We start from the raw sequence: 42,937 nt of genomic DNA, 5'->3' as shown, positions 1-42,937 counted from the left end.
ACCTTCCGTTATATAGAAGAAGACTATGACCAACCGAGTTTCTTGGCCAGAGAACAAGCTGTCACACCAACAGCTATTGGGTCAGCGGCCCATTTGTTAATGCAGAAGGTGAACTTAAGGGCTAAACCAAGTGAAGCGACCTTTAAAGCCCTCTTTGATGACCTATGCCAAAGAGGAGTTTTAAGCCAACAACTTTGGCCCCATATTCAAGTGGATAAACTAGTAGCCTTCTTCGATACGGCAGTGGGGCAATTGATTTTGAAACAAGTTGACCACGTATATAGAGAAGAAACATTCTCTCTGATGGTTGCTGGATCAGAAATCTTTACGGATATGGCAACAGATGATGACTTGTTGGTCCACGGGACAATTGATGGTTTTATTTTGTTACAGGATGAAATCTTCCTGTATGACTTTAAGACTGACCGGATTGCTTATCTAAATGAAAGCCAGCAAGAACAAACCTTGATCGACCGTTACCAAGGGCAAATGGATCTATATGCCCAAGCCCTTGAAACCATTTGGGGACGGCCGGTTACACAGAAAATGATTATATCTTTAGATGCATTAAAAACTTTTTTTGTCTAAAAACACTTGCAAAAGTAATACAGAAGGTGGTATACTATCTCTTGTATTAGTTTTGCATGCGGGTGTAGTTTAGTGGTAAAACCATAGCCTTCCAAGCTATCGTCGCGAGTTCGATTCTCGTCACCCGCTTATAAAAAAACAATGAACGCTGGTGGTATTTCAAAAGCCAGTGAAGGGAAGTGGGGCTTAGGTCTCACTTTTTTTGCTAAAATTATTAGAGAAAGTGAGAAAGTAAGTCTGAGAATCAGTATAATCCATTCAGATAGATATAGTAATATCACCATTCTACAAGAATAGAAAGCGAGCGGTTGAATAACCATGGCAAAATTTTATGCAGTGAAAAAAGGAAAAACACCAGGAATCTACAAGACCTGGCCTGACTGTCAGAAACAAGTTAAAGGCTTTTCGGGTGCAGTCTATAAGTCATTTACTAGCCTAGAAGAGGCAGAAGCCTTTATGGGTAATGGGGCACGACCGGTGTCTAAAACGAGTCAAGGGGAAGAAATCCGCTGGCTAACAAAAGACGGTAAAAACGGCCAGGTTGATGCTGATACCATGTCCGTTTATGTAGACGGTTCTTTCGATAAAAATTCTGGTTATTTTGGCTACGGGGGTGTAGTCTTATACCAGGATACAGTCAAAACTTTCAAGGGTGGTCGTAACACAGAAGGTTTAGCTAAAATGCGGAATGTAGCCGGTGAAATTATCGCTGCGATGCATGCGGTTAAAATTGCGCAAAAATCAGGGGCTAAAAATGTCGTAATTTACCATGATTATATGGGGATTGCTGAGTGGGCCTTAAAATCTTGGCAGGCCAAAAACAATTATACCAAGGAATATCAGCAATATATGCAAGAACAGGCCAAGAACCTAGCTATCGGCTTTGTGAAAGTCGCAGCCCACACAGGTAACCAATATAATGAGCACGCTGACCAATTAGCTAAAGACGGGATTCGCCAAGCCAAATCAGCCAATAAATAAACTAGAATAATGGTATAATATATTTAAATAATATCAGCCGTGTGGCTCAGGAGGATTTATGTTACTGAATTATCTATTAATCGTAATTTTAGTTGGTATTGACCAAATCGTGAAGTATTGGACAGTGGCCAATTTTGCTGTCAATGAAGGACAAGATTTCATACCAGGCATTCTTTCCTTCTTTTATATCCAAAATGATGGAGCTGCTTGGGGAATTTTCTCAGGGCAAATGTGGCTATTTTATATCATTACTGTTGCTGTTGTGGCAGTCCTCGTCTATATGCTCCATAAGGAAGCTAAAGGCGCGCCGCTACTGGCTACAGGCCTTTCCTTTATGATTGCAGGAGCATTGGGTAACTTTATCGACCGCCTGCATTTAAACTACGTGATCGACATGTTTCGATTAGAATTTATGGATTTCCCAATATTTAACATAGCGGATGTTTGTTTAACCATTGGTGTCATTATGATGATTGTCTACATGATCACTACCCCCGAAGACCAGTTGGAAAGAAGAACCGCTAACAAGTGAGGAGTGTCATTTTGACAGAAGAAAAGACAGTATTTAATTATACTTATACGGGTGAAGACGGCTTGCGTTTAGACCAATTCGTGACTAACCAATTTACAGACGAAAGCCGGACAACAATCAAAAAATGGATCAAGGACAAATTGGTCACAGTAAATGGCAAGGTGGCAAAAGCCTCACAAGCCTTGGTTAATGGAGACTTAGTCGGAGTTGAAAAACCGACCCCTGCAGAAGCGGAAGAATTTAAACCAGTAGCCGAAAAGATGGCTTTAGATATCGTATTTGAAGATGATGACATTTTGGTGGTCACTAAACCAGTCAATTTGGTCGTGCATCCTTCAGTCAACCACCTAACCAATACCCTAGTGAATGGTTTGTTATACCATGTACAGGAAAATGGGTCGCAACTAGCGGTTGGTCGCGAGTCTTTTAGACCAGGTATTGTCCACCGTTTAGACAAGGACACCACCGGATTATTAGTGGTCGCTAAATCACAAGCAGCCCTTGAAAATCTTACTGAACAAGTGGCTAACCACCAAATGACACGAATTTATACAGGTTTAGTATATGGTGAAATTTTTGAAGCGGGCGGGACCATTGATGCGCCAATCCGCCGTCATGAAAAAGATCGGTTGAAATTTGAAGCCAACGAAGCTGGTCGTCACGCAGTTACGCATTTTACGGTCAAACACCGGTACGTTGGTTATACCTTAGTCAACTTCCAACTGGAAACAGGTAGAACCCACCAAATTCGTGTTCATGCTAATTTTATCAACCATCCAATCGTGGATGATCCTTTGTATGCAAGGCAATATAAAGAGCGGTTCTTCAGTGAAAACGGCCAATTATTACATGCCCACCGCTTAGAATTAGACCACCCGATAACTGGTGAACATATGGTCTTTGATGCGCCAATTCCTGATAATTTCCAGGACGTATTGCACCAGTTGACTTTTAAGGGTGTATAGTTAATGAAAAGCTTTGCAAAAGGGGCAATACTTTAGTAAAATTTTATCTTGTAAACAGATGAGAGGAGTGTAGAGACTATGCTAAGTACAGGAGCTTGGATTTTAATCGTAATTATCGCAGCTATTTTAGGTGCTGTTGGGGGATTCTTTATCGCCCGTAAATATATGGTGAACTATTTTGAAGAAAATCCACCAATTTCTGATGACATGATTCGTTCAATGATGATGTCAATGGGTCAAAAACCTTCAGAAAAACGTGTGCGTCAAATCACACAATCTATGAAGAAATCGAACAAAAAATCTAAATGATGAGATTAAAGCGCCACCAAGCGCTTAATATCAACAATAGCCTCCGTAGCTAATAAGGCATACGGAGGCTGTTTCGTTGTCTAATCAAATTTTTTATCTATATGCGGGTATTAATTTTCGCAATTGGTCAATATTTGTTAGATAATAGGTGAGAATTTATTTAGGAGGGAAGAAATGTTTTCAATTTTTAAAAAATTGGGTTGGTTTTTTAAATTGCGGTGGAAGAGCTATGCCTTTGGGATAACGGCATTGGTTACCTGTGCGATTCTATCAGCTATGACCCCTAGAATTGTAGGGAATATGGTTGACCAGTTGTCAGCAGGCTCTTTAACTGGGCAATTATTAATCACTCAAACCGGCCTTATATTGTTATTGGCTATTATTATGTATGTACTTCGCTACGGTTGGCGGACAATTATTTTTGGGAATTCGACTTTACTAGAATCAATTATGCGTAATCGTTTGTTTAGTCATTTCACAAAAATGGACGCTACCTTTTACCATAAATATCGGACGGGTGACTTGATGGCCCATGCCACAAATGACTTAGCGGCCTTGCGTTTTGTTGCTGGTGGGGGGATTCTGACCTTAACGGATTCTATCTCCATTTCAGTCGTGACCTTGTTCTCTATGTTTGTCTTAATCGACTGGCAATTAACCCTAGTGACTATTCTGCCATTCCCATTTCTAATTGTGGTGGCCCGTGTTCTAGGTCGAATCATTAACAAGCGGTTCCGTAAATCGCTTGAAGCTTTTTCAAGTTTAAATGACGAAGTCCAAGAAAATGTTTCTGGGATGAAAGTCATCAAAACGTTCGGTGAAGAAGAAGACTACTACCAAGACTTCGTTGAAAAAACAGACCAGGTTGTCGAAATGAACCGTAAAGTTTACCAAGCAGATGCGGCTTACACGCCAATGATTGAGATTATCACTGGTTTAACTTATGTATTGACCATCTTCTTTGGGACTTACTTTATCCAAAACGGTCGGATAACAGTCGGTGACTTGATTGCCTACATTTCTTACTTGTCTATGATGGCTTGGCCTTTAATTGCGGTCGGTCACCTAGTCAATACGCTTGAGCGTGGTAACGCATCGTGGGACCGGGTGTCTGAATTATTGAACGAGCAGCCGGCTATCGTTGAAGCTGATCAAGCTATTACAACGCCGATTCAAGGGGATATCCATTTTGACGTTCAGAAATTTGCCTACCCAGATGATGGCCGGACGAAATTATCGGATACGCGTTTTCACCTGAAAGAGGGCAATATGCTTGGTGTAGTTGGTCGTACTGGGTCTAGCAAAACGACAATCTTCAAGTTGTTGATGCGTGATTATGACCAATACGAAGGTCAAATTACCTATGACGGCAAAGATATCAAAGATTTCAGTCTAAATACACTATCTTCAGCAATCGGATATGTACCGCAAACGAATTTCCTGTTTTCAAATACGATTTTAGAAAACATTCGTTTTGGGAATCCAAACCTATCTGAAGAAGAAGTCATTCACTATGCCAAAGTAGCGGATATCCACGAAGACATCATGAAATTCCCTGAAGGCTACCAAACGGAAGTTGGGGAACGTGGGGTGTCTTTATCAGGAGGGCAAAAACAACGGATTGCTATCGCTCGTGCCTTAGCGGTTGACCCAGAATACTTAATCATGGATGACTCGCTTTCAGCGGTAGACGCGCAAACAGAAGAAAATATCTTGACCAATTTACGGCAAGAACGTGCCAATAAAACAACGATTATTGCTGCTCAACGTCTATCTTCAGTGATGCATGCAGAAGAGATCATTGTCATGGACAAAGGGACGATTATTGAACGCGGTAAACATAACGAATTAGTCCTTGAAGACGGTTGGTATGCCCATACTTATAACCAACAACAATTACAAAGAAAAATTAGCGAAGGTGGTGCTTCTAATGGAGAATTCTAGTCAAACAAAGTTTTCACTAGCAGACCAGGTGCGGATCTTCAAAGGAATTATCGGATTTGGTAAACCGTACTGGCTACCCTTTGCCTTGTCCTTTGTGGCAACAGCAATCGTTGCAGCTATTTCAGCTTACCTACCCATTATTATCCAACGATATTTGGATGAAGTGTTGGGGACCAATTCAGCAACCCTACAAGTGACAATACAGGTCACAGTTTTTTATTTTGGCTTAACCTTATTAAAAGTAGCCACTTATTATTTTAGAGACTTTACCTTCAAATTGACGGCAGAAAAAACAGTGGCCAATATGCGAAACACTGTCTACCAAAAAGTAGTGCACTTAGGTATGCGGTACTTTGACCAAACACCGAACGGGTCAGTGGTTTCACGGGTGACTAACGATACCGAAACCATTAAAGAATTTTGGCAGGTCTTTCTATCCTTCTTTGACGGTTTACTGAATATTGTGGCTATTACTTATGCCATGTTTACGCTAGATGCTGGCTTGGCCCTTGTCTTCATGGCCTTTGTACCTGTAATGTTTATTTTGATTTATATCTACCAACGTCAATCGACTTTTATTTATGGCCGGATGCGGGTAGCGCTATCTACTTTGAACGCGAAATTAAGCGAGTCTATTTCTGGGATGAATATCATTCAAAACTATGGTCAACAAAAACGTGTAATGCAAGAATTCGATGACGTTAACCAAACTTATGTAAGAGCGCGTGTAGGTATGTTCAAAATGAATGCCTTGTTACTACAACCAGCCATCAACTTACTTGAAGCCATTGCCTTGGTCCTTGTCTTGTATATTTTTGGTTTCCAAGACTTGCAAGGGGTAGCCATTAATGTCGGGGTTGTATATGCCTTTACTTCTTACGCGAAATCCTTCTTCCAACCGATGGGTCAAATGATGGATTCTCTATCAATATTCCAAGATGGTATGGTATCTGGATCGCGAGTATTAGCCTTGCTAGACAATCCGGAAATGGCGCCAGTTTCTAATCCAGGAGCAGCTGGTAAAGTGGCTGAAGGGCATATTCAAATCAAGGACTTGTCATTTTCATATGACGAGAAAAAACAAGTGCTACATGATATCAATATCGATATTAAACCGGGACAAACAGTGGCCTTTGTTGGCCAAACTGGTTCTGGTAAATCGTCGATTATCAATGTCTTGATGCGGTTCTATGAATTCAATCAAGGGGACATTTTAATTGACGGCCAATCTATTAAAGATATCCCGCTAAAGCAACTGAGAGAAGATATCGGCTTAGTCTTACAAGATTCTTTCATGTTCTACGGGGATATCGCTGAAAACATCCGTCTGCACGGAGACTATTCTGATGATATGGTCAGAGCTGCAGCCCAATTCGTAAAAGCTGATGACTTTATCGAGTCCCTTGATGACGGCTATCACGCCAAAGTAATTGAAGGCGGGGCTGCATTCTCGACAGGGCAAAAACAATTGTTATCATTTGCCCGGTCAATCTTACGAGAACCTAAAATCTTGGTATTAGACGAAGCGACAGCCAATATCGATACCGAAACAGAGCAGAAAATCCAATCTGGTTTAGCTAATATGCGAATAGGTCGGACAACCATTATCATCGCCCATCGTTTATCAACAATTAAAGATGCAGACCAAATTATTGTCCTTAAAAATGGCCACATCATCGAGCACGGAAACCATGACGACTTGATTGCACAAGGTGGCACATATTATAATATGTATCAGTTGCAGACCTATTCGGATGCACATCAAGATATAGATGAAGGGGAAACCGATGATTTATAATATTTTACTGACTTTAATATCCTGGTTTATCCAGTTAATTAATGGTCCAACCAAGATTGATATTGATGAGGCCTTCGATCCAGAAGCCAATTACTTAGTAGTTGGCCCTCACCGTTCAATCCTTGATCCAATCTTTATTGCCATGGCATTACGTCCTAAGCAAATAGCCTTTATGGCGAAGAAAGAATTATTAGCCAATAAATTTTTAGCCTGGTTCTTCACAACCATCAACATCATTCCAGTTGACCGTGAAAATCCTAGCGCTTCAACCATTAAACAAGCCGTTCGAACCATCAAAGAAGGCGAGAAATATGTTGGGCTTTTCCCAACTGGCTCTCGTTATTCAGATGAAATCAAAGACGGTGCCGTTTCAATGGCTAAGATGGGCAAGGCAGAAATTTTGCCTGTTACCTACCAAGGCCCAATTGGTATTCGTGATTTATTCACTTGGAAAACAACCAACCGTGCCAAAGTGCGTGTAGGTAAACCAATCCAATTACCGGATGTTAAACGATTAAGCGATGAAGACAACAAGGCAATCAATCAAGCCATAAAAGATGCTTTCATCGAAAATGACCGTATTCTAGATCCAAATTATACTTACGATCTAGCCGGTGTAGTCGCTAAACGCGAAGCTAAAGAAGCTAAGAAATAAGTTTAGCGGTCAAGGGATGCGTTCTACATAGGCAGGAAGATTTCTAAGAAAGGATGATAAGATGACAAGAGCCACATTTTGGAAACAAGTTTTCTTGCACACCATTCAAAACATTAAATTGTATGTGGGGCAGAAGCCAAATTATTACTCTTAACCGTCATCATTTATGGTGTAGGCTTTTGGGTCTTAGACATTCACTTGGCCTGGTTAATGGCTATTGGGATTAGTCTAGTAGCCTTACTACCAGTCATTGGTGCAGGGGTTGTCTTTATTCCATGGATATTGATTGAGTGGTTGCAGGGGGATACCCAAGTAGGTTGGTGGCTATTTGCTATTTACCTGGGTGTTGAATTATTGACCGAAATCTTGCAGCCATTACTCATCGGTAAAGATTTAAAATTACCTTTTTGGTTGCCGATAGTCGTAACATTAATGTGTACTGTCGCCTTTAACTTATTTGGGGTCATGGTTGCAGGGATTGTCATTCCCTTGTTATCAGCCTATTTTCAAGTAAAAGAAATCGAACGCGCTGAAATCTATGACAACAATTAATTAAAACGAGAGATCTGTATAAAAGCAGGTCTCTTTTTTATTTGGGCTCTTCGTCAAATAGGACTGATGAGTAATATCTGCCAGGTAATCATTAGATTGCCTGGTTTTTTATATACTCTTTTCCATTATTCATTTTCATCTTTATACTATGCTTTCAGAGCAGCCCTTAGGCTGCTTGTACTACCGGTATTTCATTTAGATATAGCTTGTTCGTCATTAATATTCTAGTTCTAAAATTTTGGAAGTTTCGGTATCCATAGGCTATCCGTTTTAAGACCTTAATTTTATTATTCAAACCTTCTATTCGGCCATTCGTTAAGTGTTTATATTTAAAAGTATGCCCAATATATCTTTGAAGTTTGATAAATGTACGCAACACTCGTCTTAGTCCGCTTGGTAAATTAACTAACTTGGACTGCGCTAACTGAGCTTTAAATGCTTCAGAATCATTCTCTTGGAGCGACTCACGCAAGTTATGGATAAGATTATAGGTGTCTTTTAATAATGGATTCTTGTCCAGTAAATAATCTAAAATACCACCGGTATTCGTAAGCCAATCGAATAACTTGAATGATTGATAATCCCATGAGCTTAGGCTTTCTCGGGGCATTAAGAATAGTCGCCAATATCTTTTATATTTGTTGTACAATCTATGGTCTGGAATTCTAAAGGCATTCATTACTTCAATACGTAACTTATTCAATTCTCGATTTAACGCTTGAACTAAGTGGAAGCGATCAATAATAATTTTGGCATTGGGAAATACCTCTCTAACGACTTCCATATAAGGCATGTACATGTCCATTGTAACTGTTTGAACTTTCTGACGAGTTTTCAACGGATAGGCAAAAAAGTAATCACGTAGCTTGAATTTTCTGCGATCTCCTAGCACATCTACAATACGTGAATCCGTATTATCTATAAAGACAAAGCTCATATTTCCTTCGGCATGCTTTACACCTTTGAATTCATCGAAAGCAATATGCTCAGGTAACGCATCGAAGATGCTAGGTTTAAGGTCTTTACCAGCACCATTAATTACCCGTTGAACTGTATGATCAGAAACGTTGCATGTCTCTGCGATATGTTTAAGTGTCAACGCATTGGTAGCAAAGTCTAATACCATCCGTTTAACGCGCTTAGAAATAAAACAGTTATCACCGACTATCTCTGATTTAGCAGTGAAGTAGCTATTACATTCTCTACAGTGATATCGTTGTTTTCGTAATTCAAGGTAGGCAGGTAACCCTGATATCTTTGTTAGCGTGATTCTTGATTTTTTAGATCCATTCTTAACGATACTATTTCCTTGTTTAGCGCAGCCGCAGGCTGGACAATACTGAGGATTTACATCTAACCTGCCGAAATAAATCAGTGACTTTACATTCTTAACTGTCATTTCTTCAACTTTATCTTCGAAAATTATATTTTCATCTTTCAATTGCAACGTGGTATTGATAAACTTATTCATACGGGGAATCTCCTATCTTATCATGGTTGTCGTTAACTTTATGATAATGGAGATTCTTCTTTTTTTGTAAAAAAAATAGAACCAATGACTTTCTTTAAAAAGTCATCAGTCCTATATATTGTAGAGCCTTTATTTGTAAAGGGCGTTCAGCAACATGTGAGAATTTTCCTATCATGCCTTAGCGGAGAAAAAAGAATGAATAGTCAGACACGAAATTAAAGCATAGCTAATTCCGTGCCTAATGCCTCGAAGATAATGATAGGAAAAAGCATAGCAGAACGCTTATTCACTAACTATAATAATACTTCTCGCCTTATACCCTGACTCACATCCTGTGGCTTAGCATATGAATTTCTTAAGAAGTTTGATATAATAAATTAATTAATGAGCGACAGATTCAGAATTTTGGGGTGTATGATATGAAGTGGAGTATTCCAAGTAAGATAATCGAGCAAGGACGCGCTTTGGTAAAGGAAAATCGGGTGCTTAAAGTAGTACCAGATGAAGAAAATACTGTTTGGCGTGCAGAAGTGCTTGATGATGACACGTATACCGTGATCTTAGATGGAACTGCTAAAGAAGAGGATGTTTGTCAGTGCCAAGTTTTCCAGAAAAAAGGCTACTGCGAACATACAGTTGCAGTAGAACTTTTCTTAAGAGAAATGGGCATGACGCGTGTCCACCAATTTAATGAAGAATTGAAACGTTATCCAGAAGTAGATGATGAAGCAGAACTACAAGTGAATGAAGTCCTTGAAGGTTATTTAAGTCATCGTCAAGTAACCAGTCCTGTGAAACGTTTGCCGCGAACTAGTCGAGTGAAAGTGACACTAGAAATTCAATTTGATGAAGTAAGACCTTATATTATTTCTTACGAAGATATGGCTTACTTACGAATTCGCGTAGGTGTCAACAACCTGTACTACGTGACAGATATGGATAATTTCTTCCAAGCTGTTGTCCAAGATACCTTATATATTTTGCCAAACCGTGACCGTGAAGAAATTTGGTTATCACCTTCAACACTAGGCCAAGATACCTATGACTTGCTGGTTGAATTAGCCAATGCATACAGCTTACGAAATAAATGGCTTTTACTAGTCATGAACACACCAGAAAATAAAAAAAATACCCAACGCTTCTATTTAATGAGTGAGGAATTGAATCGCTTGAAAGATTTATATCTTGCGGATAACCGAATTTCTATCCGCTTTAAATTAGACGGTAATGCTATAAAACCGACCTTTTCAAATGATAAAGCCTTGGTATTTAGTCTGAAGAAAGACAATGACCTGTATCAATTAACTTGGGATCAATCAGTCAATTGGCTGGCGCAATATGGTTTACTGATTCAAGATGAAACATTATATGAAACCACTCAAGACAGCAATTTCTATGACGATTTGCGCTTCTTACAAGGATTCTTTGCGGAGAATGACTATCAAATCACCTTGCCAGAAGAAGAAATGACCTACTTTATCAGTTTATTTGGCCGGACGCTGATGGCTTACAGTGAAATTGACCAATTAGACCAATTCTTTGATTTATACCAAGAAGACTTGCAAGTGCATGTGACACTTGATGTTGAGGAGGCAGATTTGTATGTGACCCCTGAATATCAGTACGGTCAGTTTTTAGTATCAGATGAGGCAGAAAATCAAGTATTACCAGATGATGACACGATTTTAGTCCGCGACTTCTCGAGCGAAATATCGGTTGAAAACACCTTGAAAGCTTTAGGCTTTGTCTCAGAAAAAGGTGCCTTCGTCCAACGTTTCGACAACTTGACTGACGTCATGACCAATATTGAAAACTTCGGCCATTTATTCATCGACCAATGGGACATTAAATATGGTAAGTTCCTGCGCAATGTCTATGACAACAAAGTCAATGCAACTGTGAAAATGACACCAAGTGATGGTAGTCGATTCTTGTCAGTAGATTTTGAATTATCTGACGTTGAACCGGTTGAAGTAGACCGTATTTTAAACGCTATTATGGAAAATGAAGCATATATTCGTTTACGTGACGGTCGTATTATCGACGTCCAAAATACTATGGACGACGAACAAAAACGTATGCTTCAACAAATCTCTGCAGCTAATAACGAATGGCAGAACGGGGATGTGGTACCCATTTTCCAAACGCTACGGTTCCAAACCTTGGTGGACGGTAATGAGGTATTTGAAGAATTCTACGACGATATCGTACGAGCTAAAGATAAAGACTACACGCCATCTGCTAGCCTAAAGGCTACCTTGTCTGACTACCAAGAGACGTCAGTGAAATGGTTTAGAGGACTGGCAAAATACCAATTAGGCGGCCTATTAGCAGATGAGATGGGGTTAGGGAAAACAGTTCAAACAATTTCCTTCGTCCTAGACTATATCGAAAATAATCCGCATGAAAAATCACTGGTATTAGCGCCAGCGTCTGTTTTATATAACTGGGCCCATGAGTTTAAACGGTTCACGCCTTCATTAAATGTGGCCGTGGTAGATGGGACGATTGATGAACGGGAAGCGATTCGCCGAGATGATACTATTGATGTATGGTTGACCTCTTACCAGTCGTACCGAAATGACCAAGAGGCATATCAAAAAGTGAATCTGGACATTTTAGTCTTAGATGAAGCGCAAGCCATTAAAAATGACAACACCATCCTATATAGATCGGTGAAGAAACAAGTGGCGGCGATGAGGATTGGTTTATCAGGGACACCAATGGAGAATAATTTGAATGAGTTCTGGGCCTTGATGCAGATTATCGTGCCCGGATTATTACCGAATAAGCATGAGTTCCAAAAATTATCAGTAGGAGAAATTGCCCGAATTGCTAGTCCATTCGTCCTACGTCGTACTAAGAATGATGTGGCCTTACAATTACCGACGAAAACTGTTACAGATAGATTTAGCATGCTGGACCCTGAACAGAAGAACATTTACCTGGCTTACCTGAAGAAAATTCAAGACCAGTTAAACAACGATTCGTCGGATGCAGGACAAATGCATATGGAATTATTGGCGGGGATTACACGATTGCGTCAAATTTGTTGCCATCCTCGTTTAGTGAAAAATGATTACACTGGTCAATCTGGTAAGTTCGAATACTTCAAAATCATGTTGAAGCGTGCCATCGAATCAGGCCGTAAAGTATTGGTATTCTCTCAATTTACGAGCATGTTAGATGTGATGGCTGAGTACCTTGCTGAAGAGGGTATTGACTACTACATGATGACTGGTCAAACCAATAAAAAAGTCCGTCAAGAACAAGTAGACGAATTCAATACCGGCGATAAATCAGTCTTCTTGATTTCATTACGTGCAGGTGGGGTAGGGATCAACTTGACTGGTGCAGATACCATCTTCTTATATGATTTATGGTGGAACCCAGCGGTTGAAGAGCAAGCTATTGGCCGTGCCCACCGGATTGGTCAGAAGAAAGATGTTGAAGTGGTTCGCTTTATTACTGAAGGGACGATTGAGCAACGTATTGCTGAACTTCAAGAAGAGAAACGCTACTTATTCGAACAATTATTTGATGGCGGTGACCAAGCGGGTAGTCAAAATTTAAGCTTGGACGACCTAAAATTTATCCTTGGTGTGAGCCAAGCCTTATAAGTATAAATATCAGCCATGACTGTTTCGCCCTTTTTCAAATAATGGCTTGAAAAGGGTGTTGGATTATGGTAATATGTTCGAGTGTCAAATGACACATATTTCACACCTTATGGATGGAATCGCGTGGTGCTAGTATTTGCTAGTGGCGAGTCTTTAAAATAGGGGCGGAAAAATAAAAACCAAATGGAGGAATTTAACATGCCAGTTATTAGCATGAAACAATTATTAGAAGCTGGTGTTCATTTTGGACATCAAACACGTCGTTGGAACCCTAAAATGGATAAATACATCTTTACTGAACGTAATGGTATTTACATCATTGACTTACAAAAAACTGTTAAGTTAGTTGACCAAGCTTACAACGCTATGCGTGATTTAGTAGGTAACGATGGTGTCGCGTTATTCGTAGGTACTAAAAAACAAGCACAAGATTCAATCGCTGACGAAGCGACTCGTGCAGGTCAATACTACGTAAATCACCGTTGGTTAGGTGGTACTTTAACTAACTGGGAAACTATCCAAAAACGTATCAAACACTTAAAAAATATTAAAGAAATGGAAGTAGACGGTACTTTTGACGTTCTTCCTAAAAAAGAAGTTGTTGGCTTATTGAAAGAAAAAGAACGTCTAGAAAAATTCTTAGGCGGTATCGAAGATATGCCACGTATTCCAGATGTTATGTTTGTTGTTGACCCTCGTAAAGAAAAAATTGCGATCCAAGAAGCACACAAATTAAACATCCCTGTTATCGCTATGGTTGATACTAACTGTGATCCAGATGAAGTAGATTACGTAATCCCTTCAAACGATGACGCTATCCGCGCTATCAAATTGATCACTGGTGGTATGGCTGAAGCTATTCTTGAAGCTAAACAAGGCGCTCAAGAAGAAGCTGAACAAGATGTAACTGTTGAAGACTTCAAAGGTGACGAAGTTTTAGACGAGGTTGCTGAGTAAGCATTGCTATAGTTGAAGATTACTTCAATTAGTAGTAAAATATAAACAGTAGATGGCTATCTGATTAAGTTTGTCTAAGCTATATTCGGCTTTCCTTCTTAGTTAAGATAGCCTTTTTTTAAAGAATGCATGCAATTAGGAGGAAAATTTTAAATGGCAATTACTGCAAAACAAGTTAAAGAATTACGCGACCGCACTGGTGTAGGTATGATGGATGCTAAGAAAGCCTTAGTTGAAGTTGACGGAGATATGGACAAAGCTATCGACTTCCTACGTGAAAAAGGTATCGCTAAAGCTGCTAAGAAAGCTGACCGTGTTGCTGCTGAAGGTTTAACTAAAGCTGTAGCTAAAGGAAACGACGCTGTAATTGTAGAAGTTAACTCTGAAACTGACTTCGTTGCACGTAACGATCAATTCGTTGAATTATTAGAAACTGTTGCATTAGCTATCTTAGAGCAAAAACCTGCTACTGTAGAAGCTGCTTTAACTGATGTAACTGTTGAAGATAAAGACTTAGATACATACATTAAAGAAAAAGCTGCTGTAATCGGAGAAAAAATCTCATTACGTCGCTTTGAAACGTTAACAAAAACAGATGACCAAGAATTTGGTACATACTCTCACCAAGGTGGACGTATTTCTGTTCTTACATTAATTGACGGTAACAACCCTGAATTTGCTAGCATGGTATCTATGCACATCGGTGGTATGAAACCTCAATTCTTAAACGAAGAATCTGTACCTGCTGAAGTTTACGAACATGAAAAAGCAGTGCTTACAGAACAATCATTAAACGAAGGTAAACCAAAAGAAATCGTTGAAAAAATGATTACTGGTCGTTTACGTAAATTCTTCGCAGAAATCTGCTTAGTTGATCAAAAATACTTATTAGATGACAGCAAAACTGTTGCAGAAGTTGCAAAAGAAAACAATGCTGAAATCAAAGATTTCTTCCGTTTTGAAGTCGGCGAAGGTATTGAAAAACGCCAAGACGACTTTGCTAGTGAAGTTGCTGCTCAAATGGGTAAATAATTTAACAACATCCCGATATACACTTTTTGAATTTGCTTAAAATAGAGAAGTAATGAAGAGGGAATTTAAAATAGGTTGGGAAAGGTTTCTTTCTCAACCTTTTTAGTAAGGAGAATAGAATGACAGAACCTAAATACAAACGCGTAGTCTTGAAACTTTCAGGTGAGGCTTTATCAGGTAACAACGGTTTCGGTATTGATCCAGAAACCATGAAGGGTATTGCTAAAGAAATCAAAGAAGTTCACCGTTTAGGCGTACAAATCTCAATCGTCGTAGGTGGCGGTAACATTTGGCGTGGTAAAACTGGTGAAGAAATGGGTATGGAACGTGCACAAGCAGACTACATGGGTATGCTAGCAACGATCATGAATGCCCTAGGTTTACAAGATGTTTTAGAAAACATTGGTGTGCCAACTCGCGTACAAACTTCAATTGACATGCGTCAAATCGCGGAACCATATATCCGCCGCCGTGCTGAGCGTCACTTAGAAAAAGGACGTGTCGTTATCTTTGCTGGGGGTACTGGTAATCCTTACTTCTCAACAGATACAACTGCGTCACTACGTGCTGCAGAAATTGAAGCAGATGTGATTTTAATGGCTAAAAACGGGGTAGATGGTGTATATTCTGACGATCCTCGTAAGAACGATGCTGCTGTTAAATACGATAAATTATCACATTTAGAAGTTATCAGCAACAACCTACAAGTAATGGACACTACAGCTTCATCATTAAGCATGGACAACAATATTCCTTTAGTTGTATTCAATCTAAATGAAGAAGGCAATATCCGCCGTGTTATCCTTGGTGAAGAAATTGGGACAACAATAGAAGGGTAAAGGAGAAATTTCAATGGCTATTGATAATTTACTAAAAGAAACTAAAGACCGTATGGTGAAATCTGAAGAGGCATTTACACGTACGCTAGCGCGCATCCGTGCAGGTGTAGCAAACGCTTCTTTATTAGACGGCATTACTGTTGAATATTACGGTGTACCAACTGACTTACGTCAATTGGCAACTGTCACTATTCCAGAGCCTCGTATGTTACAAATCTCTCCATACGATAAAAGTTCTTTAAATGATATCGACCGTGCATTACAACAATCTGACTTAGGTATCCCACCTACAAACGATGGTTCAGTAATCCGTTTGATTATCCCAGCTTTAACGCAAGAACGTCGTAAAGAGTTAAGTAAAACAGTTGGTAAAGACTTGGAAGATGCTAAAATAGCTATCCGCAACATCCGTCGTGACGCGATTGATGAAACGAAAAAAGCTGAAAAAGCAAAAGAAATCACTGAAGATGACGTACGTTCATACGAAAGTGATATCCAAGATTTAACAAACGCTGCAATTAAAAACGTTGAGAAAATCGCCTCTGATAAAGAAGACGAAATCATGAACGTTTAATCTAGCATCTGTTCAGACAATAATACAAAGAAAGCCAGCAGGCATCCTATTAGATGACCTGCTGGCTTTTATTTGCCGTATGCTTTGAGGATGGTTGTCTTTTTCCAAATCTCAATGGTATTGAACTTGTCTCACTGCTAACAAATTTATGGACTTGGTCAAGAGATAAAGAACTGCCAAGCTAGGGGATAAGTATAGGTTTTTCTCCAGATTTTTGATACAATTGTCTAGAATTACAAATGGAGGTTCAATATGGTGACAGAAGTAAACTATAATCCAGCATTACCTATACCAAATCACATCGCAGTGATTATGGACGGAAACGGTAGATGGGCACAGGCTCGTGGATTAAAACGAACAGACGGACATTCAGAGGGATTAAAAGCCCTAAAACGTGTGGTCATTGCAGCACATAAAATGGGCGTGAAGGTACTGACAGCATATGCCTTCTCAACTGAAAATTGGAAGCGACCAATTACCGAAGTAAATTATTTAATGGGCTTACCCAAAGTATTAAACGATGAAATCTTACCTGATTTAATCGACAACAATGTACAAGTTCGCATGAGTGGGAACTTCGATAAAGTACCACTAGGGACAAAGAAATATATTCAAAATGCCATGGATCGTACTAAAGACAACACTGGTTTAATTTTGAATATTGCCTTTAACTATGGCTCACGTGATGAAATCACCAAAGCCGTCCAAAATATTGCCACATCTGTAGCAAATGGCGACTTGAAAGTGAAAGATATTTCTGAACAAACCATTTCAGACAATTTATATACAGCACAATTAGGTGAATATGCCGATCCGGATTTATTGATTCGTTCAAGTGGGGAAGTTCGTTTATCGAATTACCTATTGTGGCAGTTGGCCTATAGTGAAATGGTGTTTACTGACACGAAATGGCCAGACTTTGATGAAGCTATTATGCAGGAGTGTGTTGGCGAATTTCAACGTAGAAACCGTCGATTCGGAGCGATAGATACCAAATAGAAAGAGGGGTTCTCATGACACAAAGGGTTATCAGCGCTGTTGTTGCTCTTGCCATTTTTATACCACTTTTATTTGTAGGTGGTCGTCCTTTTGACTTGATGGTAGCGCTTATTGCAATGGTTGCTTACTATGAAATTTTACAAATGGCAAAAATTCCATTCCCCTCATGGCGGGGGATTATCGGTTTAATCACCATGATGTTACAACTACTGCCGTCTTATTATCTAGCACTACTGCCACAAGAAATCGACTATATGACGCTTTACTTCGCTGGTTTAGCCATGTTATTGATTATAATGGTCTTCAAACCAGAGGATATTAACTTTGAACAAGTAGGGGTCATTAGTTTAGCGGCTTTATACGTTGGCCGTGGTTTTCACTTATTAATTGAGACGAGATTAATGGGGCTCTTGCCAGTTATTTACGTGTTAATCATTATTTGGGGGAACGATACCTTTGCCTATTTAGTCGGTCGCCAAATTGGCCGAACACCCTTAGCACCAAAAGTCTCACCTAATAAAACCATTGAAGGATCATTAGGCGGCATCATTGGGGCCTTTATTTGTTCAAGTATTGTCCTTTATTTTAACAACATCTTTGGCATATCAATCATGGATAATTTGATTTTAGCCCTGATTTTAGGCTTTTTAGGACAGATGGGCGACTTAGTAGAATCATCCTTAAAACGGACTTACGAAGTCAAAGATTCAGGTAATATTATGCCCGGTCATGGCGGTTTCCTTGACCGTTTTGACAGTCTATTAATGGTATTACCCATGTTTTATTTCTTGATTCCATTCCTTGGAGCTTAGCAAGTATCCTAGCTAATCATATAGCTATAAATTTAGTAAGGAGCACATTATGACGACTATTATCGCATTTATATTTATTTTTTCAGTCATCGTTATTGTCCATGAATTTGGGCACTATTATTTTGCCAAGAAAGCTGGCATCCTAGTCCGTGAATTCTCAATCGGTATGGGACCGAAAATTTTCCATTACGAAGCTGAAGAAACGACTTATACTTTACGCATCCTTCCAATCGGGGGTTACGTACGTATGGCAGGGTTGGAGGAAATGTCTGACAGTCTAACGAAAGGCATGCAAGTCGTCATTGAACAAGGTGAAGACGGCCTTGTAAAGACAATCTCTTTGGAAAATGAGGGCCAAAATTTTGCCGGCTTACCGCTAGAAGTTTGGGCAGCAGATTTAGAAGAAGACATGTTCATCGAAGGGATTCCTTACGGTAGCGAGGAAAAAGTACGCTACCAAGTGTCAAAAACAGCAAACATCGTTGAATCTGACGGAACAATCGTGAAAGTCGCGCCAATAGAACGTCAATTCCAATCTGCCAACATCTGGCAACGACTAATCGTTAATCTCGCTGGACCAATGAACAACTTTATCCTAGGTGTTCTAGCTTTCATACTACTAGCCTTCATGCAAGGCGGTGTTTGGTCAAACGAAGCTGAAATCGGTGCTGTTCAAGAAGATTCTGCAGCTCAAGCAGCAGGACTAGAGGCGGGTGACCAAATCTTGTCAATCGACGATCAACCGGTCGAATCATTCGACGATATGCAAGCTATTGTCCAATCAAACCCAGACCAATCACTTACTTTTACCATCACTCGAGACGGGCTAGAGCAAGATATTTCAGTAACTCCACAGGCAACTGAAACTGAATCGGGTGAAACAGTTGGTTTAATTGGCGCACAAAGAAGTCAAGATAATTCATTTATGGCTAAAATTACTTTTGGTTTTACTAGCGCGTGGACCATGATTACAGGTATTTTCTCTATAATTGGTAGTATGTTTAAAACTGGCTTTGACATCAACAATTTTGGTGGACCAGTTTACATGTACCAAACTACCTCGCAAGTCGTTTCCTTTGGGATGACAGGTGTTATTTCTTGGTTAGCTTCTTTAAGTATTAACCTAGGAATTGTCAATTTACTACCCGTACCAGCTTTAGATGGTGGTAAAATAGTTTTGAACCTGATCGAATTGGTCCGAGGTAAACCACTACAAGCTAAAACAGAAGGTATGATCAATATTGTAGGTGCAGTGCTTGTCATTGTGCTAATGATTGCTGTCACTTGGAACGATATTATGCGTATGTTTGGCTAGGACACTTAGCAAACACGCCACTTTTAAATGCACGTCAAAAGGCCATAGCGATGGCCTTTTGTTATTAAATTAGGAAAGGAAATGTGTATGTCAGAATCTAAAGAAGCCTTATTCCAGGCCCTACTAGGACAAATTAATTGGACAGAAGAAAACGCGGCTATCCAGAACGGCTGGTTAGAGAACGTTGTGGTCCACACAAAATCTCGGTTATGGCAGTTTAAAATTGGCCTACCAACACGATTAGATGCCGCCACTTTCTTAACCTTTGAAGAATACCTGAAAAAGGGATTCGACCATGTTGGGGCAGTAGATTTTTCAATTGAGGTCGCTGACCAAAGTCAACCAGCTAATCAAGATGTCTTGGATTACTGGCCAATCATTGTCAAACGGTCAGGCATTTCAAACGGGATTGCCAAAGCCACTTTCCAAGGACAATTACCCACATTTGAAAACAACCGGTATTACATTCGGGTCGACAATCATCCTTTAAAACAAATTATCCAAGAAAACTATCTTGAAGTGATCAAGCAAAATTACCAAATGGTCGGCTTTCCAAAAGTGCCATTTGAAATTATCATTGACGATGAAACGGCAAAAGACCGGCGCGATGTCTTTATGGAACGGGCTAATGAATTAGCTGAGCAACAGCAAGAAATGGCAAAAAAAGCAGCTGAAAAACAGAAAGAGATGGCTGCTGCTGGTAATAATGCCCAAGCAATTAAGGTAGATAAAATTCAATTAGGGAAACATATCCCGGTAGATGATAAATTGAGAGCCATGAATACTTACGTTGAAGAGCAACGGTTTGTATCCATGGAAGGTGTCGTTTTCGATGTGGAGGTCAAGATTTTAAAAACTGGCCGCCGAATTTTAAACGCTAAGATTTCAGATTATAGCTCAGCATTCTTGATTCAAATGTTCTCTAGAACTGACGAAGATATCGCCATTTTTGAAGCGATACGCAAAGGCATGTGGTTACGGGTCCGCGGTGATTTGCAAATGGATGACCGTTTTGCCCGTGACTTAGTCCTAAATGTTCGCGACTTGGAGCAAATTACCAAGACAAAACGCCAAGATAACGCTGACAAGAAGCGGGTTGAATTACATGTTCACACCAATATGTCTATGTTGGATGCGACCAATTCAATTTCCGATTTCACCAATCAAGCTAAAGATTGGGGCCATACTGCTATTGCGGTCACTGACCATGCAACCCTGCAAGCTTATCCAGAAGCATCAGGGGCGGCTAAATCCACTGGTTTGAAAATGATTTACGGTGTTGAAGCGAATATCGTCGATGACGGAGTCCCTATCGCCTACAATCCGGACCATATCGAATTAAAAGAAGCAACCTATGTCGTGTTCGATGTGGAGACTACTGGATTATCAGCTATTTATGATAATATTATCGAATTAGCGGCCGTTAAAATGCAGAACGGTAATGTGATTGACACTTTTGAAGAGTTTATTAATCCAGGACGGCCACTTTCAGCAACGATTATTGATTTAACAGGGATCACTGACGCCATGTTAGCCAATACCCGGACTGAAAAAGAAGTGATTACGGACTTTAGAGAATGGGTTGGGGACGCTATTTTCGTGGCCCATAATGCCAGTTTTGACATGGGCTTTATTAATACCGCCTACAACCGACATGGTTTTGACAAGTCCCATAACGCCGTGATTGATACCTTAGAAATGTCTCGTTTCTTACATCCAAACCTAAAATCGCATCGTTTGAACACCTTGGCCAAACGCTACAATGTGGCCCTAGAGCAGCATCACCGGGCCGTATATGATGCGGAAACCACAGGGGCCTTAGCCTGGATTTTCATCAAAGAAGCAGCCGCTGACCATGAGATTTTCTACCATGACGAGTTGAATAAAGACATTGGTAAAGGGGACGCCTACAAGCAAGGTCGACCATTCCATGCTATTTTGCTAGCTAAAAACCAAACAGGGTTAAAAGACCTATTCAAATTGGTTTCTGCGTCAAATATCGACTATTACTACCGAGTACCTCGAATTCCTCGGTCACTCTTATCTAGTCACCGAGAAAATTTGTTGGTCGGTTCAGCCTGTGCAGGCGGTGAAGTATTTGAAGCTTTAATGCAAAAAGGGAAAGTCGAAGCAGAGCAAAAAGCTGGTTTCTACGACTACTTGGAACTCCAACCAAAAGCAGTTTACAAACCTTTGATCTTAGATGAATTGATTCAAGACGAAGCGACGCTTGAAAAAATCATGAAAGATATGCTTGAAATTGGGGAATCGGTCAACAAACCTGTTGTTGCAACAGGAGATGTCCATTACCTAAATGAAGAGGATAAATTGTACCGGGAAATTTTAATTAATTCGATCAAATCTAACCGGACCAAAAACTTTCCAGAAGCCCATTTCCGCTCAACTGAAGAAATGTTGCAAGAATTTGCCTTCCTAGGTGAGGAAACGGCATACCAAATTGTCGTTGAAAATTCCAATGCCATTGCAGACAGCATTGAGTTTGTGGAACCTTTGAAAGACAAATTGTATACACCAACTATTGAAGGGGCCGAACAAGAACTGACAGATATGTCATTTGAAAAGGCCCATGAAATCTACGGAAAAGAACTACCAGAAATCGTTGAAGCCCGCTTAGATAAAGAATTGAAATCCATTATTTCCAATGGGTTCTCCGTTATCTATCTGATTTCGCAAAAACTGGTGAAAAAATCAAATGACGACGGCTATATCGTAGGTTCCCGTGGATCAGTTGGTTCCTCATTTGTAGCGACCATGTCAGGGATTACCGAAGTAAACCCGTTGGCGCCGCATTATGTGTGCCCGAATTGCCATTACAGTCATTTCTTTACAGATGGCTCAGTTGGTTCAGGATTCGACTTACCGGATAAACCCTGTCCTGAATGTGGGACAAATCTAGATAAAGACGGGCAAGATATTCCATTTGAAACCTTCCTAGGATTTAAAGGGGACAAGGTGCCCGATATCGATTTGAACTTCTCCGGTGAATACCAAGCGCGTGCCCATGCCTATACCAAAGTCCTTTTCGGTGACGACCACGTTTTCCGGGCCGGAACAATTGGTACGGTAGCAGATAAAACAGCCTTCGGATACGTATTAGGTTACGACCAAGACAAGAATTTAAACTTGCGTAAGACAGAGAAGGAATTCTTAGCCAAGGGTGCAACAGGAGTGAAACGGACGACCGGACAGCATCCAGGGGGGATTATCGTTATCCCTGAAAACATGGATGTTTACGACTTTACCCCAATTCAATTCCCGGCTGACGATGTGGAATCTGAATGGAAGACGACCCACTTCGATTTCCATTCCATCCACGATAACGTGTTGAAACTAGATATCCTTGGTCATGATGATCCGACCATGATCCGTAAGTTGCAGGATTTATCGGGTATCAACCCAACCGAAATCCCAATCGATGACCCAGAAGTTTATGAGTTATTCAACGGGACAGAGGTTTTAGGTGTCACAAAGGAACAAATCTATTCAAACACTGGTACATTAGGGATTCCCGAATTTGGGACCCGCTTCACTAGACAAATGCTTGAAGCAACCAAACCTTCTACCTTCGCCGAACTCCTACAAATCTCTGGACTATCGCATGGTACGGACGTTTGGTTAGGCAATGCCGAAGTACTTGTACGGGAAAAAGGGCTACCGCTAAGTGAGGTTATCGGTTGTCGTGATGATATCATGGTTTACTTAATCCACCGTGGCTTGCCGGAATCAGATGCCTTCCAAATTATGGAAAAAGTTCGTAAAGGTAAGGGGCTTTCTGACGAGCACAAGGCCATCATGCGGGAATACGACGTGCCGGAATGGTATATGGATTCATGTGAAAAGATTAAATACATGTTTCCTAAAGCCCATGCCGCTGCCTATGTATTGAACGCCATGCGGGTAGCTTGGTTTAAAGTAAAACACCCAATTTGGTACTATTGTGCCTACTTATCAGTACGGGCGAGTGACTTTGACCTAGTATCCATGTCGAACGGGAAAGAATCGACTAAGGCCAAAATTAACGAAATCAATGCCAAAGGAATGGAAGCTTCTACTAAAGAAAAACAATTGCTAACAGTCCTTGAGATTGTAAACGAGATGTGGGAACGTGGCTTTACCTTAAAAATGGTTGATATCAATAAATCTCATGCAACTGAATTTATTATTGAAGAGGACAATACGTTGATTGCACCTTTTAGAGCCATTGACGGTTTGGGTACAAACGTGGCCAAATCCATTGTTGCAGCACGTGAGGAATCACCATTTCTATCAAAAGAAGACTTACAAACTCGTGGTAAAGTGTCTAAATCATTGATTGAATACATGACCGAAAACCATGTATTAGATGGTTTACCAGACCAAAACCAATTATCACTATTTGATTTTTAAAAGCGCAAAACAGGATTACCTATCATTTTGGAAGGTAGTCCTGTTTTTTTTGAGTGTTATTTTTGATGTGACTATTAGGTATGTTAACATAATATTGTATCTTTTAAGTGAATCCGTTCGCTTAAAAGCAATACTCGCAACAAATCATACGCTGATATTTAATTTATTTGTTGCTTTTTCTATGTAAACTATTTATTAAAAAGGAGGAATTCTATGCAGTTATTGCTAGATAAGTTTAAAGAAGTGATATCTTCTGTCTTACCTATCGTCATCCTTGTATTCGCCCTAGCATTTACCCTGGTTGATGTGCCAGGAGATATGATGGCGAGATTCGCAATTGGTTCAATCCTATTAACAATAGGACTGACCATCTTCCTATTCGGGGTAGATATTGGTATGACGCCAATTGGGAATTATTTAGGTGATTCGATTATTCGATCAAGTTCCCATTTAATCGTACTATTATTAACATTCTTTATAGGGTTTTCGATTACCGTAGCCGAACCAGACCTATTAATTTTGGGCCAACAAATTTCTGATGCAACAGGTGGCGTGTTAGGGTCACAAACCATTGTTTTCGTTGTATCAATAGGTGTGGGGGTTATGATCGCCCTTGGTGTTTACCGGGTAATGAAAGATGTCGCATTGAAGTGGTTCTTCCTAGCCGTTTATGCGGTCATTATCTTATTATCAATTTTCGCAGATTCTACCTTCCTAGCGATGTCATTTGATGCCTCAGGTGCAACGACCGGTGCCTTAACTACACCATTTGTATTGGCCTTAGGCACCAGTGTTTCTGCTAAAAAAGGTGGTAAAGGGGCAGAGGACGATTCCTTTGGTTTAGTAGGTGCTATGTCAACTGGGCCCATTTTAGCCGTATTGATCATGTCACTGATTCAATCATCTACCTTCGAAAGTTCAGATGAAGCTTACCAATATACTGAAGGGATTATCCATCCGTTCATCGCAAATATTGGTCATACTGTTCAAGAATCAGTAGTTTCACTTATTCCAATTTTAATCCTATTCGCAATTGTGATTTATTTTTATAGAAGAATCAATAAAGGTGAATTACGCCGTATTGCTGTTGGGGTTGTCTATGTCTTGATTGGTTTAACTTTCTTCCTTATTGGGGTTAACCAAGGGTTTATGGATATGGGTCGTTACTTAGCGACTGAATTAGCCACTAACCATGAACCGTTAGTTCTATGGATTGGTCTTGTAATGGGACTAGTAGTTGTATTAGCTGAACCAGCTGTACACATACTTGGAGACCAAGTTGAAGACGTAACTGGTGGACATATCCCTAATAAGTTGTTATTATTCTCCTTGTCGATTGGTGTAGGTTTAGCTGTAATGATGTCAATGCTTCGTATTATGGTACCAGGCGTTGAATTGTGGCACTTCCTATTGCCAGGATTTGGTTTATCAATCTTATTAAGCTTTTACGTACCCAACCTGTTTACAGGTATCGCCTTCGATGCTGGTGGGGTAGCATCTGGTCCGATGACAGCGACATTTATCTTGGCCTTTGCTCAAGGTGTAGCCGATACGTTACCGCAAGCAGATGTATTAGTAGATGGTTTCGGTATCATCGCAATGGTGGCAATGACCCCAGTGTTGATGGTTCAAATCCTAGGTTTAATCTATAAATTACGCGTTAAAAACAATAAAGCAATTGGTGAATAAGGGGGTTAATTGATGACTGTAGAATCAGTGGCGTTTTTCGCTATTGTAAACCATGGTATTGGGCAAAAAGTACTTAAAACTGCCAAAGAGCATGGAACCGGTGGTGGCACCTTAGTCCTTTGTGATGGCACCATTTCTAATAAATTTCTTAACTTAATGGGTCTTGATGAATCTAAGAAAGAATTGATGATTACATTAGCTCCTAAGGAATTTGAAAGTGACATTCACGAAAAAATCACTGAGAAAATGAAATTAGACAAGAAAGGCTTGGGTATCCTGTTCTCAGCAGATACATCAAGCGTTTGTGGTAGTCGTTTATTTAATCGGACATTTGAAGAAAAAGGTGAAAATATGAGTGAGTATCAACTGTTAGTATCAATTGTCGACCGCGATTCAGGGGATGATGTTGTTGCAGCTGCCCGTAAAGAAGGCGCTAAAGGTGCAACCATTCTTCACGGTCGTGGAACAGGGACCACTGAAATCTCTAAACTATTCAATATTGAAATTCAACCAGAAAAAGAAATCGTTCTGTTAGTAGTCGAATCTGAAAAAGTCAATCCAGTATCTGAAAGCATTCGTACCGCCATGGACTTAGATCAACCTGGTAGCGGTGTTGTCTTTTCAATTCCAGTTAACCAAGTTACAGGTTTGGTTCAGAACTTGTAAAAATCGCTTGATAGCAACAATTATTGCGAATCAAGCTCGCATATGTTATACTGTCTAAGTAGAAAGAAGACAGTGGTGGAGTGAGCGGTGACGCTCACTTTTTTCATGGTAATAAGGTAAAAATAAGAAAAGCGAGGGGAAATATGGCTAAAGTAACAGACCAAATGCAAGAAATCGTTCAACCAATAATCGAAGACTTAGGCTTTATATTGTTTGATATCGAATTTGTTAAAGAAGGGAAATCTTGGTTCCTAAGAATTTACGTGGATAAACCAGGTGGTGGCATCGCAATAGAGGATTGTGTCACAGTTAGTGAACATATTTCTGAAGCTGTTGATCAATTAGAAACAGACCCAATCCCACAAGCTTATTACCTTGAAGTATCTTCTCCAGGTGCAGAACGTCCATTGAAAAATGATGACGATGTGCAAGCTGCAATCGGTGAATGGGTATTCTTGTCATTCTATCAAGCCATTGATGGTCAAAAAAATATTCAAGGCCGTCTACTTTCTGTATCAGATGATGCATATGAAGTTGAAACAAAAGACAAAACACGTAAAGTGGCAGTCACTGTAGAAAAATCAAATGTATCGTTAATCAGATTAGCCATTGAATTTTAAAATTTATCATTTTTGAAAGAGGGAATTTAGATGAGTAAAGAAATGTTAAGAGCCTTCGAAGCGCTTGAAGATGAAAAGGGCATTTCAAAAGAAGTCATTTTGGAAGCTTTAGAAGCTGCTTTAGTATCAGCTTACAAACGTAACTACCAACAAGCGCAAAACGTTGAAGTAAACTTCGATGCTAAAAAAGGTGTTATCAAAGTCTTTGCGGTAAAAGAAGTAGTTGACTTGGTTATGGATTCACAACTTGAAGTATCTCTTCAAGATGCCCATGATTTAAACAACGCTTACGAAATTGGTGACAAAATCAAATTTGAAGTAACACCAAAAGACTTTGGTCGTATTGCTGCTCAAACAGCAAAACAAGTAATCATGCAACGTGTGCGTGAAGCAGAACGTTCAATTACCTATAACGAGTACATTGACTACGAAGATGACATTTTGACAGGTATTGTTGAGCGTCAAGACCGTCGTTATGTATATGTTAGCTTAGGTAAAATCGAAGCTGTTATCCCACCTGAAGGTCAAATTCCAAATGAAACCTTCCAACCACACGAGCGTGTACAAGTTTACGTAGAACGTGTTGAGAATACGACTAAAGGGCCACAAGTCTATGTTTCTCGTAGCCACCCAAGTCTATTGAAACGTCTATTTGAACAAGAAGTACCTGAGATTTTCGACGGTACTGTTGAAATTAAAGCCATCGCCCGTGAAGCTGGTGACCGTTCTAAAGTAGCGGTTGTTTCTAACGACGCGAACATCGATGCAGTAGGTACTTGTGTTGGACCTCGCGGTTCACGTGTACAACGTATTGTAGACGAATTAAAAGGCGAAAACATGGATATCGTTCAATGGTCAGACGACATGGCAACCTTTATTTCAAATGCCTTAAACCCAGCCGATGTATTATCTGTACACTTTGTACCAGGTGAAACGTCATGTGTGGTTGTCGTACCAGAAAACCACTTGTCATTAGCTATTGGTAAACGTGGCCAAAATGCGCGTTTAGCAGCTAAATTAACAAACCACAAGATTGATATCAAATCTGAAGCTGACTTTGAAGCGTATATACAAACAGAAGAGTATGCAGAACGTTTTGCTGAAAAAGTATTAGTCGACGAAGACGTTGATCCAATTCTAGCTGGAGATATTGAATCTGCTGAAGAATATGAAGCAGTTACAGAAGGATCAACTTCAATTGATGAAGAAGATTTATTAGCCATGGATGACCTTGAAGAAGGTAATGTTGGTCCAGAAGCAATTGAAGATCAAATTGATGATGTTGAAGGCGAAGACAACGATATTATTGATGATGAAGAATTAATTGGTGAAGAAGATTTAGACCAACAAGAGCGTTTAAACCAAGAAGGCTAAGATTAGGTGGGGTTAAACATGAAACAACGAAAAATTCCTATGCGAAAATGTGTTGTGACAAATGAAATGTTTCCTAAAAAAGAATTAATTAGAATTGTTCGTAATCCTGAAGGTGTCGTTGAAATTGACCCGACAGGTAAGAAAAATGGGCGCGGTGCATATGTATCCCTGGATCCTGAAGTTGTACAAAAGGCTTGGGACAAACACATGCTAGATAGACACTTAAATGTATCCATTCCGGATGATTTTTATAGTGAATTGAAAGCTTATGTAGCCCATCAAAAAGCCAGAAAAGAGCTTTTTGAAAATGAACAATAACAAGTTGAATTTGTTAGGTTTGGCGCAAGCAGCGGGTAAAATCGTTTCAGGTACTGAAACCGTCATGAAAACTATCCAGCAAGAGACGGCTGTTTTAGTGGTCATGGCTACTGATGTCAGCGAACAAACCAAAAAGAACATAGAGAATAAATGTGCTTTTTATGAAGTGGAATATGTTCAGATGTTTACAACTGAAGAAATTTCAATTGCCTTAGGTAAAAAGAGATCGATAGTCGCTTTCTTAGACCGCGGGTTTGTGAAAAGCTTTAAAAAATAATTTAGATTTTTACGTATATTTTTACATCAAATAGGAGAGTAAAAAGTATGAGAGATTAGTAGAATAAGGAAGGTGATGACATGTCAAAAAAACGTGTCTACGAAGTTGCTAAGGAAATTGGCGTATCAAGTAAAGAGTTATTGAGTATTGCAGAAAAAGCAGGTTTTGAATATTCAAGCCATATGGCATCAATGACTGATGACGAAGTAAACAAGCTAAAAAGTAGCTTTGCAAATAAATCAGTAGGTAAGAAAGACAACAATAAACAGCCAGCGAAAGCAGCTGAAAGTCAACCAGCTAAGAACGCTGAAAATAAACCTACGGAAAAAGATTCAGCTAAATCAGAACCTGCTAAAGTAAACGCTAAGCAAAACCAGCACCAAAACAAGTCGCAAAATCGCAATAACCCAGCAAAAGAGAATAAAAATATGAATAATCAAAATAACAATTTTAAAAATAATAGTAATAACAAAAATGGCGGATTTAAAGGTAAAGGCAAAAAAGGGAGAAAAGGTCGTTTTAACAATGACCAAAACCGCCCTCAAGGCAACCCAGTACCACCAAGAAAGAATAAGCCACTGCCAGAAAAAGTGGAATATACTGAAGGTATGACTGTTGCGGATATTGCTAAAAAAATTCACCGTGAGCCAGCTGAGATTATCAAAAAACTATTCTTGATGGGTGTACCAGCTACACAAAACCAAGCGTTAGATAAAGATGCTATCGAGTTAATTCTTGAAGAATATGGTGTAAAAGCTGAAGAGAAAGTTATTGTTGACCAAGCAGACTTTGAACATTACTTTGAAGAAGCTAAGAGTGCAGACGAGGAAGATTTAGAAACTCGTCCAGCAGTTGTAACCATCATGGGGCACGTTGACCATGGTAAAACAACTTTACTTGACTACTTACGTAACGCTCAAGTTGTAGACGGCGAAGCGGGTGGTATCACACAACATATCGGTGCCTACCAAGTACGTGAAAATGACCGTTTAATTACTTTCCTAGATACACCAGGACATGCGGCCTTCACGACAATGCGTGCGCGTGGTGCTGATGTAACGGATATCGTTATCCTTGTAGTAGCAGCAGATGATGGAGTAATGCCACAAACTGTTGAGGCGATTAACCATGCCAAAGCAGCGGGTGTACCAATTATCGTTGCAGTAAACAAAATCGATAAACCAACAGCTAATCCTGATCGAGTAATGCAAGAGTTAACTGAATATGGCCTAATTTCTGAAGAGTGGGGCGGGGACACAATCTTCGTAAATATCTCAGCTAAATTTGGTCAAAATGTAAGTGACTTACTAGAAATGATCTTATTAGTTGCAGACGTAGAAGAATATAAAGCTGTACCAAACCGTTTAGCTTTAGGTTCTGTAATCGAAGCGCGTCTTGACCCATCTAAAGGTGCTATTGCGACATTATTAGTCCAAGAAGGTACATTACGTGTTGGGGACCCAATCGTTGTTGGTGATACACATGGACGTGTCCGTGTAATGACTAACGATACTGGTCGTCGTATCAAGCAAGCTGGCCCATCAACGCCAGTTGAAATCACTGGTCTACAAGAATCACCACAAGCTGGTGACCGCTTTGTAGCCTTTGATGACGAAAGAACAGCCCGTGCTGTCGGTGAAGAGCGTGCGAGCCGTGCCTTACAAGAACGTCGTCAAGCAAACCATGCTGTAACCTTAGACAACTTATTTGAAACGCTACAAGAAGGCGAATTGAAATCAGTTAATGTCATTATCAAAGGGGATGTTCAAGGTTCTGTTGAAGCCTTAGCTGGAAGCTTGAAGAAAATCGAAGTTGAAGGTGTTAAAGTAAACATCGTCCACCAAGCTGTAGGTGCAATCAACGAGAGTGATATTACTTTAGGTCAAGCATCACAAGCCTTAATCATTGGTTTCAACGTGCGTCCTACACCACAAGCTAAATTACAAGCAGATGCTGATGAAGTAGAAGTACGTCTATACAACATCATATACGATGCAATTAATGACGTAGAATCAGCGATGACAGGTATGTTAGACCCAGAATTCGTTGAAGAAGTAACTGGTACTGTACAAGTTCGTGAAACTTACAATGTATCTAAAGTAGGTACAATTGTTGGTGGTTACGTATTAGATGGAACAATCTACCGTAACTCACAAGTTCGTATCATCCGTGATTCAATTGTCATCTATGATGGACAATTAGGATCGTTACGTCGCTTTAAAGATGATGTGAAAGAAGTATCTCGTGGATTCGAACTAGGTCTAACAATTGAAAACTACAACGATATTAAAGTAGATGACGAAATTGAAGCATACCGTATGGTTGAAGTGAAGAAAAAATAGAGGTGATGCACAATGGCAAAATTTAGAGCTGAACGTGTAAGTCAAGAGATCCTTCGCGACGTCAATGACATCTTGAGAAAGACTGTCAAAGACCCTCGCGTTGAAGGTGTTACAATTACTGATGTAGCAGTTACTGGTGACTTACAACAAGCAACTATTTTCTACACTACATTGAGTGAATTAGCCAGTGAACGTGAAAAAGCGCAAAAAGGTTTGGAAAAATCTAGTGGTTTAGTTCGTTCTGAGATTGGTAAACGCCTAAATATCTATAAAACACCAGAAATATTCTTTGAACGGGACCGTTCAATTGAATATGGTAACCATATCGATCAATTGCTAGCACAATTAAACAAAAAAGATGATTTTGATAGCATGTCTGACGCTGAGTCAGATAAATAAGTCGATTAATTTGAAGAAAGGCCTCAGGGAGTACAGCAAGTATGCTGTAATTCTGGGGCCTTTTTTTATTGTCAGTGGGGTTGATTTTTATATTGAATCTTCGAAATATGGGGGTGAAAATGCTGATATATAGACTTTTAGCGTGGTGAAATATACCTATTTTTCAAAAAATGATTATTACATACAATGTCATAAATATAACTTATTAAAATATGCAAGAAATAATGTAAGTGTTATAAATGTTGTTAGACTGGGAATGTGGTGATTTGTAATAATTGAGACGTAAATATTAAAAATTACAAAACATTTCAGTCCATTTAAAGCCCCTTAACGAATGGGTTTATAGGGTTTCTTTTTGAATCCACACCGTGTAGTATATTGCATGTAGTCGAAACAGTGGCTAAATAAACAACTTAGCAATAGCTAAACAAATAAGGAGTTTTACTTAACATGAAATTTAACAAAACGATTTTAGGAACAACTTTTGCATTGTCAGCACTATTTGCGACAGCAGGATTTAACACTGAAGAAGCGAAAGCAGCGGAATGGACAGCGCGTAGCGTTGAAGAAGTTTCAGCTGATATGGAAGCAGTTGATGAATCAACATCTGAATACACTGTCGTATACGGTGACACTTTATCAGTGATTGCTAACGCTGCAGGTGTAAATGTGAACACTTTAGTTCAAATCAACGAAATTGAAAATGCTGATTTAATCTTCCCATCTAACTCTATTTCGTTCACTAAAAATGATGAAGGTGAAGTAGATGAAGTTGTAGTAGAAGATGCTAACGAGAAAAAAGAGACTTATAAAGTAGAAGAAGAAACAGTTGAAAAAACTGAAACTGAAGAAGTAGCAGAAGAAACAACTGTTGAACCAGTAGCATATGAAGCAGAAGAAGAAACAGCAACAGTAGAAGCGACTTCATATGAAGCAGAAGAAGAAACGACAACTGAAGAAACATCTTCAACTTCTTCATACTCAGCAGCAGAAGAAATCCCTTACCAAGTATTACAAGTAGTAGAAACTGAAGCTGGTCCAAGCTACTCTGAAAAAGCAGCAGTATTCTCTGTAATCCTTAACCGTGCAAACTCAGGTAACTGGGGTGGCACTTCATTATCAGCAGTAGTTAACGCATCTGGTCAATTTGAAGTTGTTTCAAATGGTATGGCAGCTAGCGCTACTGTATCAGAAGAAACTTACCAAGCTGTTAACGATGTATTAACTAACGGTGCAACTACATCAGCTGAATCATTCCGTGCCTCAGGTGATGGCGTGACAAACGTATTCTTCTAATCTAAAGATAAATAATAAACAAAGAAATCGGGACTAAATCCCGATTTTTTTGTCTCTAAATTTATAGAATATAATGAAAGGAAGTGTGTGAGGAGGTATAAACAACAAAAAAGCCACTACCTGTTAAAGTAGCAGCTGCTCATATTATGATTGTAAAAAGTTAAAATTGATTTCATTTCTTGAATGCAGGGTGAGCGATATTTTCCCTTGCTCATGTATCGTGAATGTCCAAAAAGTTGCCCCACAAGTTTCCCAATTTGTGCACCATTTTTTGCCTTAAGATGAAAGTAAAAATTTAAAAACTTTGTTATACCAGCGTTTATAGCATGCTTTGAAAGCACTTAAAATACTTAAACGCGCCCGTATGGAGTGCATACACGAATAAACTCATGAAATACGATGATTATTGCGAAATGGTGGGAATCACTAGAAAAGAATTTAATAGACTAATGACACAAGTTTGCTTACTGATGTATGAACATTATTTTGAAGAAACCAAAGAATAATATACGAGCAGATAATAAGGAGGGTTAGTCATGGAGAGTGCAACTGACAAAGAGATTAAGTATCATATTAGATAGCATATGGCTTTGCCGTATAAGATTATGCGACCAGAAACAAAACGCCTTAAATCGCAATTATATGCGTATAGTATGCAATCATTTACTGGCACCTCACAGTATGGGTTTTCAATTGATGATTATACTCACGCTATGAATATTGAGCGGTTTGTCATTCGTTTGGTATTAAATCAAGAATCATTAGACAGGCAAAATAAATGCCCTTAGATTGCGTTATAAGCTATTTCAAGAGATGTTGCCTACACTTTTGACTACCCAACACTTAAAAACCTTTTAAAACACGAGTATTTAAGCGATTATGAGGTTATGGTTTATAATGAAATACAAGAAATCGACTACTATATTGACCAGCATAAAAGGGCAGAAAAGCAGCAGCAAGCGGATAATGAAGTGACTAGCCTAGATTTAACCGAAAAGGATATTAACGCTATATTGACTAGTGATGATTGGGAAAGCACCAAAGAAACAAAAATCAGTGTATTGAATGCCGTTGAAGATGAGCTAATGGCTATGCTGGAGTAAAGGCTAAGGCTTGGCTATATAAATGTAGTATTTAATAGTAGAAAGATTTAGATTAGGGCAAAAAGATGAGCATATAGGGTGGGTGGCAATATGGAATTAGTATCTAAAATGAATGTAGAGCAAGGGTTTAGTATTGATAGTTGGTTAAGGTCAAAAGGTTATTCACTAAATTTTGATTATATTCGATATGCTGAACATCCAACCGATATATACACTTTGTTCATATCCAAAGGACTTAGACAGGAAACGTTTATTATATTTGTACTGGATGCAGACCTTTATATTTATGAAACTGGAGGGCGGAAGGTGGACGATGTTTTAAATGATTTATTTGCATAAAAAAAAGGACTAACAAAATTGTTAGCCCTCATATTACACCCACTACTATTAAGAAAAGTGAGCCGTTACCGAATTCTCGGCACTGTTTCCTCATAAATAATGTATCACTAAATGCTATAAAATGTCAATTAGATTGTTCAAATATTCAAAAAAATTATCAAGATCTTCAGATTGACCTTTATACTTATGATAATTTTTATGAACCCTATCAAGCACTTTTTGACCTTCTCTTTTTCTTCTATTATTTAGCTCTTGAGAACATAGGCTTTTATGCAAGTTAAATAAAACTAGTAAATCATGAGGTTTTACATAAAGTATATTTATTATATCGATATTATAAAGCCCTCGAATGGAATTAGCATATTGAGAAGGGGTGTTGATTTTATTATCTTTTCTACTATATAAATTAATCAAAAATACATTGTTATGCGCACACGTATTTCTGATATTCCTTACGTATCTTAAATTATCTGATAGCTGCTTTAATGGTTTGTAACTAATGTTGTAGATATCTACATAAAGCTCCAGCAAAAGACTTAAATCGCCTAAAGACATTATTTCTAAAAAGACCCATATAGGTTTATCTCGCCTTTTGTTATACATATCTTTGAGATATAAGCTTTTACTAAAGTTAGAGTTTATCTTTTGATACCTCTCAAAATATATATTCGAAAAACGTTCTACAATCTTGTAACCATCTTCTTCACTATTATATGTGATATCTCTCATGAGTAATGTTTTAGTTATGTGTTCGATATCAATACACAATGATAATAAATATTCTCTTAAATAAACATCAATAGATGCCAAATCTTCGAGGGTTGAAAAATCGAGATTTATATATTCATTATTGCTATCCTTTCTAAAATTCTTGCGATAAGAAGCGATTCTATAGTAATAGTTTCGATCTTGTAGAATCTCTATAACTCTGTCTTTGCTTATATTATTAAAAGTTATCCCTTTTTCTGCTAATTTGTAATAAAGATTTTCAAAAGAAAGTTTATGTTTTTCATTTTCTGACATAATTACTCCTAAGATAAAAAAATAGTTTTATATATTTTATCATGTTATTTAAGTTGGTAGGGATATTAAATAAATTAAAAAAACTAATTGATTTCACTTAGCACACAAAAGGGGCAAAGAAGAATGACCATTCTCCTTTTTTCGCTGCAATAAAAAAAGCCTTACTCATAGAAGTAAAAGCCAACAATTATATTCCATTTCCTTTAGAACGGGAACACGTATATTTTTAAAAAAAGTTACGCTATATGTTACGCCATTTAGTACGGAACATTACAACTCAATAGAATTCAAACTTCTTTAAAAACCTTATCATACTAACGTTTATAACACCTTTTATAGACCTTTAAAATGCTTGAATACGCCCGGAGGGAATCGAACCCCCATCATAAGAACCGGAATCTTATGTGATATCCATTACACTACGGGCGCAAAGTTTTGTATATTTTGCCTAAAAAACAATAACAGAATTATTATAGCCTAGTTTTTAGTCAAATTCAAGCGTTTATAGGAATCTGGTAGTGTCAATTGTTATTAACAAGTAATAACGTCTTAAGTATTAACAAAGGAAAATGTCTCATTTTAAAACCAATGAAGGCCAGATATTGGGCAGAATGAACCTTGTATGCTAAAATGATAGAGCAAATCAAAAGGGTTATATTTGTTGACCAATTTTGACCATAAAGGTATAATAGCCATATACAAGTCTAAAAGGAGGACATTTAAATGAACTTAGTACCAACAGTTATTGAACAATCTTCTCGCGGTGAACGTGCTTACGATATTTACTCTCGTTTATTAAAAGACCGTATTATTATGTTGAGCGGGGAATTTAATGATGATTTAGCTAACTCAATTATCGCTCAATTATTATTCTTAGACGCTCAAGACCCAGACAAGGATATCTACCTATACATCAATTCACCAGGTGGCTCTATCACTTCTGGTATGGCCATCTACGATACAATGCAATTCGTACATGCAGATGTACAAACAATCGTAATGGGTATGGCAGCATCAATGGGCTCATTTATTGCAGCTGCAGGTACTAAAGGTAAACGTTTTGCCTTACCAAATGCTGAGATCTTAATTCACCAACCATTAGGTGGCGCCCAAGGACAAGCTACTGAAATTGAAATCGCTGCGCGCCACATCTTGAAAACAAAAGAAAAAATGAACCGTCTATACTCTGAAATGACTGGTCAACCTGTAGAAGTGATTGAACGCGATACAGACCGTGATAACTGGTTAACAGCAGAAGAAGCGTTAGAATATGGTTTGTTAGATCAAATCATGACTAAAAATGATGAATTAGAAAAATAATGAATGCATTTTAAATCTGTAGAAGTGGGGTAAAACCTGCTTCTTTTTTAATAATTGTTGTAGCCAAAACCTGCTAAACTATGTATCAAAATATATGTTTTTTTATAGGCTTGAAGCCTGTCGCGGCGGTGTAGGAGAAAAGTGGGCTTAAAAGCTTGCAAGCGGATAAATTTATTGGTATGATTACTTTTGTAAAGAGATATGATTCGAAGGAATCAAATTTTTTTACCGGAGGGTGGTCAAAAAAAGACACGCTGGACAATAAAAGTCCAACTGTTTTTAAACTCGACGTTTTTGTACTAGGAAAGTGGGGACTATGGACGAATTATTTAAAAGTATTACTGAAGTAGTGCCTGAAGTTCAGAAGATCTATTTTGAGAGAATTAGCGTATTACAGCGGATTTTCAAAGATGGTCCGATTGGTCGGAAGGGACTAGCTGAAAAGTTAGGAATTACCGAACGACCGCTACGTACAATTACAGATGTTTTGAAACAACAAGGTCTCATTGATTCTTCCCCGACGGGTATGACTATTACGCCAAAAGGGGAACGAGCAATTGCTACAGGTCAAGACTTGTGGCGTGATACAAATAAAATTCACCTTCAAGAAAAACATTTGGCTGATGTGCTCAACATAGCAGATGCTCGAATTGTTTCAGGAGATATCGACCAAGATCAACATATTTTGTTTGAAATGGGTCTACAAGTTTCAAAATACTTAGACAAGAATTTACCAATGGGGAATCATACGATTGCTGTTACTGGTGGTTCAACTATGCTAGAGGTGAGTGAACATGTTCAATTATCACCGTCTGCTGACAGACACTTTACTGTGGTCGCAGCCAGGGGTGGGATCGGAGATGCTTCGGCAACCCAAGCCAACACAATTAGCGATATTCTAGCGCAAAAGTTAAACGGTCATAATATTTCCTTATATGCTCCTGAGAATTTATCTGAAGTGGCAAATATGGCTTTAATGAATGATCCCGTGATTCAATCAACTTTAAAGCGGTTAAAAGAGGCTAACGTTTTGCTTTTTAGTGTTGGTAATGCTAAAATTATGGCAAGGCGTAGGGGACTAGATTTAGAAAGTTCATCTAAGATTAAGAGTAACCACGCTGTAGGGGAAGTGTTCGGGTGTTTCTTTGATAAAGAAGGAAACATTGTACATCGAATCCCTAGAATCGGTCTTCAACTTGAAGACTTGGCAGATATTGATTTGCCAATTCTGATTGCTGGAGGCAGTGTAAAAGCAGAAGCAATACAGGCTTTTGCGAAACTCGCACCTAAACAGTTAGTCATTATAACTGATCAAGGTGCCTCAAATATGGTTTTAAATGGGGAATCCCATTAAAATAATTTTGTATTCCATTAAGGAGGAATTTTGTAGTATGGCAATTAAATTAGCAATTAACGGTTTTGGTCGTATCGGTCGTTTAACTTTACGTCGTATCTGGGAAGAAAATGAATCAAATGTAGAAATCGTGGCAATCAACGATTTAACAGACAACGAATTCTTAGCTTACCTATTAAAATATGATACAGCTCACGGTACTTTCAACCACGATATCGAAACTACTGAAAATGGTATTTCAATCGATGGTAAAGAAATCACTGTATACTCTGAACGTGACGCAAACGATTTACCTTGGGGTGACTTAGGTGTTGATATCGTTCTAGAATGTACTGGTTTCTACGCTACAAAAGAAAAATCTCAAGCACACATCAACGCTGGTGCTAAAAAAGTTATCATCTCAGCTCCTGCTGACGCTGAAACTAAAACAATTGTTTACGGTGTAAACGAAGACGTAATCGAAGCTGAAGATACAATTATCTCTGGTGCTTCATGTACTACTAACTGTTTAGCTCCTGTAGTTAACGTGTTAGAAAAAGAATTTGGTATCAAACATGGTTTAATGTCAACAATTCATGCTTACACTTCTACACAATCATTACAAGATGCACCTAACGGTAAAAAAGGTAACTTCCGTAACGGTCGTGCAGCTGCAGAAAACGCTATTCCAGCATCTACTGGTGCAGCTAAAGCTGTAGGTCGCGTTATTCCTTCAGTTAACGGTAAAGTTGACGGTACTGCTATCCGTATTCCTATCGTTACTGGTTCAATGACTGAGTTCTACTCAACATTAAACACTAAAGTTACAGTTGAAGAAGTTAACGCTGCTATGGAAAAATACGCTAACCCATCATTCTTATACAACACTGATGAAATCGTATCTTCTGACATCGTTGGTGTTCCAGCTGGTTCAATCTTCGACGCAACTCAAACTAAGGTTATCGAATCTGAAGATGGCCAATTAGTTAAAACTGTTGCTTGGTACGACAACGAAGCTGGTTTCGTTTCTCAATTCGTACGTTTAATCGAATTCTTTGCTGCTAAACAATAATTCATTGTTTAAAAGTAAAATCAGTTGAATTTGGGCGGGAAGCTTCGCGCTTCCTGCCCTTTTTTATTGGTTAACAACTTAAGATAAGGAGTGCTATTTTAATGGCTAAGAAAACTGTAAAAGACATCGATTTAAAAGGTAAAGTTGTTTTAGAACGTGCTGACTTTAACGTTCCAATGGACAAAGACCTTAACATTACTGATGACAACCGTATCGTTCAAGCATTACCAACTATTGAGTATATTCTTGAGCAAGGTGGCCGTTTAGTGTTATTCTCTCACCTTGGTAAAGTGAAAACTGAAGAAGACAAAGCTTCTAAATCTTTACGCCCAGTTGCAGAACGTTTATCTGAAAAATTAGGTAAAGAAGTTACTTTCGTAGCGCAAACTCGTGGTCAAGAATTAGAAGATGCTATCGCTAACCTTAAAGATGGCGAAGTATTAATGTTTGAAAACACTCGTTTCGAAGATGTAGATGGTAAGAAAGAAAGCAAGAACGATCCTGAATTAGGTAAATACTGGGCTTCATTAGGCGACGTATTTGTTAATGACGCATTCGGCACTGCTCACCGTGAACATGCTTCTAACGTCGGTATCTCAAACAACATCGAAGCAGTTGCCGGTTTCTTAATGGAAAAAGAAATCCAATTCTTAGGCGACGCTGTTAACGAACCAAAACGTCCATTCGTTGCAATCTTAGGTGGTGCGAAAGTATCTGACAAGATTTCAGTAATCGAATCGTTACTAAACAAGGCTGACAAAGTCTTAATCGGTGGTGGTATGGCTTATACATTCATGAAAGCTCAAGGCTACGAAGTTGGTGGCTCTTTACTTGAAGAAGACAAAATTCCATTGGCTAAAGACTTAATTGAACGCGCAGGCGACCGTTTAGTATTACCAGTTGACTTTGTTGTAGCTGACGCCTTTGACAACGACGCTAACACTGATGTTGTTGATGTTGATGGCATTCCATCTGACTGGCAATCACTTGACGTAGGTCCTAAGACTGTTGAGTACTACGCAGCACAAGTTGCAGACGCGAAAACTGTTGTTTGGAATGGCCCAATGGGTGTATTTGAAATGCCAAGTTTCGCAAAAGGTACTAACGGTGTTGGTGAAGCTATCGCTAACTTAACTGATGCTACAACTATCATCGGTGGTGGGGACTCAGCTGCAGCTGCTTACCAATTAGGTTTAGCTGACAAATTCTCACACATTTCTACCGGTGGTGGGGCATCATTAGAATTCTTAGAAGGTAAAGAATTACCTGGTATCGCTGCAATCGCGAACAAATAATTTTCGTAAATAAATTGAGTAAAACTTTTCGTAAAGGAGTTTTTAATATATGCGTAAGACATTAATCGCTGGTAACTGGAAAATGAATAAAACAGCTACTGAAGCCCACGAATTCGTTGCTGCACTTAAAGAAGGTTTCCCACAAACGGATGCTGAATCGTTAATCGCACCACCAGCAATCTACATTGAAAAATTAATCGAAGAAGTAGCAGGGACTGACATCCAAATTGGTGCACAAAATGTACACTTTGAAGATGACGGTGCCTTCACAGGCGAAATTTCTCCGCTAGCTTTAGAAGCATTAGGCGTACCTTATGTTATCATCGGTCACTCAGAACGTCGTGAATTATTTGGTGAAACTGATGAAGATGTACGTAAAAAAGCAGCAAGTATCTTTAGTCACAACATGACACCAATCATTTGTTGTGGTGAGACCTTAGAAACTCGTGAAGCTGGCCAAGAAAAAGAGTGGGTTAGTGGACAAATCCGTGCTGCTCTTGAAGGTTTAACTGCTGATCAAATTGCACAAGCCGTAATCGCTTATGAGCCAATCTGGGCAATCGGTACTGGTAAAACAGCTTCTGCTGATGATGCACAAGACATGTCAGCACACATCCGCGATTTATTATTTGAAATCGCTGGTAAAGAAGCAGCAGACCAAACACGTATTTTATACGGTGGTTCTGTAAAACCAGCTAACATTGCTGAATTGCTTGAAAAAGAGGACGTTGACGGTGCGCTCGTAGGAGGAGCTAGTCTTGATGTTACTTCTTACATCGCATTATTAAATGGAGGTAAATAACACATGTCTAAATCACCCGTAGCTATTATTATCTTAGATGGATTCGGTTGGAGAGAAGAATCATATGGTAATGCTGTAGCACAAGCAAACAAGCCAAACTTTGACCGTTACTGGAATGAATTTCCACATGCTACAATGAAAGCTTCTGGGTTAGACGTTGGGCTACCTGATGGACAAATGGGTAACTCTGAAGTTGGCCATACAAATATTGGTGCTGGCCGTATTGTATACCAAAGCCTAACTCGAATCGATAAAGCTATTGAAGATGGTGAATTTGCTGAGAACGAAGCATTAAACGGTGCTTACACTCATGTAGCTGACAACCATTCGGCTTTACACATCTTCGGATTATTATCTGATGGTGGGGTACACAGCCACTTACGTCATATCGAAGCATTGATTAAAGATGCTAAAGCTAAAGGTGTTGAAAAATTATACCTACACGCTTTCTTAGATGGACGTGACGTGGATCCACATGCAGCGCCAGGTTATATTGAATCACTTGAAAAAGTAATGGCCGAAGAAAACTTAGGTCAAATCGCTTCAATTTCTGGACGTTACTATGCAATGGACCGTGATAACCGTTGGGATCGTGTACAAAAAGCATATGATGTTATCTTTAACGGTAAAGGCGAAACTGGCGAAAATGCAATTGAAGTTGTAAATGCTAACTACGGTAAAGACGTTACTGATGAATTCGTTGAGCCAACAGTAATTGTTGATGCTAACGGCAACCCAGTAGGCCAAGTTGCCGATAATGATGCTATCATTTTTGCTAACTTCCGTCCTGACCGTGCTATTCAACTTTCAGACGCTGTAACAGCAACTGAATGGGATAACTTCGATCGTGGGAATGTACCAACAAACGTTAAATTTGTATCAATGACTAAATACAAAGATACAATTCCAGCTGATATTGCTTTTAAACCAATCGCCTTGAAAAATGTTCTTGGCCAAGTGTTATCAGATAACGGCTTAAATCAATTACGTATCGCTGAAACTGAAAAATACCCTCACGTTACATTCTTCATGAATGGTGGGGCAAATGACGAGTTTGAAGGCGAAAAACGTATTTTGATTAATTCACCTAAAGTAGCGACTTACGACTTGAAACCTGAAATGTCTGCTTACGAAGTAACAGACGCATTAGTTGATGAGATTGAAAATGACCGCCAAGATGCGATTATCTTAAACTTTGCTAACCCAGACATGGTAGGTCACTCTGGTATGTTAGAGCCTACTATCAAAGCGATTGAAGCTGTTGATGAATGTTTAGGTCGTGTTGTGGATGCCTTATTAGCTAAAGACGGTAAAGCCAT

At 39.0% G+C, this 42,937-nt stretch carries 37 protein-coding genes and 2 tRNA genes (1 of these 39 running past the window's edge); 36 read left to right on the top strand and 3 right to left on the bottom strand.

Annotated features, from left to right (window positions below):
- The 10 genes from A6J77_RS09260 to A6J77_RS09215 all read left to right on the top strand — a co-directional run.
- Positions 1 to 588, top strand: a 588-nt coding sequence (locus A6J77_RS09260; RefSeq protein ID WP_193756660.1) for a PD-(D/E)XK nuclease family protein, incomplete at its 5' end; no start/stop codon positions are given.
- A 58-nt stretch (positions 589 to 646) separates the two neighbouring features.
- A tRNA-Gly gene (locus tag A6J77_RS09255) sits at positions 647 to 717 on the top strand.
- Positions 718 to 906: 189 nt separating this feature from the next.
- A complete protein-coding gene (locus tag A6J77_RS09250) occupies positions 907 to 1,569 on the top strand; it encodes a viroplasmin family protein (protein ID WP_083067523.1) in 663 nt (220 codons plus the stop codon).
- A 58-nt stretch (positions 1,570 to 1,627) separates the two neighbouring features.
- Positions 1,628 to 2,101 (top strand): signal peptidase II, encoded by a 474-nt coding sequence (lspA, locus tag A6J77_RS09245; RefSeq protein ID WP_083067522.1) that lies wholly within the window; start codon positions 1,628 to 1,630, stop codon positions 2,099 to 2,101.
- A gap of 11 nt (positions 2,102 to 2,112) precedes the next feature.
- Positions 2,113 to 3,066 (top strand): RluA family pseudouridine synthase, encoded by a 954-nt coding sequence (locus tag A6J77_RS09240; RefSeq protein WP_227645083.1) that lies wholly within the window; start codon positions 2,113 to 2,115, stop codon positions 3,064 to 3,066.
- 78 nt (positions 3,067 to 3,144) lie between these two features.
- A complete protein-coding gene (locus A6J77_RS09235; RefSeq protein ID WP_003141045.1) occupies positions 3,145 to 3,375 on the top strand; it encodes a YneF family protein in 231 nt (76 codons plus the stop codon).
- Positions 3,376 to 3,549: 174 nt separating this feature from the next.
- Entirely contained in the window at positions 3,550 to 5,319 is a 1,770-nt protein-coding gene (locus A6J77_RS09230; RefSeq protein WP_083067520.1) for an ABC transporter ATP-binding protein, read from the top strand.
- Positions 5,306 to 7,117: an ABC transporter ATP-binding protein gene (locus tag A6J77_RS09225; RefSeq protein ID WP_083067519.1), complete on the top strand. Its 1,812-nt coding sequence runs from the start codon at positions 5,306 to 5,308 to the stop codon at positions 7,115 to 7,117. Before A6J77_RS09230 ends, A6J77_RS09225 begins: the two co-directional genes overlap by 14 nt.
- On the top strand, positions 7,107 to 7,772 hold the full coding sequence (locus A6J77_RS09220) for a lysophospholipid acyltransferase family protein (protein WP_039934635.1): 666 nt from the start codon (positions 7,107 to 7,109) through the stop codon (positions 7,770 to 7,772). The genes A6J77_RS09225 and A6J77_RS09220 overlap by 11 nt, the downstream gene beginning before the upstream one ends.
- 198 nt (positions 7,773 to 7,970) lie before the next feature.
- Entirely contained in the window at positions 7,971 to 8,324 is a 354-nt protein-coding gene (locus tag A6J77_RS09215; RefSeq protein ID WP_265331440.1) for an AI-2E family transporter, read from the top strand.
- Positions 8,325 to 8,490: 166 nt separating this feature from the next.
- On the opposite strand, the gene A6J77_RS09210 is transcribed toward A6J77_RS09215, so the two are convergent.
- Positions 8,491 to 9,795 (bottom strand): ISL3 family transposase, encoded by a 1,305-nt coding sequence (locus tag A6J77_RS09210; protein WP_083067599.1) that lies wholly within the window; start codon positions 9,793 to 9,795, stop codon positions 8,491 to 8,493.
- A gap of 419 nt (positions 9,796 to 10,214) precedes the next feature.
- On the opposite strand from A6J77_RS09210, the gene A6J77_RS09205 reads away from it, so the two are divergent.
- The 20 genes from A6J77_RS09205 (at position 10,215) to A6J77_RS09110 (ending at position 34,773) form a co-directional block, all read left to right on the top strand.
- On the top strand, positions 10,215 to 13,415 hold the full coding sequence (locus tag A6J77_RS09205; RefSeq protein WP_083070207.1) for an SNF2-related protein: 3,201 nt from the start codon (positions 10,215 to 10,217) through the stop codon (positions 13,413 to 13,415).
- A 198-nt stretch (positions 13,416 to 13,613) separates the two neighbouring features.
- Complete coding sequence (gene rpsB / locus A6J77_RS09200; protein WP_102950035.1) at positions 13,614 to 14,372, top strand: 30S ribosomal protein S2; 759 nt, start codon at positions 13,614 to 13,616, stop codon at positions 14,370 to 14,372.
- 153 nt (positions 14,373 to 14,525) lie between these two features.
- On the top strand, positions 14,526 to 15,404 hold the full coding sequence (gene tsf / locus A6J77_RS09195; protein ID WP_083070204.1) for a translation elongation factor Ts: 879 nt from the start codon (positions 14,526 to 14,528) through the stop codon (positions 15,402 to 15,404).
- A gap of 119 nt (positions 15,405 to 15,523) precedes the next feature.
- Positions 15,524 to 16,243 (top strand): UMP kinase, encoded by a 720-nt coding sequence (gene pyrH / locus A6J77_RS09190; RefSeq protein WP_003141034.1) that lies wholly within the window; start codon positions 15,524 to 15,526, stop codon positions 16,241 to 16,243.
- Positions 16,244 to 16,256: 13 nt separating this feature from the next.
- Complete coding sequence (gene frr / locus A6J77_RS09185) at positions 16,257 to 16,817, top strand: ribosome recycling factor (protein ID WP_083070203.1); 561 nt, start codon at positions 16,257 to 16,259, stop codon at positions 16,815 to 16,817.
- A gap of 252 nt (positions 16,818 to 17,069) precedes the next feature.
- On the top strand, positions 17,070 to 17,816 hold the full coding sequence (locus A6J77_RS09180; RefSeq protein WP_083070202.1) for an isoprenyl transferase: 747 nt from the start codon (positions 17,070 to 17,072) through the stop codon (positions 17,814 to 17,816).
- Between the two features lie 14 nt (positions 17,817 to 17,830).
- Positions 17,831 to 18,628 (top strand): phosphatidate cytidylyltransferase, encoded by a 798-nt coding sequence (locus tag A6J77_RS09175; protein ID WP_083070201.1) that lies wholly within the window; start codon positions 17,831 to 17,833, stop codon positions 18,626 to 18,628.
- Between the two features lie 49 nt (positions 18,629 to 18,677).
- Positions 18,678 to 19,943, top strand: a complete 1,266-nt coding sequence (rseP, locus tag A6J77_RS09170) for an RIP metalloprotease RseP (protein ID WP_083070200.1) — start codon at positions 18,678 to 18,680, stop codon at positions 19,941 to 19,943.
- Positions 19,944 to 20,030: 87 nt separating this feature from the next.
- Complete coding sequence (locus tag A6J77_RS09165) at positions 20,031 to 24,350, top strand: PolC-type DNA polymerase III (RefSeq protein ID WP_083070199.1); 4,320 nt, start codon at positions 20,031 to 20,033, stop codon at positions 24,348 to 24,350.
- A 213-nt stretch (positions 24,351 to 24,563) separates the two neighbouring features.
- Positions 24,564 to 26,039 carry a DUF1538 domain-containing protein gene (locus tag A6J77_RS09160; RefSeq protein ID WP_083070198.1) on the top strand — a complete coding sequence of 492 codons (1,476 nt, stop codon included), beginning with the start codon at positions 24,564 to 24,566 and terminating at the stop codon, positions 26,037 to 26,039.
- A gap of 12 nt (positions 26,040 to 26,051) precedes the next feature.
- Positions 26,052 to 26,705, top strand: a complete 654-nt coding sequence (locus A6J77_RS09155; RefSeq protein WP_083070197.1) for a P-II family nitrogen regulator — start codon at positions 26,052 to 26,054, stop codon at positions 26,703 to 26,705.
- 143 nt (positions 26,706 to 26,848) lie between these two features.
- A complete protein-coding gene (gene rimP / locus A6J77_RS09150) occupies positions 26,849 to 27,325 on the top strand; it encodes a ribosome maturation factor RimP (protein WP_026465958.1) in 477 nt (158 codons plus the stop codon).
- Positions 27,326 to 27,355: 30 nt separating this feature from the next.
- Positions 27,356 to 28,699, top strand: coding sequence for a transcription termination factor NusA (nusA, locus tag A6J77_RS09145; RefSeq protein ID WP_083070196.1), 1,344 nt, complete (start codon positions 27,356 to 27,358; stop codon positions 28,697 to 28,699).
- A gap of 18 nt (positions 28,700 to 28,717) precedes the next feature.
- The gene (rnpM, locus tag A6J77_RS09140; protein WP_003141014.1) at positions 28,718 to 29,017 is read left to right on the top strand and encodes an RNase P modulator RnpM; all 300 of its coding nucleotides are present in this window, start codon (positions 28,718 to 28,720) and stop codon (positions 29,015 to 29,017) included.
- Positions 29,007 to 29,294, top strand: coding sequence for a L7Ae/L30e/S12e/Gadd45 family ribosomal protein (locus tag A6J77_RS09135; RefSeq protein WP_083070195.1), 288 nt, complete (start codon positions 29,007 to 29,009; stop codon positions 29,292 to 29,294). The genes rnpM and A6J77_RS09135 overlap by 11 nt, the downstream gene beginning before the upstream one ends.
- A gap of 80 nt (positions 29,295 to 29,374) precedes the next feature.
- Positions 29,375 to 31,636, top strand: coding sequence for a translation initiation factor IF-2 (gene infB, locus A6J77_RS09130; RefSeq protein ID WP_083070194.1), 2,262 nt, complete (start codon positions 29,375 to 29,377; stop codon positions 31,634 to 31,636).
- A gap of 12 nt (positions 31,637 to 31,648) precedes the next feature.
- Complete coding sequence (gene rbfA, locus A6J77_RS09125) at positions 31,649 to 32,035, top strand: 30S ribosome-binding factor RbfA (protein ID WP_083070190.1); 387 nt, start codon at positions 31,649 to 31,651, stop codon at positions 32,033 to 32,035.
- Positions 32,036 to 32,485: 450 nt separating this feature from the next.
- A complete protein-coding gene (locus A6J77_RS09120; protein WP_083070183.1) occupies positions 32,486 to 33,331 on the top strand; it encodes a cell wall hydrolase in 846 nt (281 codons plus the stop codon).
- Between the two features lie 887 nt (positions 33,332 to 34,218).
- The gene (locus A6J77_RS09115) at positions 34,219 to 34,434 is read left to right on the top strand and encodes a hypothetical protein (protein ID WP_083070175.1); all 216 of its coding nucleotides are present in this window, start codon (positions 34,219 to 34,221) and stop codon (positions 34,432 to 34,434) included.
- Between the two features lie 90 nt (positions 34,435 to 34,524).
- On the top strand, positions 34,525 to 34,773 hold the full coding sequence (locus tag A6J77_RS09110) for a hypothetical protein (protein WP_083070173.1): 249 nt from the start codon (positions 34,525 to 34,527) through the stop codon (positions 34,771 to 34,773).
- A gap of 114 nt (positions 34,774 to 34,887) precedes the next feature.
- On the opposite strand, the gene A6J77_RS09105 is transcribed toward A6J77_RS09110, so the two are convergent.
- The gene (locus A6J77_RS09105; RefSeq protein WP_083070171.1) at positions 34,888 to 35,796 is read right to left on the bottom strand and encodes an Abi family protein; all 909 of its coding nucleotides are present in this window, start codon (positions 35,794 to 35,796) and stop codon (positions 34,888 to 34,890) included.
- A gap of 357 nt (positions 35,797 to 36,153) precedes the next feature.
- Positions 36,154 to 36,225 (bottom strand) — tRNA-Arg (locus A6J77_RS09100).
- A gap of 294 nt (positions 36,226 to 36,519) precedes the next feature.
- On the opposite strand from A6J77_RS09100, the gene clpP reads away from it, so the two are divergent.
- From clpP to gpmI, 6 genes are all read left to right on the top strand, one after another.
- On the top strand, positions 36,520 to 37,116 hold the full coding sequence (gene clpP, locus A6J77_RS09095; protein WP_003140760.1) for an ATP-dependent Clp endopeptidase proteolytic subunit ClpP: 597 nt from the start codon (positions 36,520 to 36,522) through the stop codon (positions 37,114 to 37,116).
- A 316-nt stretch (positions 37,117 to 37,432) separates the two neighbouring features.
- Positions 37,433 to 38,470, top strand: a complete 1,038-nt coding sequence (locus A6J77_RS09085) for a sugar-binding transcriptional regulator (RefSeq protein ID WP_083070168.1) — start codon at positions 37,433 to 37,435, stop codon at positions 38,468 to 38,470.
- Between the two features lie 37 nt (positions 38,471 to 38,507).
- Positions 38,508 to 39,521, top strand: a complete 1,014-nt coding sequence (gene gap / locus A6J77_RS09080; RefSeq protein ID WP_083070167.1) for a type I glyceraldehyde-3-phosphate dehydrogenase — start codon at positions 38,508 to 38,510, stop codon at positions 39,519 to 39,521.
- Positions 39,522 to 39,622: 101 nt separating this feature from the next.
- On the top strand, positions 39,623 to 40,816 hold the full coding sequence (locus tag A6J77_RS09075; RefSeq protein ID WP_083070165.1) for a phosphoglycerate kinase: 1,194 nt from the start codon (positions 39,623 to 39,625) through the stop codon (positions 40,814 to 40,816).
- A 49-nt stretch (positions 40,817 to 40,865) separates the two neighbouring features.
- A complete protein-coding gene (gene tpiA / locus A6J77_RS09070; protein WP_083070164.1) occupies positions 40,866 to 41,618 on the top strand; it encodes a triose-phosphate isomerase in 753 nt (250 codons plus the stop codon).
- A gap of 3 nt (positions 41,619 to 41,621) precedes the next feature.
- Positions 41,622 to 42,937 carry the 5' portion of a 2,3-bisphosphoglycerate-independent phosphoglycerate mutase gene (gpmI, locus tag A6J77_RS09065; protein WP_083070162.1) on the top strand. The gene runs 217 nt beyond the window's last position, so only the first 1,316 of its 1,533 coding nucleotides appear in the window; its start codon is at positions 41,622 to 41,624; its stop codon lies beyond the right edge, outside the window.

It is taken from the genome of Aerococcus viridans (assembly GCF_002083135.2).
Taxonomy (GTDB): Bacteria; Bacillota; Bacilli; order Lactobacillales; family Aerococcaceae; genus Aerococcus; species Aerococcus viridans_C.
Note: the sequence above shows the minus strand (reverse complement) of the source record. Positions and strands in the feature narration are given on the sequence as shown.

Bases quoted from the DNA above. Each gene is read 5' to 3' on its own strand.
- A6J77_RS09110 (WP_083070173.1), top strand. From the start codon at position 34,525: ATGGAATTAGTATCTAAAATGAATGTAGAGCAAGGGTTTAGTATTGAT.
- lspA (WP_083067522.1), top strand. From the start codon at position 1,628: ATGTTACTGAATTATCTATTAATCGTAATTTTAGTTGGTATTGACCAA.
- rseP (WP_083070200.1), top strand. From the start codon at position 18,678: ATGACGACTATTATCGCATTTATATTTATTTTTTCAGTCATCGTTATT.
- A6J77_RS09205 (WP_083070207.1), top strand. From the start codon at position 10,215: ATGAAGTGGAGTATTCCAAGTAAGATAATCGAGCAAGGACGCGCTTTG.
- A6J77_RS09225 (WP_083067519.1), top strand. From the start codon at position 5,306: ATGGAGAATTCTAGTCAAACAAAGTTTTCACTAGCAGACCAGGTGCGG.
- A6J77_RS09210 (WP_083067599.1), bottom strand. From the start codon at position 9,795: ATGAATAAGTTTATCAATACCACGTTGCAATTGAAAGATGAAAATATA.
- A6J77_RS09115 (WP_083070175.1), top strand. From the start codon at position 34,219: ATGGTTTATAATGAAATACAAGAAATCGACTACTATATTGACCAGCAT.
- A6J77_RS09160 (WP_083070198.1), top strand. From the start codon at position 24,564: ATGCAGTTATTGCTAGATAAGTTTAAAGAAGTGATATCTTCTGTCTTA.
- infB (WP_083070194.1), top strand. From the start codon at position 29,375: ATGTCAAAAAAACGTGTCTACGAAGTTGCTAAGGAAATTGGCGTATCA.
- tsf (WP_083070204.1), top strand. From the start codon at position 14,526: ATGGCAATTACTGCAAAACAAGTTAAAGAATTACGCGACCGCACTGGT.
- A6J77_RS09075 (WP_083070165.1), top strand. From the start codon at position 39,623: ATGGCTAAGAAAACTGTAAAAGACATCGATTTAAAAGGTAAAGTTGTT.
- A6J77_RS09220 (WP_039934635.1), top strand. From the start codon at position 7,107: ATGATTTATAATATTTTACTGACTTTAATATCCTGGTTTATCCAGTTA.
- A6J77_RS09120 (WP_083070183.1), top strand. From the start codon at position 32,486: ATGAAATTTAACAAAACGATTTTAGGAACAACTTTTGCATTGTCAGCA.
- gap (WP_083070167.1), top strand. From the start codon at position 38,508: ATGGCAATTAAATTAGCAATTAACGGTTTTGGTCGTATCGGTCGTTTA.
- A6J77_RS09175 (WP_083070201.1), top strand. From the start codon at position 17,831: ATGACACAAAGGGTTATCAGCGCTGTTGTTGCTCTTGCCATTTTTATA.
- A6J77_RS09250 (WP_083067523.1), top strand. From the start codon at position 907: ATGGCAAAATTTTATGCAGTGAAAAAAGGAAAAACACCAGGAATCTAC.
- tpiA (WP_083070164.1), top strand. From the start codon at position 40,866: ATGCGTAAGACATTAATCGCTGGTAACTGGAAAATGAATAAAACAGCT.
- A6J77_RS09085 (WP_083070168.1), top strand. From the start codon at position 37,433: ATGGACGAATTATTTAAAAGTATTACTGAAGTAGTGCCTGAAGTTCAG.
- clpP (WP_003140760.1), top strand. From the start codon at position 36,520: ATGAACTTAGTACCAACAGTTATTGAACAATCTTCTCGCGGTGAACGT.
- rbfA (WP_083070190.1), top strand. From the start codon at position 31,649: ATGGCAAAATTTAGAGCTGAACGTGTAAGTCAAGAGATCCTTCGCGAC.
- A6J77_RS09180 (WP_083070202.1), top strand. From the start codon at position 17,070: ATGGTGACAGAAGTAAACTATAATCCAGCATTACCTATACCAAATCAC.
- pyrH (WP_003141034.1), top strand. From the start codon at position 15,524: ATGACAGAACCTAAATACAAACGCGTAGTCTTGAAACTTTCAGGTGAG.
- nusA (WP_083070196.1), top strand. From the start codon at position 27,356: ATGAGTAAAGAAATGTTAAGAGCCTTCGAAGCGCTTGAAGATGAAAAG.
- rnpM (WP_003141014.1), top strand. From the start codon at position 28,718: ATGAAACAACGAAAAATTCCTATGCGAAAATGTGTTGTGACAAATGAA.
- A6J77_RS09105 (WP_083070171.1), bottom strand. From the start codon at position 35,796: ATGTCAGAAAATGAAAAACATAAACTTTCTTTTGAAAATCTTTATTAC.
- A6J77_RS09230 (WP_083067520.1), top strand. From the start codon at position 3,550: ATGTTTTCAATTTTTAAAAAATTGGGTTGGTTTTTTAAATTGCGGTGG.
- A6J77_RS09155 (WP_083070197.1), top strand. From the start codon at position 26,052: ATGACTGTAGAATCAGTGGCGTTTTTCGCTATTGTAAACCATGGTATT.
- A6J77_RS09165 (WP_083070199.1), top strand. From the start codon at position 20,031: ATGTCAGAATCTAAAGAAGCCTTATTCCAGGCCCTACTAGGACAAATT.
- A6J77_RS09235 (WP_003141045.1), top strand. From the start codon at position 3,145: ATGCTAAGTACAGGAGCTTGGATTTTAATCGTAATTATCGCAGCTATT.
- rpsB (WP_102950035.1), top strand. From the start codon at position 13,614: ATGCCAGTTATTAGCATGAAACAATTATTAGAAGCTGGTGTTCATTTT.
- rimP (WP_026465958.1), top strand. From the start codon at position 26,849: ATGGCTAAAGTAACAGACCAAATGCAAGAAATCGTTCAACCAATAATC.
- A6J77_RS09135 (WP_083070195.1), top strand. From the start codon at position 29,007: ATGAACAATAACAAGTTGAATTTGTTAGGTTTGGCGCAAGCAGCGGGT.
- frr (WP_083070203.1), top strand. From the start codon at position 16,257: ATGGCTATTGATAATTTACTAAAAGAAACTAAAGACCGTATGGTGAAA.